Here is a 57,309-nt window from a genome sequence, read left to right as displayed (position 1 = left end):
AAGGCCGCTCATAGAGCATGGGTAGGGCGAGCTTAGCCTGACGCCGCGATGACCACGCGCAGCTAGCCACGTTGGAAAAATCCGGGGGCGAGAAGAAATTCATGCAACATTCAGGCTAGTGTCATAAATTGAAATCTCGTTACATATAAATGCTCCGAAGTCGCCGATAGACAAGGAACAAAAGCGGGACAAAGCCGAAGCTGTGCGAGCATTATCGCGAGATTTTCAGGATATTTACCTAATGGAGTTGCAGACACTAGCTCGTATTTTTCGAGGCTGGCATACGGCGCACGCAAGCGCAGCGCACTCGCTCTTATTTATCAAGGTCGACGTGCTGTACACGTCAGTGCGACGCGCTGGCCATATTTATCAAGGTCGGCATGCTGCGCAAGCCAGTGCAGCCGATACCAATTATTGAGGTCGGCATGCTGCGCGCCAGCGCAGCGCTCAAGCTCATATGTGTCGAGGTCCGCATGTGGCGCATGCCAGGCAGCGCCCCGCTCAGATTTTTCGAGGTCGTGCTGCTCACATTCGTCCAGGTCTGCATGTTGCGTACGCCAATGCAGCGCGCTAAGGTCGAAGTTGTCGAGGTCGCATGCTGCGTACGCCAGTGCGGCGCACTGACTCACCTTTGTTGAGGTCGGCATGCTGCGTACGCCAGTGCGGCGCACTGACTCACCTTTGTCGAGGTCGGCATGCTGCGCACGCCAGTGCAGCGCGCTTAGCTCGAAATTTTCGAGGTCACATGCTGCGCACGCCAGTGCAGCGGACTGACTCACCTTTGTCGAGGTCGGAATTCTGCGCACGCCAGTGCAGCGCAATGACTCACCTTTGTCGAGGTAGTCGTGCTTCGCACGCCAGTGCAGCGCACTGACTTACCTTTGTCGCGGCCGGCATGCTGCGCACGCTCGTGCAGCGCGCTAAGCTCGAAATTGTCGAGGTCGCATGTTGCGCACGCGACCCCCGGCTCACCTTTGTCGAGGTGGACATGCTGGGCACGCCTGTGCAGGGCGCTTTCGCTGATAATTGTCGGCATTGGCATGTTGCGCAAGCCAACGCAACGCGCCAGTTGTCGATTGTCGAGTCCGCGTATTGCCCAGGCCAACGCAGCGCTCGATTGATCATTGTGATCCTGCCTGCTGCGCACGCCAGAGCCAGGACTATCGTGAATGCTGGATCGGCCTGCGGACCAACGGCCTACAGGCCCACGAACGGGCAGCAGGGTCCTCTACCGCAGCGCAAAAGGCGCGCTCGCCCCGATTCGATAACGTCACGCATCGACTAGCCGGTTTCACTGTCCGGCTTGAACTACCAGCTTGCGCCAGGCACGAGCAGCGCAGCCCCGCGCCAGCAGGTAGCGGTGACGCCGGCCAACGCGACAATGACGTTACGCGAAGCGCCGCAATCGGGACAGGGCAGCGCCGGACCGTGCAACGGATGGCCCTGCAGAGCGCTCCGCCCCACATGCCGGTACCGGCTCAGTCTGAACTGACGATCTGGGCCGCGTCGGCTCGCAGCCGCAACACTGCCTCGGCCGCTTTTTTCCCCGCTAAGAATGCATGATCGGAATTGTAATACTCCCACTCGCTATAGCGTCCAGCCAACACGATATCGTAGCGCGCGAGCCAGTCCTTTACCGTGCCCACATTGGCTGCGCGCGCCTGGTCGTAAATGACGTAGGCATAAGGCATATCTACCAGGTTGGCCGTCAGCATGCGGTCGTCCGGTTGCAGCATCCCGACCTTGACGCAGTCAGCAATGCAGCGCTCAATCAGCGCCTGTCCGTCCAGCGGCAAGGGTTTCCACGGCGAATAGGAAATCTCGCAGGTCAGCCCAAAGCCGCCCGGAGGATTACAGTGCGGGCTGGCGTTCCCTTGCACGAAGATGCGGTGAAAAATGGTGTCTTCGGGATAGTAGATCCAATGCTTGTCCGTGAGATTTTCGCGCCCTACCCCCAGGTTCACGCAGCGAACGGATATGTGCCGCAGCCCGTTGGCCGCCGCACGCACCTCTTCCGGCGCCTCGGCCCCAATCAGCTTGATCAGTTCAGGCAAGGGCATCGTACTGACCAGGTGATCGTAGCGGTAGCGGCTTCCGTCTGCCATCACCAGCACGTGTTCGCGCGGCAGCAACTGGGCCGCCGACGCGTTCATTTCGATGCGACCCTTGATATGGGGTAAGAAGCCCGACATCAGCGCCTGGAAGCCACCGGTAAGCGGATAGCCGAAGCGCGCATTCGGCCCCAGGGGTTTACCCACTGATTCGAGCGCGCCTTCGATGATGTCTTCCAGGTCGGGGAGCGGCACACGCCCGCCCAGCCAAGATGTTTCCATTTCGGACAGGGGCACCGTCCACAATTTCTTGTTGTAAGGAATGGCGAAATGCTTCGCAATGCCGCTGCCCCACACCTTGTAGATGAATTCCTCGAAGTTCTGCATCTCGCGCTTGCGGGGAGCAAAGCTGGCCGTATTGGCAACCTCTGCCGTACCATCGGCACAGCAATCGTCCAGCGGTTTGACGGCACACTGCGCAGTGTTGTCGGCGCCGGCCATGCTGCCGAAGCGGGCCTCGATCGCACCCACGATACATTCAGTGATGACCTTCGGCGGTAGCCCGTACAGTGCGCCCTGGAACGGGTAACGCGTATAGACCTGCTTGCTGTAGACCCAGGCTTCGCGGTTTTGCCAGTGCAGGTTCGGCCCCAGCAGCAATTCGTACATCTGCAGCACGTAGGGGTCATTCGAGAACATGATGTGCCCGGCGTAGTCGAACGTGAAGCCATGGTCGTCGATCGAGCGGCACCAGCCCCCCACGCTGGCATTTTTCTCCAGCAGTAACGCGCCCTCGCCCAGGTGGTAGGCGGCCGACAGCCCCGTGGGGCCCGCGCCAATGATGACGCTGTGCACCTTTTGCGCCCCGCTTTGTGAACGCAGCGGGTTGACCTTGCCGCCGCTGTCGGCGCCGACACCTGCGCTTTTGGGCGGCGCGAATCGCGGTGCACCGCGGCGTACCGGCGCGGCGGCTATGAGCAAGCGCATCGCGTCGGCAGTAATGTCCCACGACGTCGCCGCCACGGTCGCGCGCATCTGCGCGAGCATCGCCACATGCGCGTCGGCGCCCATGTCCAGCGCTGCTTCACACGCAGCGATAAAGCCGGGCTCATCGCTGGCGATGGCAACGATGTGTCCGTACGGCTGTGCGACATCGGTGATCGCTGTGCTGACGATGGGCAATTCGGCAGCCATATATTCCAGCACCTTGGTCGGGCTGATAAAACGCGTCGCATCGTTCAAAGCGAACGGCAGCAGGCAGACGTCCCACCCGGCCAGGAAGGCAGGCAATTCCTCATAGGTGCGTTGGCCGAAGTAATGAATGTTGGGGCGCTGCGGCAAGCTTGCCGGATTGATCTTGAGCACCGGCCCGACCAGCACCACCTGCCAGTCGGGGTGGGCGTCGGCCAGCTCGGCGATCAAGGCGCAGTCGAAACGTTCGTCGATGACGCCGTAAAACCCCAACCGCGGCCGGGCCAGCGCGTGTTGCTCAGGATGACTGCCGCCCCGCTCAAACGCCCGTTCGAAGTGGCGCACATCAACGCTGCTGGGAAAGCAATGGACATTGGCATGCCGTTCGCGCTTGGCCTGGTACAGGCTCGGCCCGCCCGCAAAGACCAGGTCGGCCAGGTTCAGCAACGCTGACTCGCGCTGCAACAATTGCTTGGGCGAGTTCTTGAAGGCCGCCAGTTCGTCCATGCAGTCGTAAACCACCAGGCTCGGGTCGAGTTCCTGCAGCAGCGGCAGCGCCATGGGCGTGTAGAACCAGGCAATGGGGCGCTCGCCGGGCGGCAACAGTGTGCCGAGCAAGGGACGCAGCAGCGGAATCTGGTCGTCGTGAAAGCCGCTTGCGTGCAAAGGGGTGTGGGGACGGCAGACGGTCACGTTGGGAGCCGGATGGGACTGTTCTATGAAACTGTCGCCGCCATCGTGGACCGGCTCCTCGATGAAGAGGATGCGGTAGTGCTGTGCCAGCCGCGAGAGTAGCTGTTGCGGGCGCTGGTAGACGAAATCCCAGCGCAAGTGGCAGAAAACGATGATGGTTGGCATGTTGGCTCCTTGTCGCCCGTGCCGGGCGTGTCGTTGACAAAATAGTTGGTCGTGCTACAGCCTGCCGGCACATTGTCCCGGGCGCGCTGCCCCGGGACAGTTCGTCGCAGGCGTGGTGGTGGTGGCGGCTAGATCATCCCCGGGTGGCCTTCTTCTTCCTCCTTGGCGTCGTTGCGTGTTGCAGCGCAGATCATCTCGAGCGGCACCTTGGGCGTGCGGTCGGCGCGCAACAGGCCGTTCGCCTCCTGGAACGTGTCGCTGAACTGGGTGTAGCAAAAGCCGCTGAACATGGTCGTCGTGTTGACCACGGCCAGCAGGCGCCGGTACAGGTCGATAAAGCTGTCGGCATCGTGCGCGCGCGAATAGCCCCAGGTTTTCTTGCCCCCCACGGGCGCGCCCTGGTCGAAGGCGATACCGCCGAATTCGGTCAGCACGATCGGCTGTCCGCGGTGCGGAAAGCCGTCCAGGGTCAGAATGCGCCCCCCGGGACGGCGCTGGTCGAACAGCGTGCGGGTGGGCTCGGTCGTGGTGTAGCGCGCCGCGATTTTTTCAGGATTGCAATCGTAGTCGTGGATGCCGAGGATGTCAGTGGCCGACGCCTCCCAGCCATCATTGCCGATCACGGGCCGGGTGGCGTCGAGCATGCGCGTCAGGTGATACAGCGCTTCGACCGCGTTGCGGTGCGCCTGGGTCAGCGTCAGATTGGGCACGCCCCACGATTCGTTGAAGGCAACCCAGACGATGATGCATGGATGACTGTAGTCGCGTTCGATCGCCTCGGTCCACTCGCGCACCATGCGCGTGATGGCCTTGGGACTGAAGCGGTAGGCCGACGGCATTTCCTCCCACACCAGCAGGCCCAGCCGGTCGGCCCAGTACAGGTAACGCGGGTCTTCAATTTTCTGGTGCTTGCGCACCCCGTTAAAGCCCATCGCCTTGGCCAGTTCGACGTCGCGCTTGAGGGCGGCGTCGGACGGTGCGGTCATCAAGGTGTCGGGCCAGTAACCTTGGTCAAGCACCAGACGCAAGGCGTAGGCGCGTCCGTTAAGCATGAACCGGTCGCGGTTGATCGCCACCGAGCGCAGCGCGGTGTACGAATGGACCGTGTCGAGCACCACACCCTCGTGATGCAGCGTGATTTCGGCGTCAAGCAGCGTGGGCCGCTCGGGGCTCCACAGCAGTTCGTTGCGCGAGTCGTCGATGCCGGGGTCGGACAGGGCAATCTTGCGGTTCGCTTCGTGTCCCAGCAGTTTGTAATGGTCGTCGGCCAGCAGGTTGTCGCCATGCCAGATTTTTACTTCGACAAACAGGTCCTCGATAATGTCGCCGGTAGCGACAATCTCGCAGCCGATTTCGTACGTTTCAAAGATAGGGGTCCAGCGCAAGCTCTGGATGTAGGTCGATGCTACTTGTTCAAGCCACACGCTTTGCCAGATCCCCGTGGTGCGCGGATACCAGATCGAGTGCGGCTCGAGCAACCAGTCTTGCTTGCCGCGCGGCTTGGCAAGGTCGTGCGGGTCGTCCTCGGCGCAGACCGTCACCACTTGCTTGCCGTCTGCCTTGAGCGCACAGCTGATGTTGGCCGCAAACGGTGTATGTCCGCCCTCGTGCTCGGCCACCAGGCATTGGTTGACCCAGACCCGCGCGCGATAGTCGACGGCACCGAAATGCAGGATCGTGTGGCCGGCAGTGGGCAGGCACTCGAACTCCCGTTCGTACCAGCATACCGTATGAAAGCCCGTGTCGCCGATGCCGCTGGCGCTCGCTTCGGGCGGGAAAGGCACCTCGATCGTGTCGGTCCATTCGGTCGCGCCATTCGGAAATCTGAAGCGCCGCTCGTCGTCGAACACGAATTTCCAGGGACCGTTCAGGCTCACCCAATGGTCACGCACGAGCTGCGGGCGCGGATACTCAAAATCACTCATTGTTGTCCTCGCTGTGGGAAAGCACCGGAATCAGCAGGCTGCCCTGCATGCCGCCAGCATTGAAGCGCGCCAGCGCGGCGGCGCCAGCGCGCGCGGCTGCCCCTTTGCGGCACAGCGCCACGCAGGCGCCGCAAAAACCGGCGCCGGTCAGGCGCGCGCCGTAGACATCGGGCTGTACGCGCAAATAATCGGTCAGATAGTCGAGCGCGGGAATCGACACTTCATAGTCGTCGCGCAGGCTGGCGTGCGATTCGTTCATCAGCTCACCGAAACGGCGCGCGCCGACTCCGCCGACCGCTTCGAGCACCCGCGCGTTTTCGCGCACCACGTGACGGGCGCGCTGGCGCAGCGGCGCCGGCAGCGCCTCGACGCTGTCCGGGTCGGCCACGTCGCGCAGCGTCGGCACGCCCAGCCGGCGCGCCGCCTCGTCGCATTCCGCGCGCCGCTCGTTGTACTTGCTTGCCGCCAAGCTGCGCGGGACACCGGAGTCGACAACGATCATTTCGCTGTCGGTGGGAATCTCGCACAGCTGGTAGCTTAGCGTGCGCGCGTCGATGAACAGCATGTGGCCGGTGTCGGCCAGGCTGGCGGCCATTTGGTCCATGATGCCGCAATTGACCTTGGCATACGCAATCTCCGCCCGTTGCGCCATGCGCGCCAGCGCCACATCGTCGAATGGCAGCGCGAGCAGCGTGCGCAGCGCGCGCAGCATGGCCACTTCCAGCGCCGCGCTCGAGGACAGCCCGGCACCGACCGGCAGCGCGGTGCTGACATACACGCGCAGCGGCGGCACGCTGAAACCTTCGGCCTCGACCATGCGGATGCAACCTTCGATATAGCTGGCAAAGCCGGGCGGCGCCGCCTCGGCCGGGGCGAAGCGCACGCTTGCATCAAGCGTGGCCGAATACAGATTGAAATGGCCGTCGCGGCTGGCCGCCAGCGCCACTTCGGTGCGCTGGGGCGTGGCCACCGGCAGCATGTAGCCGTCGTTGTAGTCGGTATGCTCGCCGAGCAGGTTGACGCGCCCGGGCGCGGACTCATGGACCTGTGGCGCACCGCCGAAAAACCGTTCCATCGACAGCGCGCTCATGATGCTTGCACCTGCACAGCGCCTGTCACGTCGAACAGCACCTTTACCTGCTGCAATGCCAAGGCAGTCGTTTCGGGCAGCACATCCATGGCGAACATGCCCGCTCCCAGTTCGGTACCGGCCAGGAACTTAAGGCGCTCGCGCGTGCGAAAGGGCGGATAAAACTGCGCATGCAGCTGGGTTTCCGGGTGCGCGGCGCCGTCGGTGGGCGCCTGGTACCAGGCCATCAGGTAGGGAAAGGGGCGGTCCCACAGATGTTCGTATTTGAGCAGCACGGTCTTGAGGGCGCGCGCCAGGTCGCTACGCTGCGCCATTGTCAGGGCGGCGAAGTCGCGCGTGGGTGCGCGCGGCATCACCCACACCTCGAACGGGTAGCGCGCGCAAGCGGGCACGAAGGCGATCGCATGCTCGCCCACGTACAGCACGCGCTCGCCGCTGGCCGCCTCATCGCGCGCCATGTCGCACAGCAGGCTGCTGGCGTGTTTGTCGTAATAGTCGCGCTCTTGTGCCAGCATGCGCGCCGGCACCGGCGGCACCACGGGATAGGCGTAAATCTGGCCGTGCGGATGGTGCAAGGTAACGCCAACCTCGGCGCCGCGGTTTTCAAACGGCAGCACGTATGCGATGCCGGGCAAGGCGCCCAGCCGCACGCTGCGCTCACCCCACACCTGCAGCAGCAGGTCGATGCGCGAGAGCGGCAGCGCGCCCAGCGACGAGAGCGCATCCTGGGTGAAAACGACTACTTCGCAATGCCCGTGCCCCGGCGCGGTTGGCACCGTCAGCGCCGGCGCCGCGCTCGCGTTCAGCGCAAGCGAAGGGAAACGGTTGTCGAAGACGGCAATCTCGTAGTCGCCGGCCGGCATTTCCGTGGGATGGTCCGCGTCGCGCATGGGCGCGAGCGGGTTGTACTCCGGTGGCGGCTGGTACGTGCGGTTCTGGCGGTATGCCGCGTACGTGACCCATTCGCCGCGCAGCGGATGCCAGCGCAGGTGCGGATCGGCATGTTGCGGCTCCGGGAAGGGACTAGGCGCACTCAGGCCGGGCGAAATGGGCCGGTTGCTGTACAAGGTCATGTTGCGCCCGTCGGGCTTGATCAGGTCGAGGCTGTGCATAAATCATCTATCCAGCATTAACGTTGCCAGCGCGAACAACAGGTGCAGTCGCGTCAAAGGGAGGGATGCTATCACGCGGTTTTCAGCCCGATTTCGGGCCTTTTGGGCAGTCAATTTCTTGCCGAAAAGAGCTTGTGACCGCCGGTAAATGCGCGACGACATCGTCCTTTTTCTCCCATAGCGGGGAGGTAAGGGAGGCAGCGGTTTCACTGTAATCAAGGTTACATAATGTAGGCGCCCACCTACAGAAAAAAGAGGCGTTCTTACTGGAGGATCGCGGCAGACGGGTCGCCGCAGCGCGCGCCTGACGGCTGTGCGAGCCGGTTATTGATGGCAGGCCGTAGCATAGCTCGGCCGGGCACATCGCTTGACGCGTGATGGCCCGACACTGGCGGATGGAAATTTTTGATGGGCGCCGTTGACGACAACGCCCCGTGTCAAGCTGAGCCCCGATTTCCGGGAGCGCAGCAGGGCGCCGAGCCCCGCAGGGTGGTCCTACTTGGCCAGTTCGGCCATGGCCGCCGTGTACATCTGCAAATTTAGCAGCAACTGTTCGGTGCTGATGAATTCGTGCTCGGAGTGCCCTGAATACACCTTGCCCGGCATGCCGGGACCGAAGCTGACGGCATGCGGAAACAGGCGGGCATTGGTAGATCCCCCTACCGCCACGGCTTGCACATGCTTGACTCCGGTATAGTAGGAAAACACCGACAGCAGGGTGGGCACCTGCGGCGCATCGTCCTGGATCCACGGATCGCTCAGCTGTATTTTGATCTCGTCCAGCGCTACATGCCGCTTCTGCCACGCGTCGAGCGCCGCCCGCACTTCCGACTCGAGTTGCGCGCCGCTCTTGCCGCGCGGCCGCCTCAGGTTGATGCTCAACTGCAAACCGTCGCCTGCCTGCTTGATCACCGTGGGCGCAAACGTCATCGGCCCCATGAAGGCGTCGCGATAAGCGATCGTGCCAAAACGTTCGCCGTAGATCCCGGTGCCGATCATGTCGTTGAGGAAATTGACCAGCGCGCCCGCCTGGTTGTCGGGCCAATTCTGGACCTTGAGCGCGTCAGCGAGCATGCTGATTGCATTCACGCCATCTTCGGGCTTGGAGGAATGGGCCGAGACGCCGCGCGCCTTGATGCCCAGCTGCGTGCCGTGCCAGGCATAGCTGTAGCGCATCCCCTGCTGGCGCGCCGCGCGCGATCTGACCTGCGCTTCGAGCGCCGGCGTGGCATGCTCGATGGTCGCGCTCGCGTCCTCGGGAATCTGGCTGCCGAAAAAGCCGCCCGTAAACCCGCTGATAAAGGGAGCATCGGGAGCATTGGTCGGCCCCGGCCTGGCTGGCAGCGTCACGCTGACGGCGCCCCAGCCTTTCTCGGCGATGACGACCGGATACTCTGCATCGATGGTGATGTTCATTTGCGGCGGCACATGCGTCTTGAGAAACGCTTCAAGCGGCGCCCAGTCCGATTCCTCGGCCATGTAGACATACAGTTCGAGCCGTTTCGACAGGGCCAGTTTCTGGTCCTTGATCGCCTTCATCGCATACATGGCGGTGGCGATTGGTCCTTTGTCATCCTCGGTGCCGCGCCCGACCAGGCGTCCGGGTTCGCTGGTTCGGTCCAGCAGGAATGGCGACTGTTTCCATTTGGACGGATCGACCGGCTGCACGTCGCCGTGCGTGATAATGCCGACCCGCTCACTCGACTGGCCCAGCCCGATGACCACCACGTAGCCGTAATCAACATAGTCCAGGCCCAGACGCGCCGCATGCTCCTTCAGATAGTGCTTGAAGCCCAGGTGCTGCGCATTGCGCTCGAATGGCACGTCCTTGTCGGCCACGGTGTTGAAACTGACCATCGCCGCCAGGCTGTCAATGACGGCGCCGCCATAAGCGCGCACGGCATGCCGGGCCGCCCCGATCGCGGCCGGGCCCGGCTTGTGGGGGGCCGCATTCGCGCCCTGGGCAAAACCGAGCAGCAAGCTGGCAACGGTGGCGCAAACGGTGATGTATTCACGCATGAATGGTCGCTTTGTCGAGTGTGTAATTTCTGACGGACAAGTCTAGCACCATTTGGCCTGGCTGCCGCGCGGTGCCGCGCCACCCCAGGCGCCCCCGGATAGCTGAACCTGCGTCAAGTGCCCGCGTCGAACCAAGCTCGGCGTGATTGATCGAACCACTTGACGCTGGCGGGCGCGCCGCTTCCGCGCGTCCGGGGGATTTCATGGCAAACAGAAAATTACTTTGCGTTGGCGATGAGCACGGCTGCTGCGCGCTGCTGCCCGACTGGGAGTTGCACGCCGCCGCCACCTTGGCCGAAGCTGCCCGGTTACTGCGCACCAACGTCGTTCTCACCGGCTTGCTGTTCCTGCCGCGCCAGGGTGGTGCGCCTGGCCTGGCCGCCATCGACCGTTTCCTGCGCCACCACTGGCAAGTGCAGTGGGTGGGCGTGGCTGACGCCGCCACGGTACGCCAAAGTGGCTTTTGCGAACTGGCCGCCGAGCACTTGTACGACTATCACACGCTGCCGCTCGATCCGCCGCGCCTGCGCCACATCCTTGGCCATGCGCATGGGTTGGCGCTGCTGCATTCTGCCGCGCCCGCGCCGCACGCCGGGCCCATGGCCCTGACCGGGGCCAGCGCCGCCATCACCCGCTTGCGTGTCCAGATCCGCAAGATCGCCGGGGCCGACGCCCCGGTGCTGATTTGGGGCGAAAGCGGCAGCGGCAAGGAACTGGCGGCCCAGGCCATCCACAGCGCATCGGCGCGCGCCAGTGCGCCGTTCGTGCCGATCAACTGCGGCGCCATTCCCGCCGCCCTGATCCAGTCCGAACTGTTCGGCCATGCGCGCGGCGCCTTTACCGGCGCCGCGCGCGACAAGGTCGGCCTGATCGAGTCGGCCGGCGGCGGCACTGTCTTCCTTGACGAAATCGCCGACCTGCCCAAAGACTTGCAATCGAACTTGCTGCGCTTTCTCCAGGAAAAAACCATTTATCGTATCGGCTCGACCCGCTCGATCGCCATCGACGTGCGCGTGGTTGCCGCCTCGCACGTCAATCTGCAGCAGGCAGTGCTGGCCGGACAATTCCGCGAAGACCTGTATTACCGGCTCAACGTGCTGCCGCTGACGGTGCCCCCGCTGCGCGAGCGGCGCGACGACCTGGTCGCGCTGGCTGAACAGTTCTTCCATGCCTACGCGATCGACAAGCCGCCGCGCCTGAAGGGCTTCAGCGCGGCCGCCCGGCGCGCCCTGTGCGAGCACGATTGGCCCGGCAACGTGCGCGAACTGATCAATCGGGTACGGCGCGCGCTGGTGCTGGCCGAAGGACGCCTGATCGGTCCGCACGACCTCGGGCTGCCGGGGCCGCAGGCGGGCGTACCCGACGCGGTCCAGCTCGGCGACTCGCGCAGCCTGGCCGAACGCGCCGCCATTCTTGCCAGCCTCGAGCGTAGCGGCGGCAACGTGACACATGCTGCCCGCGAGCTGGCCATATCGCGCATGACGCTGTATCGCCAGATGGCCAAGCACGGCATCGCGCCCGACGCTCCATGACTGTCACAACCGTGCGACAAACGCCGGGACTGGCTGCCGCGTCCCCCGTCGCCCCGTACAGCAGGGTGCGCCACGCCGGCGGCCAAGTGCCCCTGTCGCACCAGCGTGACACTGTCAGACCGGTTTCAGGCGTAAGCGCGGGCACGGGCCCTGCACGCGCCGGAGAACAGCTTAAAAGTTCGTTTGCTTTCAACGACTTGGCGCCGGCGGCGCGGCCATGGCACCAACTTTGCACTAGGTACTGGGCCGGGCTGCGCAAGTCCGGTGCATTTCACCATACACATTTCACCAACAAAAAGGGGTTCTTCATGAAACAAACTATCCTGGCCGCAGCGATCGCCATGGCGTTCAGCATGAACGCGTTCGCCAATCCCGCCAATACCGCTACCAACCCGTCCGGCAGCAGCGGCGGCGAAATGAACCAGACCGCGACCACCAGCACCACGCAAGGAGGCGACGCGCCGCAGGCGAACGAACAATCGCTGGCGATGCAGGTGACCGACTCCGGCAACGACAAAAGCACGGGCAAGAACAACAGCGTTGGCGACGCCCTGGGCGCGGGCACGGGCGCGGCGGCAGCCAACAATGGCGCCACCGCAACGTCCAACTTTTCAAACGCTTTCAACACCACCACCGCCATCGCCAGCAGCTCGCTGGTGGGCACCGTGACGGGCAACGCGATCACCAATATCGGCAATACCGCCAACTTCGCCGGTAACAGCAATGGCGGGACCGGCACCGGCGGCGCCGGCGCCGCCGGCAGCGGCGGCAGCGCTTCAAGCGTGGGCGGCGCTGGCGCGGCGGCCAGCGGCGGCAATGGCGGCAACGGTGCGGCCGGCGCGGGCGGCTACGGCGGCGCCGGTGGCTTCGGCGGGGCCGGTGCGGGCGCATCTGGCGGCAGCGGCGGCAGCGGCGCGGCGGGCGGCACTGGCGCCAACGGCAGCGCGGCCAATGGCGCCGTGTTGGCTGGCAGCGCGCTCGGCGCTGACGGCGGCAACGGCGGCGTCGGCGGCAGCGGCGGGCTGGCGGCGGGCGGCAATGGCGGCGCCAGCGGCGCTGCGACCGGCGGCAACGGCGGCGGTGGCGGCGCGGCAGCGGGCGGTTATGGCGGTGCCGGCGGCGGCGGCGGCGCAGGCGGCCTGGCGCTGGGCTCGACCGCCGACTCGGCCAACAGCGGCACTGGCGGCGCGGGCGGCACGCCCGGCTCCGATCCGGCCGGCAGCAGCAGCGGCGGCGCGGCAACCACGGGTGACGCCAGCGCAACAGCTGGCGACACCACGGTCGGTGACGCCGGCGCAGGTGGCGCCGGGGCCATGGGCGGCACGGCCACGGCCGGCACCGGCGGCGCCGGCGCGGCGCCTGCCAGCACGGCAGGCAACGGCGCCAGCGCCACGGTGGGTGACGGCGGCGCAGGTGGCGCAGGTGCGGCTGGTGGCAGCGCCACCGGCGGCGCCGCTACCAACGGTTCGCCTACGGTCGGTGACGCCAGCGGCGGCACGGGCGGCATGGGCGGCGCAGGCGGCGGCGGCAACAGCGGCGGCGCTGGCGGCGCCGGCGGCCTGGGCGGCGGCGGCAATAGCGGCGGCGCCGGTGGCGCCGGCGGCCTGGGTGGCGGCGGCAATACCGGCGGCGCGGGCGGCGACGGCGGCACCAACACGGCTGGCGCGGGCACGGGCGGCAATGGCGCAGCCGGCACCGGCGGCAATGGCGGCAGTGCCACTGTCAATGCCGGCACCTTCGACATGTCGAACACCATGAGCAATGTTGGCCAGTCGGCCGCCGGCATCATGTCGGTGGTGCAGAACAATGGCTTCTCGTCGCTGATCCAGCAAAGCGTGAACGTGCAGTCCAACCTGACGCTGGGCCGCTAAGTCTTGGGCCGGTGTGCCTGCTGGCCCGGCGCACCGGCTTTTTCTACGCCAGCAAGGAGGAGCTTGATGCTATCGACCACCCATTTATGCGCAAGCAGCGCGCTGGCAACGCTGCTTGCGCTGACGCCACACGTGCAGGCAGCCCAAGCCAACGCGGCCGACGCGGCCGACGCGGCCAACGCGGCCGACGCGGCCAACGCGCAAGCGTCCCGTAGCGGCGCGCCGGCGGCTGCGGCGCCTCGTGCAGCGCCGGACTATGTACCCGGCTTCGGCCTTGCCGCCGCCCCCGCCCGGCTGGACAGTTCGCGCGGCGGCAGCGACGGCATGGCCACTAGCGCCAACCTGCGCGGCGCGGTCACGGGCAACCGCGCCAGCAACGTCGTCACCGGCGCCAACACAATCCAGGCCAGCTCGTTCGCGGGAGCGACCGGCATTCCCATCGTGATTCAAAACTCCGGTGCGAATGTGCTGATCCAGAACGCAACGATCATCAACCTGCAGTTCCGGCAATGAGGCAAAGCACGATGCGCAACATTGTGCGCGAATTGGTGGGCAAATCAATGAGATTCGTGATGCCAGCGATGCCGCCAGAGCTGCGGCGAAAACCCACGCGAACACCGCTGCGCCCCCTGATGCGACTGATCCTGCCGGGCGCGGCGTTATTGCTGAGCACGCCTGACAGCGCTTCGGCGCTGGAACTCGCCGTGTCCGGCGCGCGCTTCAACGTACCGGCCAGCAGCCTGAAGGAGATTCGTTTCCGCAGCACGCTGCGCCAGCAATACGATTTCAGTTGCGGGTCGGCCGCACTGGCCACGCTGCTGACCCACCATTACGGGCAAGCCGTCAGCGAAGCGCAAGTGTTCGAGGCCATGTATTTGCGGGGGGACCAGGACAAAATTCGCAAAGAAGGTTTTTCCATGCTCGACATGCAGCGCTTCCTTGCCTCGCACGGACTGCGCGCGGACGGTTTCCAGCTGCCGCTGCAAAAACTTGTGGACGCCGGATTGCCCGCCATCGTGCTCGTCTCTGACAAGGGCTACAGCCATTTCGTGGTCGTCAAGGGCGTGGCCGACGGGCGCGTATTGCTGGGCGACCCCGCAAGCGGCGCCCGTGCGCTGACGCGCACCGCGTTCGAAGCCATCTGGACCAGCAAGCTGCTGTTTGTCGTGCACGGCTACCGGGACGCGCCGAGCTTCAATATTCCGGCCGACTGGCGCGCCGCGCCGGCTGCCCCGCTGGCCGCCGTGGTCGGGCGCGAATCACCGGCGATACTGCCCTTGCCCAAGCTCGGGCCGGGCGACTTTTGACAGGAGCGGCCATGCATATTATGTTCACCTTCATCTCGCGCGCTTGCGCGGCCTGCCTGCTGGCGGTTACGGCCGCGGCCCAGGCCGCGCCCGCCGGCTGGATCGCGGTCGACAGCGCCACGCTTGAGCGCTCGCGCGGCGGTTTTATCACGGCCGGCGGACTGACCGTCTCGCTTGGTATCGAACGCCTAGTATCGATCAACGGCAGCGTGGTTTCGCGCACTAGTTTCCACATTGCCGACATCGGCAGGCTCGACGCCGAACAGGCGCGTCAAACCGGCGCTACCCTGTCCGCAATCAAACTGATCCAGAACGGCGGTGACAACATGATGCTGGCTGGGCTTTCCAACGACACGCTGTCCGGCATGGTCATCCAGAACACCCTGAACGACCAGCGGATCGACAGCAAGACCATCATCAACGCGTCCGTCAACAGCATCGGTTTATTAAAGACAATCAATTTCAACGGCAACGTCAGTGAGGCGATCGCGCAAGCAGTCGTTCCCCGCTGACCGGAGGAAGCATGCGATCCATTTTCGTTCACGGCGTGCGCGGCGCTGGCCTCGCCGCCATCCTGTGCAGCCCCATGGCACATGGCCAGGGGCCAGCCGTCGCAGCCGGCGTACAGGCTCAGCTTGCGGACCTGCAGCGCCAGCTGGCCGAGCAGCGACTGCTCATCGACGCCCTTGCGCGCGAACTCGCCGAGGCCCGTCGCGTGTCTGCGCCTGAAGCCCCTCCTCTTGCCGCACGCTCACAAGTTGCGCCTTCACCAGTTGCGCCTTCACCAGTTCTACCTTCACCAGTTCTACCTTCACCAGTTCTACCTTCACCAGTTGGGCCTTCACGAGTCCCACGCCCGCTTGCCGTCAGCCCGCTTGCCGCGAGCCCACTTTCCGCGAGTCCACTTTCCGCCAGCCCGCTTTCCGCCAGCCCGCTTGTCGCCAGCCCGATCCTCGCCAGCCCGCTTGCCCCCGCATCCCTCAACGCGCCAGTCCTGACAGCAGTGCAACTCGACGCCAAACGCGGCACCGGCAACGCCGCCCTTTCCGAGCCCTCTGGCAGCCTCGCCGACGTTCCCGCCACTGCGCCCGCAGGCGTCTCCACGACCACGCCTGCAACGGCCGCCGACGGGCGCGCGGTACGGCCAGCGGCTGCGACTGGCACGACGCCCAACGCCGGTGCCCAGGACAGCGCGCGCGCGTCCCCTGACGCCGCCACTGCGCCAAGGCGGCCTGCGCCCCGCACCGGCTATGCGGCGGTGGACGCGGCAGCCGCGCCCACCGCGCCCGCTCCCACCACGCCTGCACCCACCACGCCCGCATCCAGCCCGGTCGGCAAGCCGCCGGCCAGCCGCGGCCGCCCGCCGGAAGTCGCGCCGCTATTTGAGCAACCCGGCGTACTGACCCCCACCGGCAAGTTCATCTTCGAGCCGGCAGTGCAGTTTGGCTATTCCTCGAGCAACCGGGTGGCGCTGGTTGGCTACACCATCATTCCCGCCTTGCTGATCGGCCTGGTCGACGTGCGCGAAGTCAAGCGCAATACCACCACCGCCATTCTCAGTGGACGACTAGGCCTGACCAACCGCCTGGAAATCGATGCCAAGATTCCCTATGTCTACCGCTCCGACGCCACCGTGAGCCGCGAAATTTTTACCGGCACCGCCGTTGAAAACGTGTTCGGCACCAGTGGCAAAGGGATCGGCGACGCGGAAGTAGGCATGCGTTATCAACTCAACAGCGGCGGCCCGGACAGCGCCTATTATGTGGGTTCGCTGCGCTTCAAATCGCGTACCGGGCGCGACCCGTTCAGCGTCATCACCGATTGCGTCCAGCGCTGCATCGGCCCAAATGCCAGCGGCACCGGTCTGCCGCTCGACTTGCCGACAGGCTCGGGCTTTTTTTCCATCCAGCCTGGCCTGACATGGCTGTTCCCATCCGATCCGGCCGTGTTTTTCGGCAGCGTCAGCTACTTGCACAACTTCAAGCGCAGCGACGTCAGCCGCACCGTACTGGGAGGCGAACGCGAGTTCCTGGGCGAAATCAAACCGGGCGATATTGTCGGCTTCAATTTTGGCATGGGACTGGGCCTGAATGAAAAGGCGTCCTTCAGCCTCGGCTACGATCACAGTTCGATCGGGCGCACCCGGCAAAACGGCATCGTTTCTCCCGGCGCCGTGCGCACCCAGCTCGGCACCCTGCTGCTGGGCTTTTCCTACCGCATCAACGACACGCGCAGCCTGAACGTGGCGGTCGGCGCCGGCCTCACGCGCGACACGCCCGACGTCACGCTGACGGTGCGCATGCCCACCACGTTTTGACGCCTTCCACTAATCTCGCTAACATGGACGGCATTGACATGATCCGGGTTTGCCATGCATCCAGTCCCCCTCGTCCACACCACGCGCAGCTATCCCGCATCGGGCTTATCGGGCCTATCGGGCTTATCGGACTTGTCAGACATCTCAGGCTTATCCGGTTTATCGGACATATCGGCGTTATCGGGCGCGCCGGACGCGCGGGACACCTTTAGCGCACACGGTTACCTGGTCGAAAACATCCACATGGGTTCGGTTGCCGTGGTCGACACCGACGGCAAGTTGCTCTGGTACGCTGGCGATCCAAGCGCCCTGACCTTCACCCGCTCCGCGCTCAAGCCTTTTCAGGCGCTTCCCTTCGTGCTGGCCGACGGTCCCGCGCGCTTCGGCATGAACAGCGCCGAACTGGCGCTGCTGTGCGCCAGCCATTCCGGCGAGCCATCGCACCTGGCCGGCGTCCAGGCGATTCTCGCCAAAATCGGCCTCGATGAAAGCCACCTCGAGTGCGGTTGCGGCACGCCGCTCTACTACGACACGGTGGGCGAGGCCCCGCCCACGTATGCGTGGCGCCCCCTGCACCACAATTGTTCCGGCAAGCACAGCGGCTTTTTGGCTTGGTGCCGTCTGCATGACGTGCCTGGCCGCGACTATGTCGATCCAGCCCACGCACTGCAACAAGAAATCCGTCGGACGCTGGCGGTCACGGTCAACATGCCGGCCTCGAGCATGCCGACCGGCCTTGACGGCTGTTCGGCGCCGAATTACGCGTTGCCGCTGGACCGCCTGGCTCACCTGTTCGCGCGTCTTGGCAGCGGCGCCGCCGACCGGCAGCATGGCGCGGCGATGGGGGATTTGTTCGACGCCATGACCGCCCATCCGCACATGGTGTCGGGCGCGCAGCGCTGCGACTACGCTTATATGCAGGCGGGCGCCGGCGATTGGGTCAGCAAGGTTGGGGCCGATGGCGTGCAGACGATCGGCATCCGTTCCGCCGGCTTGGGCATCGCCGTCAAGATCGCCGACGGCGCCGCGCGCGCACTGCACACCGCGACCTTCAGTGTCCTGGACCAGCTCGGCTTACTGGACAATGCGCGGCGCGCCATGCTCGAACAGTATCGCCAGCCCCCGTTGAAAAATGCGCGGGGACTCACCGTAGGCGACATCCGCTCCGTGCTGACGCTGCGCCGTCCCGGCTGAAGCGCCGCCGGCAACCCGGCTCAAGCGCTAGGCTCAAGCGCTCGGCTCGGGCGCTCGTCTCAAGCGCTTGTCTCAATTTTTTACTCGGTCGACAACACCAGCGTTTCCTTGATTTCCTCCATCACCACATAGCTTTTCGACTGCGCCGCTCCCGGCAGTTCGAGCAGCATGTCGCCCAGCAACTTGCGATACTCGGCCATCTCGTGAATGCGCGCCTTGATCAGGTAATCGAAATCGCCCGACACCAGGTGGCATTCCTGCACCTCAGGTATGCGCAGCACTTCGCGCCGGAACTGTTCAAAAGCCGAGGCCGATTTTTGGTTCAGTGTAATTTCAACGAACACCAGCAGCTTGGCGCCCAGCGCCGCCGGATCGACCCGCGCGTAATACCCGCTGATGACCCCGTCGCGTTCCATCCGCTTGACGCGCTCGATGCAGGGCGTCACCGACAAACCGACCCGCTCGCCCAGATCCTTCATGGAGATCCGCCCCTCTTGTTGCAGGATGCGCAAAATATGCCGGTCCAGCTTGTCCAGCATCCGGCTTGATTCTTTTTGAATTCGCATGAAAATCCACTAAATATAAGCGGTTATACGTGAACAAACACTAAGTGAATGGCCATAATATAACGGAAATTCTGGAAACACCACTATAAATCAATGGGAGCAGGCATGCGGGTCGTGATTCTGGGCAGCGGCGTTATCGGTGTGACCACGGCGTACTACCTGGCCAAGGCTGGCCATGAGGTGACGGTGATCGACCGCCAGAGCGCCCCCGCCATGGAAACCAGCTTTGCCAATGCGGGCCAGATTTCCCCCGGCTACGCCTCGCCGTGGGCAGCGCCCGGCATCCCGCTCAAAGCCATGAAATGGATGCTGCAGCGCCACGCGCCGCTGTCCATCACCCCGGACGGCACCACCTTCCAGCTCAAGTGGATGTGGGAAATGTTACGTAATTGCACCGCCGAGCGCTACGGCGTCAACAAGGAACGCATGGTGCGCCTGGCCGAGTACAGCCGCGACTGCTTCAAGGAATTGCGCGACCAGTCCGGCATTACGTACGAAAGCCGCCAGCGCGGCACCATGCAGCTGTTTCGTACCGAAGCGCAGTTTGCCAGCGCCGCCAAGGATATCAAGGTACTGCAGGATTCCGGCGTGCCCTATGAACTGCTCACGCGCGCGCAACTGGGCAGCGCCGAACCGGCGCTGGCCCATGCCGGCGCCAAGCTGGTCGGCGCGCTGCGCCTGCCGAACGACGAAACCGGCGACTGCCAGCTGTTCACCACGCGCCTGGCGGCCTTGGCCGAAGCGCTGGGCGTCACGTTCCGTTACAACGTCGCCATCGACCGCTTGCACGTGGCGGGCAACAGCATCGCCGGCGTGCAGTGCGGCGACGAGCGGATGGTGGCCGACGCCTACGTGGTCGCGCTCGGCGCTTATTCGACCGTGCTGCTCAAGTCCATCGTCGACATCCCGGTCTATCCGATGAAAGGCTACTCGATCACCGTGCCAATTACCGACGCCTCCAAGGCACCGGTGTCGACCATTCTTGACGAAACCTACAAGATCGCCGTCACCCGCTTCGAAGACCGCATTCGCGTCGGCGGCATGGCCGAAATCGCCGGCTTCGACCTGCGCCTGAACCCGCGCCGCCGCGCCACGCTGGAAATGGTCGTGGGCGACCTGTTCCCCGGCGCCGGCGACGTCGCGCAAGCATCGTTCTGGACCGGCTTGCGTCCCATGACCCCGGACGGCACGCCAATTGTCGGGCGCACGGCGCTGGGCAACCTGTTCCTCAACACCGGCCACGGCACGCTCGGCTGGACCATGTCCTGCGGTTCGGCGCAAATGCTGGCCGACCTGATGTCGGCCAAGCGCCCCGCGATCCCGTTCGACGACTTGGCGGTGGGCCGCTACGCCGGCCGTGGCGTGCGCACCGCGCTCGACCTCGCCAACGCCTGAGCAGCCGGGACGTCCAACCCGGACGACCAACCCGAACCACCAACGACGGCGGCTTGCGAGAGGTGAAATATCCTCTCATCGCCGCCGTTTTTCTTATCATTTATTTCAATGACAGCGACAGCGCGCGCAACTGCCGCGTGACCATCCCTGCCCACAAACGCCCAGGCCAACGTGGAGTCGGACATTTTTATCCACCGCCTGCCGCCCACTCGCAGACCGCTATTCGACCGTGATCGGCAAGTCGCGCCCGGCCAGCGCCACATTGCCCGCAAAGTCCGCCGCGTATACGCGCACCAGGTAGTCGCCCGGCGCCAGCGAGGCCGGATTCCAGCTCCCGGTCCTGGCGGCGCCATCGCGCACCACGTTTGTCAGCACGTACAAAAACCGCGTGGTGGCGCTGCCGTAGACCGTGATGCCGCTCTCTTTCGCGTACGCCACCTGCACGCTTTCCCGGTCCGGCGGCAGCCGGTTGAATTCGATATTCACCAGCGGCTGCTCGTAGCCCGGCAGCGGCGTGCCGTCCGCGTGCAGGATCTGGTAGCCGGCCTTGTACAGACCGAGTTTGCGCCGCGCCGCGTTGCCGTCGCTCTGGTCATACGCTTCAGCGACGATCGCCAGCGGCCCGCCGGCGCGCGCCACCAGCACCGGCTTGCCCGCCTTGCGCGAAAGCGCCACGCCGTTCGCGTCGCGCAGCGTGATGGCATCGATGTGCGGCACGACGCGGTCCGACAAGCCCGCAAACGGCAGCGCGAGGGGATTGGCTTCGCCGCCCGCCATGTGGCGCACCAGGTGCACATGGAACATGCTGTTTACCGTGCCGAGCGTATCGCCCACGGCAAAGCGCGTGCCGCGCTTGACGCGCACGCGCTCCGGCTTGCCCTTGTCGTCATTGGTCACGGCAAAGCGCGCCGGGTCCACCGAAACGTTCTTGAGCGTGCGCCCCACCCGCAGGTGGATGTACGAAAAGCCGTCAAAGCCGATCCCTTCGCCGACGCTGCCAAAGCCGCCGTTGGGCAAAGGGTTGCTCACCTTTTCGTTCGACACCGACAGCACCGGCGCGCCCATCGCCCCCTGCACATCGAGCCCGTTATGGAAGTGATGCAGGTTCTCGCCGTCATAGCTGCCGCGTGCTTCACCGACGATGCCGACCACTTCATGCTTGCCGTTCTGCGGCGCCAAGGGCCACGGAAAAACCGCCGGCGTCGTCGCCGCGCCAGCAGCGGGGGTAGCAGAGGCAGTAACCACCGACGCCGGCACCGGCCGCGCCGCAGACTGCACGCCGCGCGGCGCCACCTTGCGCAGCACGCCGTTGAGCGCGTCGCTCACATACAGCGCGCCCTCGCGGTCGATCGCCATGCCCGCCGGGCGCGCAAAGCGCACCGACTTCGCGTCACCGATGGCGATGTCGATGCCGATCCCGGTCAACCCGACCAGTTGTCCGCCTGGCGCCACCTGCAAGATGCGCCCGCGGCTCATGTCGCCCACATACACAAAGCCGTCACCGGTGACCGCCAGCGCCAGCGGGCGCCGCAACAGCGGGTCGTCCACGTCCGGCACCGAACGCACCAGCGTTTCCACCATGCCGTCCGCACTGATTCGGCGGATGGCGCCGAAGCGGGTGTCGGCCACGTACAGCGCGCCCGCAGCGTCAATCGCGATCCCGGTCGGCGTGTCGAACATGGCGCTTGCCGCCGGGCCGTCGAGCGCGCCGGGCACGCCGCTGCCGGCGACCGTGCTCACCAAGCCGTCCACGCCGATGCGCCGGATCCGGTCGTTGTAGGTGTCGGTCACATACACATTGCCGGCCTTGTCGAGCGCCACGCCGATTGGGGCGTTGAACTGCGCCTGGCGCGCCGCGCCGTCGCGAAAGCCTGCCGTGCCGTCACCGGCGAGCGTCGTCACCACGCCCTGCATCGTAACTTTGCGGATGGCGTTGTTGCCGGTGTCGGCCACGATCAGGTTGCCAGCCGGGTCGAACGCGACGCCCGACGGCGTGTGAAAGGCCGCTGCGGCCCCGCTGCCGTCGCTGCGCCCTTCGCGCCCGCCGGCCAGGATGGTGACCTGGCCATCAAGGCCGACGCGCGCAATCCGGTTATGTTCGCCCGCATCGGCCACGTACACATTGCCCTGCCGGTCCAGCGCCACGCCGAACGGATCGGCAAAGCCACCGGCCACGTCGGACACCGTCGCCGGCCACCCCATGGTCGTGGCCGCCGGCTTGCCCGCCAGGCGCGCACCGGGCGCCTGGCCTGCGGTGCCGATCAGCCATCTCGGCGCGCCGAACACCGCCACGACCGCTGCTGCCACCAGGATCGCCGCCGTTATCGCCAGCACCACGCCCGCTGCGGCCAACCGGGTTTTCTTCATTTTCAAACCATTCACCTGCCTCTGCCGTTTGCGAGACGCAAGCTTAACCGAAGCCCTGCTACACTGCTAGCGAGCAGCTCCCCCACACCTTGAAGGCGGCAATGCAAACACACCCAATCAACGCCCTGGTCAGCGCGGCCCACGATGCGATCAACCGCGAAGACTTCGATTCGCTGATGGAGTTTTACACCGACGACGCGACCGTCGTCGTGGTCCCGGGCCGGGCCGCCAACGGCAAGGAGGAAATCCGCAGCGCCTTCGTCGCGCTCGCAGAACACTTCCAGCACACGCTGTACGTCACGCAAGGGGACATGATTGTTATCGAAGGGGGCGACAGTGCGCTCGTCATCGCGCAGGTCAATGTGCGCGCCAACATGAAGTCGAGTGCGCCTACCATGGAAACGCGCAACGCCAACTACGTCTTCAAGCGCGGCGAAGACGACCAGTGGCGCTGCATCGTCGACAATTCGTACGGAGCGGCGCTGCTCAACCAGCTGCCGGTGTAGTTGTTAACTGCCCGTCTCGGGCAAAAACACAACCAGCTCGGCGTCGCGCACCGCCGCCTGCGCGGCCGCTTCCTGGGCCAGGTGCAAAAAATGCAGGCGCACTTCCTTGGCGCCGGTTTCGGCCGCCGGCGTGGTGCAGCGGCGCGCCCGGTGGTGCAGCACCGCGCCCGACGGCGAAATGAGGGCCGCCGTCATCATCGGCCCCTGCGCATAGATTTCAACCGCCTCGGCCTGCGCCGTGGTCGAGAGCAAATGGGTGTGCCCGCACTCGTCGGACGTGCCGAATTCAAGCTTGCCGCTGGCGCGCACCACCGCGTATTCGCGGTTGACCAGCGCCCGGCCGTCATGGTCGTCGACCAGCTTGAAGCGCTCCGTAAACACCTGGCCGCGCGGCCCGCGCACCGACGCGTCCGACGCCGGCGTCGACAAGGCGCGACCGGTATCCTTGATGACCTGGCTGCGCAGCATCTGGTTGGGCATCAGCTTGGGCGCCACCGCGCAGCGGCAAACACACAAGTCGTTTTCCAGCGCCACGTTCTTGCCGTTCCAAGATTCGGGAATGCGCGGGCCCACGCACTGGATCTTGCCCGCCGTCTGGCAGGCCGGGCAGCTCACCAGGTCCCCCTCGAGCGCGATCGGCACGCCGTCGATCCGGCCCTCGCTGCTGGCCGAAATGACCTTGCCCCCGCTGCTGGTGGGGGCGCCGAGGGTAATCGTATACCGCCGCATCAGAGCGGACCTGCGGACTTGCGCATCGCGATTGTGATGATTGAACGCATATTTTCCCTTTACGACAACAAATGTCAGTGCCGTCAAACTTTGTGGCCGAGTTGTAAGGTTACGGTCTGTCACGAATCAGGCTTTGATCTCGGTCAAGAGTTTTCTGGGGAAACCTTGCGTCAACTTTGTATACCCCTTTGTCAACACTGTACTATCGCATCAAAAACCGTCAACCTTTGGGAAATTAGTTGCATTTCATGCAGCTAACAGGATGCGGGCAAGCAACTGTGTTACCCTGAAGCAGGGGACGTTCAGCCGGGCTTTCTCACACGCATATACCGTTGCGGCTACACCGATCGTTCCATTGCGCCTGGCCCGGCGCCGGCGCTCAGCCCCACCTGCTCATTTGCTCATTGCTAACCTGCCCATCTGCCCACGTCCCCACATGTTCATTCTAAAAAAAGGCCGGTCAGATCAGCTAATGCTGGTCGGCTACGGCGCCACACTTGCCGTCCTGTTCCTCTTTGGGGGTATTGCTGCCGCATCCGGCGTCGGCGCCCTGTATGCGGTACCCATGCTGGTGGCCGGTGCGGTGCTGCTGGCCGGCTTCGTTGTGCTCGCAGGCGCGCGCAAGGAAAGCGCGGACGGCGAATCGGTGCATCCGGTGTCGCAATCGCTGATCAAGGCCGGCGCCTTGCAAAACGCCATTTTCAACAGTGCCAACTTTTCCAGCATTGCCACCGACGCCCAGGGCGTGATCCAGATTTTCAATGTGGGCGCCGAACGCATGCTCGGCTACCTGGCACAAGACGTCGTCGACCGCATCACACCGGCCGACATTTCCGACGCCCAGGAAGTCATCGCGCGCGCCAAGAGCCTGTCCGACGAGCTCGAAGAACCGATCGCGCCCGGTTTCGAGGCGCTGGTGTTCAAGGCTTCGCGCGGGATTGAAGACATTTACGAACTCACGTATATCCGCAAGGATGGCAGCCGCTTCCCGGCGGTGGTATCGGTCACGGCGCTGCGCGACGCGCAAGACGCCATCATCGGCTACCTGCTGATCGGCACCGACAACACGGCCCGCAAGGAAGCCGAAGAAGCGCTGCTGCGCGCCGGCGCCTTGCAAAGCGCCATTTTTAACAGCGCCAACTTTTCCAGCATCGCCACCGACGCCCAGGGCGTGATCCAGATTTTCAATGTCGGCGCCGAGCGCATGCTGGGCTACACGGCCGCCGACGTGGTCGACAAGATCACCCCCGCGAATATCTCGGACCCGCAAGAAGTGATCGAGCGCGCCGAGTCGCTCAGCCTGGAACTGGACGCGGCCATCGCCCCCGGCTTCGAAGCGCTGGTGTTCAAGGCCTCGCGCGGCATCGAAGACATTTACGAATTGACCTACATCCGCAAGGATGGCAGCCGTTTTCCCGCCATTGTTTCGGTCACCGCCCTGCGCGACGCCCAGGACGCGATCATCGGCTACCTGCTGATCGGCACCGACAACACTGCCCGCAAGCAAGTCGAAGCCGAACAGGAATTGCTCGACCAGAGCCTGCGCGACCAGCAGTTCTACACCCGTTCGCTGATCGAATCGAATATCGACGCGCTGATGACGACCGACCCGCGCGGCATCATTTCCGACGTCAACCAGCAAATGGTCGCGCTCACCGGCTGCACCCGGGACGAGATGATCGGCGCCCCGTTCAAGAATTATTTCACCGACCAGAAGCGCGCCGAAACCGGCATCAAGCGCGTGCTGCGCGAAGGCAAGGTCACCAACTACGAACTGACCGCGATAGCGCGCGACGGCACCCAGACCGACGTGTCCTACAACGCCACGCTGTTCTACGACCGCGACCGCAACCTGAAAGGCGTGTTCGCCGCCGCCCGCGACGTTACCGAACGCAAGCAGATCGAACGCACTCTGAACGAAAACAATGTCGAACTGGAAAGCGCGAAAGCGGCTGCCGAAAAGGCCAACCTGGCCAAGTCGGATTTCCTGTCGAGCATGAGCCACGAACTGCGCACCCCGCTCAACGGCGTGCTCGGCTTTGCCCAACTGATGGAGTCGGCCACGCCGCCCCCAAGTCCTGCCCAGCAGCGCTCGATCAGCCAGATTCTCAAGGGCGGCTGGTATTTGCTGCGCCTGATTAACGAAATCCTCGACCTGGCCATGATCGAATCGGGCAAGGTGACCATTTCCTCCGAACCGATGTCGCTCGCCGAAGTCCTGCTCGACTGCAACGTACTGATCGGCCCGCAAGCGCAAAACCGCGGCATCGGCCTGGTCTTCCCTTCGTTTGACGAGGCGCTGTACATCCATGCCGACCTCACGCGCGTCAAGCAGGTCATGATCAACCTGCTCTCGAACGCCATCAAGTACAACCGTCCGGGCGGCGTCGTCACCGTGCGCTACGAGCGCAGCGGCGCCGACAGCGTGCGCATCCTCGTGGCCGACAGCGGCAACGGCCTGACCGCGTCCCAGATCGGGCAACTGTTCCAGCCTTTTAACCGCCTGGGCCAGGAAGACAGTACCGAAGAAGGCACCGGCATCGGTCTGGTGGTCACCAAGCAGCTCGTGGAACTGATGAACGGCGTCATCGGCGTGACCAGCGAGCCGGGCATCGGCACCGAATTCTGGGTTGAATTCCCCATCGCCAGCGCGCCATCCTTGATTGAAGCGATGCCGTCGGCCAACGCCAGCGAAATCATCGCGGCGCCCGACACCGCCACCGGCAAACTGCGCACGCTACTGTATGTGGAAGACAATCCGGCCAATATGGAACTGGTCGAGATGCTGATCGCCCGGCGCAGCGACCTCAAGCTGCTGACCGCCATCAACGGCCACCTGGGCATCGTCATGGCGCGCTCCTACCAGCCCGACGTGATCCTGATGGACATCAATCTGCCCGGCCTGTCCGGCTTTGGCGCACTGAAAATCTTGCTGAACGATCCCGCCACCGCGCACATACCGGTCATCGCCCTGTCGGCCAACGCCGTGCCGCGCGACATAGAACGCGGCATGGATGCGGGCTTTTTCCGCTACCTGACCAAGCCGATCAAGGTCGTCGAATTCATGGACGCGCTCGATGTTGCACTGCATTTTGCGCAGCAGAACGGCTTGGCGCCCGAAGTGGACGCTATCGGCGAAAAGTAAGTGCGGGAAACAGATGCACCCGTGCAAATAACATTTTTTATTTGGGCCGTGGAAGGCGTCACGGCACCAAAAAGTGCTATCGTAAGCGTGCCAGATTTTTAATCAGCAACAAGACCCAAGCGCCCCGCCCCCGCGCCGCAGTCCCTGCCACACTCCATTGTTCAGCCAACACCACCGCTGACCTACTGAAAGAGGGATGCCGCGTGCACCAGCAAGCCAGAAACAATACCGCGATGATGATCATTGTCGAGCAGGGCATCGTCCATGACAGCCTGCACGGAGCGGTCAAGGCGTGGCGCTTTCTCGCCGCCAACGACGTGCCCGAAGACGTCATCTTGCGGGTGCTGTCGGAGCCGGCCAGGCGCCGCACTGTTGACGTTTGCCAGCAAGCGAGCGGCTAACGCTGGCACCCCGGCCTACATCGCCGGTAATCGTTTTCTTACACGGACGCAGCTTAGCTGCCGACATCGGGCACAAGTTGTTGCGCGCATAATGAATTTTTAGATTATGCAAGCGCGTCCATCCATGCTGATCCACTGCCTCCCCGACCTCACAACGCTCGCCCCGGCTGCACGCACCAGCGCCGCCGTGGCATCCTCGCGCGCACTGTATGCGCAACTCGAAAACGGCCCGCGCGACGACGCGGCAGCCGCCAGTGCCGCTTACCTCAACGGTCAGCTCGCGCTGGCCGAAGCCCTGCCCTGCGACTTGCCCGCCGACCCGGCCGCGCTGGCCGGCTGGGCCGCGCCGCGCAGCGCCGCCGTCGCCCGCCAGTACCGCCACTACCTGGCCGAACGCAAGCAAGGGGCGCCGCGCAGCTACTTCAGCAACCGCGCGCACGTGCTGTACTTTCTACGCTGCGCCGCGCCCACAAAACTGGTGGACGGCGCCTGGCTGTTCGGCGCCCTGCGCCGCTGGCACGAAAATGAATTTCGCCCCTTAATCAAAACCTACATCGAAGAACTGGGCGACGGCCTGCCCGCCAAAAACCACGTGGTACTCTATCAGCGCCTGCTCGACAACCATGCCTGTAATGACTGGCGCGGTCTGGACGACACGTACTTTAACCAGGGCGCCATCCAGCTCGCCCTCGCCTATGCGGGCGCCGAGTACTTGCCCGACTATCTACCGGAAATGGTGGGCTACAACCTGGGCTACGAACAACTGCCGCTGCATCTGCTCATTACCTCCTACGAGTTGAATGAACTGGGCATCGATCCTTACTACTTCACGCTGCACGTCACGGTCGACAATGCCGCCACCGGGCATGCCCACGACGCCGTGGACGCGCTCACGCGCCTGCTCGCCAACGCGCGCGACCCGGCGGCCTTTTACCAGCGCGTGCGCGCCGGCTACCGGCTCAATGAGCTGGGCGCCGGCACCAACGCCATCATCGCCGCCTTTGACCTTGAAGCTGAATTGGTGCGCATATTGGGCGACAAGGCCACTGTCGGCCAGGACATGCATGGCGACTACTGCCGCGTGGCCGGCAAGACCATCAACACTTGGCTGGCCGACTCCGCGCAAATCCCCACTCTGCTGCGCGCCTTTGAAAGCACCGGCTGGATCAAGCGCGGCGCGCCGGCCGCCGAGAGCCGTTTCTGGCGTCTGATTCAGGGCGAACGCGCTGAAATGTTCGGCGTTTTCTCGCCCTACGAGCAGCAAGTTCTTTCGGACTGGATCGAAACTGCGGAACAAGCTTCTGCTACGGCGCGCGTCGCCTCGTTTCGCGCGCGCCAGCGCGCGCTCGAGCCGCTGGCCGCGCCAGGCGCCAGATCGCATGCGTCGCACCCGCCGCGCACGCTAATCCGCTATCCGTACGCAGGCCTGTCCGGCGAACACGCCGCCGAAAGCGACCAGCTGCGCAGCCTCGAACGGGCCGTGGCCATGGCGAGCACCAAGGCCGACGCCATGGCCCTGCTGATCGAACAGATGTCGCCGGCGCGACACCACAGCGCGGCCGGGCTGATGGCAACCCGCATGTTCGCCAGGCTGCTGGCGTGAGGAAACGAGCTGCATGAGGATGCAGACGATCGAACGGCGCGTCCTGCGCGGCCCTAACCTTTTTTCGCGCAGGCAGTGCGTGCAACCTGGACGGCATTGACACGCAGGGCGAGCTGGCAAGAGCCTTTGCCGTACTCGCGCGCGCCGCCTCCGACGCCGTCGTGCTCAACGCCGACGACCACCGCTGCGTGGCAATAGACCATCGTATATCGGGGCCGATGTCGAGCGCATTTACTTTTCGATGAACCCTGAAAACCCGATTTTGCTGCGCCACCTCGAACAACGCGGCCGCGCCGCCTATTTCCAGGACAAGGCGCTGGTGCTGGCCGACGGCGCGCGCCGGATCGCCCTTACGCTTTTACAGTACGCGGGCCAAAGGGTCGCAACGCATCGGTGAGCGCGGCCACGTCGCCCACCGGAACAAGCGTCAGATTCGCTTGCGGCGGCAAGCCACAGGCGCTCGTCGCAATCACGGCAATCCCGCTGGCCAACGCCTGCAGCAGCAATCCCGGACGGCTTGCAATCCAGGCCGGCAAGACCATCACCGCAACGTCGTCAAGGCCGCGCGCGTCGTCCGACCGCTCGACTGCCACGCCATCCCAGAAGCCGGGCGCTTCGAGCACGGGCCCCATGAGCGTAAGCGTGAGCCCCAGTTCGCGCGCGGCGGCGCGCAGTTCATAGGCGCCCTTGCGCCCCAATGTCGCTGCGGGATACGCGATTTTTGTTCCCTTGCGCGGCGCGCACGCTGCCGCCGGCGCCCACTCGAGCAAACGCGCATTGGCAAACAGCGCTGCCACCTGCGCATGCGGCGTAACGACGGTCCTGGCGCGCGCCAACGCCAGCCGCTCTAGCTCCGCCAGTCCTGCCGGCGCCCGGAAGTCCGCCAGCGTTTTGCTGTGCGGATGGCGCCCGTACGCCTCGTCGAGCACCGCTTGCAACTGCACCATGGGCAGGCCGGTCATCAGCACGTCGAAGCTGCGGCCCTGCAGCGCGCCAAGCTGCCACACGTAGGGCAGCAGTTCCTGGGTCACCACGACATGCTCGTCCATGTAACCGAGCGTCTTGACGTAAGCCTTCGCCAGCCGGCGCCTGAAGCGGTGCGCGCTGGCCTGGCGTGCCGCACCCTGGGTGGCGAGCCGGCGCGAAGCAAACGCGCGCCACAAGACCAGCAGCGGGAACGTTGCTACCCTGGCGAAGCCCTCGGTAGACCAGCCATACTGCGCCTTGCCGCGCGCGCGTCCATCGACCGGCAGCATCAGGCAGTCGCCAGGCAGACGCGTGGCCGCGATCCAGGCGTCGAACTCGGGCCACAGTGCATCGACCATAAAGACCGAGCGCAAAGCTAGAGTGGCTGGTGCATTCACCCGCCGAAAGCACGCGCTCTCGCCGCAACTGTGGCAGCTGCGCGCGGATGCGGCCGCGCCCTTGGCGAAAACAATGGTTGACGTTGCCGCTGCCCGCACTGGCGCGCGTGCATGCGCCTTGAAAATGCGCACCTTGAGCCGCCCCGCATCGAGTTCGGCTTCCATCCTGAACGGCTCATCGGCGCTGAAACGCAAGTCGATGTAGTTCCAGAAGACGGTGGCGTCGCGGTTTGCCTGCGCGGCCGAACCGGGGATGACCTGCGAATGCGCATGTCGCTCGACAATCGTCAAGCCCGCATCGAGCGCGGCCTGGTACAGGGCATTGGAGAGCTGGCACAAGCCGCCGCCAATGGCCGCAATGATGCAGCCTTCACGCAGCTCGCGGCCCGGCACGTAGCCGCGCCACCGCCGCGCCCTGCCCACCTGCGCCCAGAAACTGAACAGGCCGCCCGCCGGCACCTGCACGCCATCGATCGAACGCAGGGCCACGCGCAGATTTTCGATCTTGCCCAATACGAGAGCGCGCCGCTCGCTGCCGCCACTGGCGTCCAGCGTTGAAACCGACTCGCTCCACAGGTGTACCAGCGCGCCATGGCTCTCGCGGCCCCGGCCCGCGCGCCAGCGCTTTACATCGCGGTACAGCGCATCGGTCAATGTGCGTTTCAAGCGCAGCAAGCTGGCCTTGACGCCAAATACCGCTGCCTCCACGCGCGTGGGCAGCTGCTCCCGGGTGCTGCTTTGATTGTCCATCCGGCGCACGCAATGTTAGTAAATAAGCTACGCATGCTGACACGCCTGCCCGTCAAACACAATCAAAAGCGACAGAAAATACGCTATTGATAGGTTCGCATGATTGCCATTACAATCACCCGACTGCCGCGCCCTGCCGGCAACGCTCAACTGGATGCCAATGAACGATGAACTGGTTCGTGAAACGACAAGCCTGTGCTCGCGCTGCAAACGCAGCCTAGACGCATCGATCTGGCGCAGCGAAGGCCGCATCGTCATGCGCAAGCGCTGCCCGCAGCACGGCGCCGAAGAAGTCATCGTCTCGCCCCACGCCCAGTGGTACGACGCGATGATGCTCGAGCAGCCCGTCCTCACCCCGCCCGAGAATGCGCGCCCGGTCAGCCAGGGCTGCCCGTTCGACTGCGGCCCGTGCACGGCCCACGAGCAGCAGGTCCTGCTGCCGATCGTGCCGATCACGTCGGCCTGCAACCTGGACTGCCCGATCTGCTACACCCACAACAAGAACGACGGCGCCTTCCACATGTCGCAAGCGGAGCTGCGCGCCATCCTTGGCCACATCCGCCGCGCCGATCCCGACAACCGCATGATCAACCTGACCGGCGGCGAGCCCACCCAGCACCCGGACTTTGAACGGCTGGTCGAACTGTGCCGCGAAGAGGGCGTCAACCGCATCACCGTTTCCACCCATGGCCTGCGCTTCCTGAAGGATGAATGGCTGCTCGAAAAGCTCGCCGCCCTTGAGGCGCGCATCGTGCTCTCCTTCGACTCCTTCACGCCCGGCACCAACGTCGAAATGTTGGGTGGTAATTTTTACCAGGCCAAGATGCGCGTCCTGGCGCTGCTTGAAAAACACGCAGTCGACACCACGCTGCTGCCGGTCCTCTCGCGCGGCAGCAACGACCACGAAGTGGGCGCCTTCGTCAAACTCGGGCTCGAAAAAGACTTCATCCGCAGCGTCGAACTGCACACCATGACCTTCACCGGCCAGGGCGGATCGCAGTTCAACCGGCGCGGCCGCTACACCACCTACGACGTGCTGGCCGACCTGGAACAGCAGACCGACGGCGCCCTCAGAATCACCGACTTCGTGCCCTCGCCTGCCGCGCACCCGATGTGCTACCTCGTCACCTACATGCTGCGCCTGGATGACGGGCGCTGGCTGCCCTTCACCCGCTTCATGGAGCGCTCCGACCTGCGCGAGCTGCTGACCGGCAGCCTGTACCTGGCGCCGACGCCGGCCGTTGAGCTGCGCCTGCAAGACGTGATCACGCGCCTGTGGACGGGCGAAATCGCCTGCGACGACAGCCAGATCGTGCTGGCCACGCTCAAGGGCCTGCTGGCGCGCATGTTCGCGCCCGGCTTGAGTACGGAGCAGCGCACGCGCATCGGCGAACAAAGCTCAAAGGCGATCTACGTTCACTCGCACATGGATGAAGAGACCTTCGACACCGACCGGATCCGCCAGTGCTGCGTGGGCATCCGCGAGCCGGACGGCAGCAACATCCCTTCCTGCGCCTACAATATTCTGTACCGCGACCGCGACACGCGCTTCAACGTCGCTCCCGGCGCCGCGCTCGACACGCTGGGCGGCGGCCGTCTGGTCGCCACGCTCGGCAGCGGGCGCCTGGTCCGCACTTAAGGTTGTCGCCAACGCGCGCTGGACAAAGGCCGATGGAGAAAAAAACCGTTGTTGAAGCGCGTGACGGCGGCAACTTGACCGGCCCCGGGCAGTAGGTCGGAAAAGCGCGCAGCGCGCATTCCGACAAGCGCCGTCGACGGCTCCTGCAGGGCAGCCATTTCCGGCGCACCCGTCGCGCTGCCCGCAGCGCCTTTCAGGCCGCCTTGCGCGACAGGCGGTTCCAGACCAGGAAGGCGGCGCCAGTTTGCAGCAGCATCTGCACCGCATTCGCCGCGAGCAGCGGCAAGGTGCCCGGCACATTGAGCGAAGCCCAGTGCTTGAATGCAGAATTCACATTCATGGCGGCCGGCGTAAAGGCGAGCGTGGAGCCGATCACCACCGCATAAATGGCATACGTCAGCATCAGGGCACGTCTGGGTAGCGGCGCCGCCCGGCACGCCATGGCCCCAAACAGCGGCGAGAGCGCATGCAGCAAAAACGACATCAGCGACGTCTCGCCGCCCGTCCCCAGGTAAAACAGATACGCCGGCAAGGCCACGGCAAGATGAAACAGAAATCCCGCCGCGATCATCAGGGGCACGTCGACAAGCAGCCCGATGGCCAGCACCGCGCTGGTCACATGACTAAGCCATAGCAGTTCGGCTGCCAGCCCGGCTTGCGTCTTCTGAAACACCAGCAGCAGGTAAAGCGCCAGCAAAATAACGCCGCTTATCCGCTTCATCCCAGCCCCCCGGTCAGCGGAAACTGGGCCCCATTCAAATACGTGTTCTCAAGCGCCAGCCAGCGCAACGCGCGCGCCGCTTCCACGCAGGTGCCGGTGCGGCCCAGCGCCGAATAGCGCCGGTACGAGTCGCGCAGCGCCGGGTCCAGCGCCACCGAAATGCCGCCATCGAGCACGCCCACCACGGCCAGGTTGACCAGGATGCCTTTCGGCCCCAGCTCCTTGGCCAGCGCCAGCGTCAGCCCCCACATGGCCGCCTGGCTGGCCGCATAGTGGGCGGGCGCGGGGACCGGATGCAGGCCGTCGATGGCCGCCACCAGCACCAGCGCGCCGCGCAGGCCGCGGCGCTCCATCTGCTGCGCGCATAACAAGGCGGCGCGGCCGTGCACGGCGTTGACCGCATCCCAGCTGGCGGCGGTAATGGCCCCCAGCAGCGCCACCGGGGCCACGCCGGCGCAGTGGACAACCACGTCGGGCAAGCGGCCGTCGCGCGCCAGGGCGTCGAACAGCAGGGCGACCGCGTCGGCGTTTTCGAAATCGGCCGCATACGCCGGGTAGTCCAGTTCGCAGCCCAGCGCCGCTGCGGCCTCCTGCTGGCGGTGATAGGTGAACGCCGCCTGCGCGCCGACTGCGCGCAATTCGCGCAGCAGCGCCGCGCCAAGTGCGCCGCTGCCGCCCAAAACAAGTACGCGTGTCATTGAAGGTCCCATAGATAGTCGAGCGCCTCGCCAATGGCGCGCGCGCACGCGGCCAGTTCGGCGTCCGGCGTGGTATACGGTGGCTGCAGACGCAGCACCTGCCACGCGTGGCCGCAAATCTGTGCAATGAAGCCGGCCTTGTAGAGCCGGTGCACAAGCATCATCCCGATGGCCGGTTGCGCGGCCAGTTCCGGCGCGCCCAGGTAATCGAACTGGTAGCACGGATGGTCGGGCGCCTGCAGCGCGATCCCGAGCAGCAAGCCCTTGCCGCGGATCGCGCCGACCAGCGGCGAAGGCGCGACATGCTCGTCGAGCGCGGCGCGCAGCAGATGGCCCTTGCGCGCCACTTCATCGATCATGGCGTCGTCGAGCAGCTCCAGCGCCGCCAACCCCGCCACGCACGCGAGCGAGTTGCCGCCGAAAGTGGAAGCATGCACCTCGGCCAGCGCCAACTGCCCGTACACGCGGTCGAAAATCGGGCGCCGCGTGAGCATCGCCGACAAGGGCATCGCGCCGCCGCCCAGCGCCTTGCCCAGCGTGACCGCGTCCGGCTGGCGCGGCCACGCGCCGCTGTCGAGAAAATGGCCGGTGCGTCCCATGCCGGTCTGGATTTCATCGGCAATGAGCAGGATGCCATCCGGCCCGGTGCCGCCGCACAGTCGTTCCAGGTAAGCCGGATCGGGCACGCGCACGCCCGCCTCGACCTGGATCGGTTCGATGACGATGGCCGCCAGTTGCGGGTCGGCCAGCGCGCGTTCGAGCGCATCCATGTCGCCGGCGGGCAGCGCATCGACTTGCGGCAGGTGCGGCCCAAAAATGTCGCGGTACGGGCCGGCCTGCATCATGGCTACGCTGCCGAAGGTGCAGCCGTGGTAGGCGCCCTTGATGCAGGCAATACGTGGCTTGCCGGTGGCCCCGCGCGCCAGCTTGAGCGCGGCCTCCACCGCCTCGCTGCCGCCGCTGGCGAAAAACGCCGCGTCGTAGCCGCAACGCTGCTCCAGCCTGGCCGCCAGCAGGCCGGCGAACGGGCTGATGCCGGACGGGTAGATCGAGGGCGAGGCGCCCTGCAGGTAAGCAATCAGCGCCGCCTCCACCGCTGGCGAACGGTGCCCGAAAGCCTGCGTCCCCCAGCCGGAGAGCAGGTCGGTATAGGCCATGCCCTCGGCGTCTACCAAACGACCGTCTACAACCTGGTCGAGCAGATAAGGCTCGCCCACCAGTTGCGCGCGCAGCGCCACCAGCGGATTGACGAACGCGCGAAATTCCAGGAAACCCTGGCGCAGCTGCGCGTCCATTACAGGCCTCCGTCAAAGGTCAGGCGCGCGCCGCTCATGAAGCTGTTTTCGTCCGACACCAGCCAGGTCGCAAAGGCGGCGGTTTCCTCCATCGACCCGGGGCGCCCAAGCGGGCAATGCTTGTTGTAGTCTTCACGCCGGTGCAAGGGCGCCTGCTGGCCCAGGCCTGCGGACAGCAAGCCGGCCGACAGGTCGTTGACGGCGATCCCGTAACGCCCCACTTCCTTGGCCAGCGCCCGCGTGAGTCCTTGCAGCCCCGCCTTGGCGGCGGCGTAGTGCACCGGCGCCTCCACGATGCGCTCGCCCGCCACCGAGCCGATGTTCAATATGTGGCCTTTTTTAGCACGCAGCATGGGCCGCAGCGCGGCGCGCGAAAAAATGTACGGGCCCTTCAGGCAAGTGTCGAGTACCGCGTCCCAGTCGTCTTCCTCCAGCAGCGCAATGGGCAGCACCTGCATGATGCCTGCGTTGTTGACCAGCACATCCAGCCCGCCCCAGGCCGCGACGATGGCGTCGACCGCCGCTTTGGCGTGCGCGCTGTCGGTCACCGAGCCCTTGAACACCAGCACCTGCGCGCCCAGTTCAACCAGCATCGCGCGCGTGATGTCGGCCTGCTCGTCGTCAGTTACGTAGGTAAACGCCACGCGCGCGCCGGCGGCGGCAAACGCCAGGCACATTGCGCGCCCCAGGTTGCGCGAGCCGCCCGTCACCAGGCAGCGCTTTCCCGCCAGCCGCAGCGCGGGGGAAGTCGGTTCAGTTGATGTTGATGTTGATGTTGATGTCAATCTCGGTCCTTGATTATTCAGAGCGCATGCGCGTGCTCAGGTCGATCAGCGAGCGCGTCGTGGCGCCGTTACCCAGCGCCTGCGAAAAGCCGCGGCACAAGGTCCAGCAGTCCTGGCAGGTGGCCACTGACGCCAGTCCGCTCATTTTGGCGATGATCGCTGTCAAAGGCTCGTCGCGCACATTGCCGACCACGGAATCGATGCGTTCAATGCACGGCGAGACGTTGCCCAAGTGGTCGATATTGAATGACTGCTCGCCCGCATGGCAGGTTGGCATCGGCCCGCGCTCCACAAACGCGTCCATGCGTTCGAGGTAGTCGCGAAACGTGCGCATATGCGCGTAGCGCTGCCACAAATCCAGCATTTTGGCGCTCAGCGATTCGTCGGGCAATTGGTCGCCATCACTCTTCCCGCGCCGAAAACCGTCGGTCGAGAGCAGCGTCACGCAGTGGCCCACGCCGCGCGCCGCGCTCAACTTCAACAGCGGCTCGACGTCCTCCTGGTTTTCCTTCATCAGGATCGTCATCACGTGCACCTGCGCCCCGCCGTGCGGCGCCTGTGCCTTGAGAATATCGACCGCGCGCCAGGCCTGCTCGAACGCACCTTCCAGGCGGCGCTTGGCGTCGTGCCGGGCCGCGTCGGCAAAGTCGATCGACACGCCGACCTGGGTCACGCCGGCCGCATACAGGGCGCGCGCTTTTTCTTCGGTGACGTAGGTGCCGTTGGTGTACAGCACCGGCGCGTGGTGCTGGCCGAAAGCGCGCACGATCTCGACGATGTCGGGCCGCAGCAATGGTTCGCCGCCCTCAACCGACACCAGGAAGGTGCCGATTTCCGCCAGCTGCGCGGCCACCTTTTGGTAGTCGGCGACCGTCAGTTCAAGCCTGGGCGCCACGCCGTTGGGCCAGAAGCCGCAGAACGAACAGCGCATATTGCAGCGGTTGGTGACCTGGACCAGCACCTGGAACGGCTGCTTGCGCAAAATACCGCCCACAAAGCGCAGGTCGCGACCGGCGCGCGCCATGAAACCCGGTCCCTGGGCACCCTTCAAAATCGCCATTTGTCTCTCCATTGGCTGCCGGCCCTGCGCGTGACGTCGGCCACGATGGGCGCAATGCCGCGGTACTCGTCCAGGATGGCGCCGAGCGTCTCGATCACCATGTCGATTTCTTTAGCGCCGATCGTCAGCGCAGGCTCCAGGCGCAGCACGTTCCAGCGCGACGACGACGGCTGGCACAAGATGCCCGCCTCCAGCATCTTGACCGCGACCCATTGGCCGAACATCCCTTCCGACACCTTGTCGACCAGCGACGGCGCCAGCTTGTCCAGCCACGAGCTGCCGGTCGGCCCGAACTCGATGCCCACCAGCAGACCTCGCCCGCGCACGTCCTTGACCAGCGGATGGCCATGCAGGCGTGCCTTCAACCCGGCCAGCAGTTGCGCGCCGCGTTCGGCGCTGCACGCGACCAGGTTCTCTTCGTCGATCACCTCCAGCGTCTTGAGGGCTGCGGCGCACGCAAAGGCATTGCCCTGGTAGGTAGAGCCATGCAGGTCGAAGCGGTCCGACTTGCCGTACGCCTTGTCGAACCAGGCGCGCGACGTGACCGCCACCGATACCGCCGCAATGCCGCCGGAGAGCGCCTTGGCCAGGCACAGCACATCGGGCACCATGTCTTCGGCCTGGTGCGCGAACAGCGTGCCGGTGCGGCCGAGGCCAGTCTGGATTTCGTCAAGGATCAGCAGTGTGCCGCGCGCCGTACACAGCTCTTGCGCAGCGCGCAGGTAGCCGGGCGGCGCCAGCACCACGCCGCCTTCCGCCTGCAGCGGCTCGAGCACGAATGCCGCCGGTTTGTGCGCCTTGAGCGCCCGGTCGAGCGCAGCCAGGTCGCCAAAAGGCACCCGGTGGCAGCTTGACAGCAGTGGCTCGAACGGCTCGCGCAAGCGCGCCGCGCCCATCACCGACAAGGTGCCCAGGGTGGTGCCGTGAAAGCCGCCGTCGCAATAGACAAAATCCGTGCGGCCGGTGGCGGCGCGCGCCAGCTTCAAGCCCGCTTCGACCGCTTCGGCCCCACTGCTGGCAAACAAGCTTATTTCCAAAGGGGGCGCCAGGCGCCTGGCCAGCGCTTCGGCCAGCGCCGCGGCGCCGGCGGCCGGGCCAGTCAGGCAAAAATGCATGACTTGTTCGTCCAGCAGCTGGTGCAATCGCGCGACCAGCTTGGGATGGTTGTGACCCAGGTTGACGGCGCCAAAGGCTGCCAGGCAGTCAAGATAGCGCCGTCCTTCGCTGTCCCACACCCACACGTCGCTGGCGCGCGTCATCACGCGCCCGTATCCAAGCACGCCGAGCAGCTGGATGAACGAAGGATTGACGTGTTTGGCGTACGCCATGGACACCGGGTGTTCGCTTTGCCTCATGCCGCTCCCAGGCCAAGTTCGGTGCGCAGGCGCGCATCGGTCGACGGCCGCCATATTTTTTGATCGAGCCAGAAGTGATGGCAAAATAGGCCCCAGTAAATGGCCAGGAATACCTGCGCCGACATGCTGCCTGGCGCCGCGCCCAGCGGGGCGCCCCCGCGCGCGACGCTGATGGCCACATACAGCAGCGAGACGCCGAGCATGACTGCATAAACTGTCAGCGGCGTCCTGCCCAAGCCACCCGTACGCCGGCGCTCGGTCGCGATCACGATGCCGATGTACTGCAAGCCGTGCACCGTGCCGCTGACCAGCGTGGCGGCCATGAAGACATGCTCGGGCGTGAGCGGATTGGCCAGCAGCGGCTCGCGCAAGCCGACCACGAACAATGCAAACAGCGTGCTGCCGGCGGCAACCAGCAGGCCGAACATGCCGGGCGCGAGCGCACCGTGGCGGCGCCAGCGCGCAATCAGCCGCGCCGCCCACGCCACCATGGCCAGCGCCAGCAGCGCGCCGGGAATCAGCAGCATTGCCGACGGCAGCGCGTCGATGCCCAGCAATTGGCGGTTGGTCGGGTGCGCAACCAGGAACAGCCCAAAAGCACCCCACAGGACGCCATGCAGCAGCAGCGTGTCGAACCTGCGCTCGGCAGCGTTCACTTGCCCAAGGCGCTGGTAGACAGACATGATGCCATGATGCTGACGCACAGCGTGATGGAACGACCACAGCGCCACGGCGCCCAAAAAAAGCTGAAACGGCTCCGGCCTGCCCGACAGCCACGACACCAGCAGCAAGGTCGGCCCCGGCACGAACCACAGCAGGCTGGTGACCAGCAGGCGCGCGCGCTCACGCCGGAATGGAGCGTCGATATAGGTGCGCCGCCATGTCGCGCACAGGTGCGGGCCTTCTACCAGCCAGATCCAGGCAAACCACAGCGGCAGCACCGTCGCGGGAGCGGCCAGCATCAGCAGGCCGGCGGCCAGCGCCACGACGGCGCTGCCGAAAAAGAAGCAGGCATCGAACAGCGGAGCGCCGATCCAGCGCGCTTCAGGACGGGACACGGTTCCGTTGTTCCTGTTTGCCGACGACCAGGTGAACAAACGTCTGCACCGTGAACAGGCTCAGTATCTGCGCCGGATGCAGGCCGGGCTTGATCCGCGCCGCCGCTTCCGGCATCAGTTCGCGCAGGCGCGCCAGGCCCGCTTCCGAAATCACGCCGCCCGGCGCAAATTCGTCGTCCGACATGTCGCCGCGCGCGGCCCGTTCCAGCTCGCCGCGCGTAATCTGGATATCGTAGGCGCGTTCAAGTTTGAAGACGATGTCGAGAAAGTCGAGCGACTCCGCGCCCAGCCCTTCAATCAGGCTGACCGTCGGCGAGACCGTGGCCACGTCAATCGCCAGCGATTCGGCCACGATGGCGCAAATGGCGTTTTCAATATCCTGCTGCTGTACATCCTTTGTCATTGCGTCGCTTCCTCGGTAAGTTCGTCCTCGTACCAGCGCACTACGCGCCCCAGTGGTTTGCGCGGCTTTTGTGCAGGCGGCTCTCCCGCCGGGTAGCCCAGCGCGATGGCGCCGACCATCTGCCACGGTTCGGCAATGCCGAGCAGCGCGCAGATGCGGTCGCGCGCGATCATCGGCCCGGCCATCCAGCAGCCTCCCAGGCCGCTGGCGTGCGCCTGCAGCAGCAGGTTCATGACGGCGGCGCTGGTCGAGCAAAGTTCGGCCTGCATCGCCCCTGCCGTGTGAAAGGCAGCGGGATCGGCTCCGCCCGAAGCCAGCAGGTTGGCGATCAGGTCCGGGTATTGGCGGTACTGGGGAATGATGATGACGGCGGCGCTCAGTAGCGGTTCGTGGAAAAAGTCGCCGTAGTTGCCAAAGTCTTCTGCATGGTGGCCGCGCTGGATCACCGCCTTCATTTCCTCGGCGCGCACGCGGACCGCTTCCACGATGGCCGCGCGCAGCCGGCTGGAACGCACCACCGCGAACTGCCACGGCTGGCGGTTGGTCGCCGACGGTGCGCTGGTTGCCGCCAGCAGCAATTTTTCCAGCGTTTCGCGCGTGACCGGACGGTCCGAAAACTCGCGCGTGCTGCGCCTGGAGAGCAGCCAGTCCAATGTCGTCTGTTCGTTCATTCTGCCTTGAAGCCTCCGTCGACATTCCACACCTGGGCAGTGACGTAGCTCGCTTCGTCGCTGCATAAAAAGCCCACTACCGCCGCCACCTCGCGCGCGCTTCCGACCCGCTTGAGCAGAATGCGCCTGTTTAGTTCATCAGGCGCAAGCATGCGAATATCGCGCGTCATGTCGGTCTCGATGACGCCTGGCGCCACGGCATTCACGCGCACGCCGCGCGGCGCCAGCTCCACCGCCAGCGCCCGCGTAAATGCTTCGACCGCACCCTTGGAGGCGGCGTAATTGCTCTGGCCGCGGCCGGGCCGCGTGGCAGCGACCGACGACAGGTTGACGATCACGCCGCGCCGGCGCGACACCATGCGCCGGGACGCCTCGCGGCAGCAGTTGACGACGCCGCCAATGTTGACCGCGAAAACAGCGTCGAAGTCGGCCGCTTCGCTCGCGCCCAGCAGCGTGTCGCGCAGCACGCCGGCATTGCAGACCAGGACGTCGAGCTGGCCGAACCTGGCGTCGATCGCGGCGAACATGGCGCCAACCTCGCCGGCGTTGGCCACGTCGGCGCGCAGCAGCAGGCATTCGGCGCCAAGCTCGCGCACCTGGCGCGCAACGTCTTGCGCCGCCGCTTCGTCGCTACGGTAATTGATGACGATGGCAAAGCCCTTGGCCGCCAGGTTGAGCGCAATCGCCGCGCCAATGCCGCGCGAGGCGCCGGTCACGAGCGCGGTTTTTTGCGGGACGCTCATGCCAGCTCCACGCGGATGATGCCGGCCAGGCCGGGCGCGCCGGCGCACAGGCCGATGGCGGAGCGGGCAGTGGTGGCTTCGGCCTGCATCAATGGCCGCAAAGGGCCGCCAGCTGCGCGCTGCAAGCCTGCAATTGGCGGCAGCATCCGGCGCCGCAACAGCTCGGCCAGCGCGATGGTTTGAACAACTGAGGAAGCCGCGCCGATTTGTCCCATGGCGCTCATGATACAACACAGCGCAGCGTCGTCGCCGGTCACTTGGGCCGCCGCCAGGCGCTCTTGCGCATCGTACTCGGGGCGCGCCAGTCCGGCGCCATCGACCACGTCGCCGGGCTGCGCAACGGCACGCACCAGGCGCGCCAGCGTGCCGGCCAGTGCTTCGCCCTTCTCGCCGTCGGCGGCATCTTGCGCCTGCACGCAGGCGATGCATTCGCCTTCGCCGGGGCGTTGCAGCACCAGCGCGGCTGCCGCTTCGCCAGGTACAAAGCCGGCCGCGTTAATATCATACGGCGTAGCAGGGCTGGCCGCGCCGGCCACGCACGCGCCGCGCGCGGCCAGTTCCACCAGCGTTTCCGGTTCGATCAGCGAATCGTAGCCAACCACCAGCGCGACATCGACCGCGCCGGCGGCAAGCGCGCGGATGGCCGCGCCCAGCGCTTGTGCGCCGGCGTTCGCGCCGCCATAGGTTGCCCCTTCACCGCGCGCGCCCAGCTCCTGCGCGGCAATCGCATGAGCGTTGTTGGACAGGTGCTGGAGCATCCAGAACGGATGCAGCAGGTCCAGGCCGCAGTTCCAGGCGTTGGCGCCGCCTACCTCCTGCCGTTCAAAGGCCGGCATCAGGTCGTCCCAGTGGGCGCGCAGCCCGCCGTAGCCGAAAAACAGGCCGACCCGGTCGCTGCCCTTGATGCCCGCGCCGGCCAGCGCCTCGGCCGCCACTGCCACCGCGTGCAGGCCCATGCGGCGCAAGAAGCGCGCGTTGCGCGACGGGGCCACCGACTGAGGCATCGCCGCCGCCAGTTGGCAAATGTAGGCGCTGGCGTCGAAGCGCGCGTTCACGGCTGCCGCGCGCTCGCCCGCCAACAGACGGTCGACGACCTTGCCAACGCTGGAGCCGAGCGGCGTGCGCCACGCCGAGCCAATGATCGCCGCTTTCAGCATGGCCGGCCCAGTATCAAAGACACGTTCTGCCCGCCAAAGCCGAAGGAGTTGCTCAGCACCGCGTCGACGCGTGCCTCGCGCGGCGCTTCACCGATCACCAGCACGTCGCAGGCGGCGTCTTTCTGAAGATGGTTGGCGGTGCCCGGCAACAAACCGCGCTCGAACGCCAGCAGGCAGGACGCCGCTTCGATTGCCCCCGACGCCGCCATCAGATGTCCTATCGCACCCTTGATGGAACTGACGGGGAGGATGTCGGCGTGCGCACCGAACACGGCGCGAATGGCGCGCGCCTCTGCCGCGTCGTTGAGCGGCGTGCCGGTGCCATGGGCGTTGATGTAGCCAAGCGCCGACGGGTCAAGCTGGGCGCGCGCCAGCGCCAGCTGCATGGCGCGCTGCGCGGCGGCGCCGTCGAGCCGCGGCGCCGTGACCCGGTACGCATCCTGCGTGCTGCCGTAGCCGAGCACGCGCGCCAGCACGCGGGCGCCGCGGCGCGCGGCACGTTCCTCGGACTCCATGACGAACATCGCCGCGCCTTCGCCGATGACCAGACCGTCGCGGCGGCGATCGAAGGGCCGGCATGCATCGGCCGCGGCGCGCGGCGACGGCGCGCCAAGGCGCGACATGCCGCCCATCCCGAACGGGTTGACCATCGAATCGGCACCACCGCACAGAACGACGCTGGCGGCGCCGCGTTCGATCAGCGAAGCCGCGTGCGCCAGCGCCAGCGTGCCTGCAGCGCAGGCCGAGGCGTTGACGATGACGGGGCCGTCAAGCACCAGAAAGTCGGCGACGATGCGCGAACCGAGGTCAACGTCGGAACGAAAGCGAAGCGCCGCGCGACGGTCCCCCGCTTCTTCCCGCCAGTCGATACACCCGTCGTGAAAATAGGGCGCAAAGTCGTCCATGAAGCCTTGCTCCAATCCCAGCGCCATCACCAGCGATGCTTCGCGCTCACCCGCGCCGCAACCGGCCATGCGCCACGCTTCGACTGCAGCCAGCAGGCCAAAGGCGCACTTGCGGTCGCGCCAGGCGCCGGCCAGGTGATACTGGTCCAGCAGCGATCTTTGCGCACCGGTGTGCGCATGCAGCCAGTCCGGGCCGATGGCGTTCACGTCCACCTCGCACGCGACTTTGGTTTCAAACGCGCTCGCATCGAATGAGCGGATCGGTGCGATGCGGCTGCCCCCTTGCGCCAGGCCGCTGAACAACTTGTCCAGTCCCACGCCAAATGCGCAGACCGCACCGGCGCCGGTGATGACCGCACGCGTCATGCCATGCGCCCCATCACGGCCAGGCCGATGCCCCCGTCGATGCCCGCATTGAGCACGAACGCGCGCCGCCAGTGCCCTTGCCGCAGCAGGTCGAGCGCCGCGCACCATGCGAGCGAAGGCGCGGCGGCCAGCGCGTCGCCCAGAAAAATGCTGGCGTCAACAACCGTGGCGCGCGTGCCGTGCAGCGCGCCATACAGTCGATCGCGCGCGCCGTTCCCCCACGGCGCCAGCACGATTAAATCGTCGCTGCCGGCATCGGCCAGCTCTTCGCCGGTCAGCTTGAGCGGCGCCTTGGCGTAGGCGCGGACGCTATGGAAAGCGGTCTTTTCCAGGCGCGCCAGCGCACCGTCGGCGCTGGCGGACAAAGCCAGCACGCCGGCCCCTTCGCCGGGAATAAAGCCCTTGGCCGGATAGCCGTCGCGCACCAGTTGCGCCCACGTGACGGGGTGCATGGCCGAGTCGGCGCCACCGGCCAGCGCGCGAGCGCATTCGCCGGCGGCGATATGCCAGCGCGCTTCGGCCAGCGCCGCCACGGTGCCGGTTCCGCGCGAATAAAAGGCGCCGTTGGCGCCGCCCGTGCCGTTCAGGATCGCGCCATGGCACAGCGTGAAGTTGTTCATCAGCTGAAAGGCGAACAAGGGGTTACAGGCAGCCAAGCCGGCGCTGCCGAAGCGCGCTTGCGAAAATTTGCGCTCGGCGATGCTTTCGGCCAGCATGCGGTTCAGTTCATCCATCGCGCAGCCCGACGCGCCGACGCCCAGGTACAGCGCCGTCTCTTCGCATCCGTGCTGCGGCCATGCGGCGTCCAGCAGTGCCAGGCGCAGCGCCACGGCCGCCAGCCGCGCAGGGTGCGACATCAGCTTGCGCGAGCGCGCATCGACATCGATCTGCGCGGGAATGGCCGGCACTTCCGCGCCGATGACGGTGCCATGGGACTCGCCCAGTTGCCGTGACGGGGCAAAGACGGTGGCATCGGCAGGCGCGCAGTCCATGACCGCCTGGCCCAGTTGGCGCCAGTCGAAACCGAGCACGCTGACCGCCGCGGCCCCGCTGATATAGACATCCCTCATGCCATCGTTCATGCGCAGCGCCTCGCCACAATACTGCAGTTGGCGCCGCCAAAGGCAAACGCATTGACCAGCGCTGCGTCCACCGTCTTGCGCAGCGCGCGCCCGAACACGTGGGGCAGCGCGCAGGCCGGATCGGGCTCGCGCAGGTGCGCCGTTGGCAGCACCAGACCGTGGGCAACGGCTGCATGGGCGCACAGGAAGCCGAGCGCACCGGCGCCGGCGATCCAGTGGCCGAGCGCGCCCTTGACCGAACTGACATGGGCGCGCTCGAGGTGCGGCCCCAGCACGCGCTGCAGCGCGAGCGCTTCGACCGCGTCGTTGAGCGGCGTCGAGGTACCGTGCGCCTGTACGTAATCGACCGCATCGATTCCCGCCGATTTGAGTGCGGCGCGCATCGAACGGGCCGCGCCCTCGCCTTCCGGATCAGGCGCGGTCAGGTGATGGGCATCCAGGCTGCGGCCCTCGCCGGCCACTTCGACGCTGGCCGCGCCCTGCTCGCGCGACAGGATCACAATGGCCGCGCCTTCGCCCACGGCAAAGCCGTCGCGCCGCACGTCGAACGGGCAGGACAAGCCGCGCGCGGTGAGCGCGCCGATGCGGCCGAACCCGGCCAGCATCATCGGATCGACGTCGGCGCCGACGCCGCCGCAAATAGCCACGTCGCACACGCCCAGCCGGATCGCGCGCGCCGCCTCGGCAATGGCGCTCGCGCCCGACGCGCAGGCCAGCGAGATCGTCACCGCCGGGCCTTGCGCATCGAATTCGCGCGCCAGCGCCGAAGTGACGGCGGCCGGTGAAATGATGGAGGCGTCGAACTGCGCCGCCAGGGGTGCGGCGTTGGCGCCAAATTGCCGATGGTCGAAGCGCGCGCCGCCGCCTGCGGCGCGGGTCAGGCCGAGCAAGGTGGCAAATGGCGCGCGCCCGGATTCGGCGCCCAGGAAAATGCCCGTGCGCTGCGGCGGCGGCGCGTTTTCATGGAACCCGGCGTCAGTCCAGGCTTCGCGCGCGGCAACCCGCGCCAGCGCCAGGCGCCGGTCGCCCGTATGGACAAAGCCGTCGATGGCCGCCGCCACGGTCGAGGGGAAATTGGTGACGTCGAACGCGCGCACTGGCCCCACCGCAGCGCGGCCGTCGGCCAGGGCGCCGAGCGAGGCCGGCCAGCTTGCGCCAAGCGCCGTGATGGCGCCCACGCCGCGCACAAACACGCGCGCTGCGCTCATGGCTCTTCGGCCGAGCCGGTGAGCCACACATTGAGTACTTCGCGCCGCCGCGCCAGCAGCGTGGGGTTGGTGACCTTGGCAAAGGCAAACGCCAGCTCGGCCTCGGCCACCAGCTTGCCGTCTACCCGCGCCAGCGCGCGCACCTGGCCGCCGTCTTCATGCACCACGATGCCCAGGCATTCGAGCTCCATCTTGTCGCCGGCGCGCACCTGGTGGCGGAACTTGGCCCGGTCCACGGTCACCAAGAGGGCATGCAAGTCGTGCCGCCCGCGCTCGCGCATGCTGGCCTCGACCAGCACGCCGCCAAGCTGCGCCATCGATTCGATGATCATCGCGCCGGGCATGACCGGGTGGCCGGGAAAGTGGTCGGCGAATATATCATCTGACAGCGACACGCACTTGACTCCCGATGCCATGTGGGGCGGCTTGAGCGCCGTGATTTTGTCGAGAAGTATGTACCGCATCGGCGCCGCCCTTGTGCCCAGGTTGAATTGCTAATCTCACTAATATGATGCAATTCAGGTTAGGATATCCTAAAGTCAACACTTTATACCAGCAGATCATTGTCGAAAGGTTCAGATGGAATGCACAAGCTGTGACACGAGTCCCGTCCGCAAGGACCGTACCCACACTTTTTTCATGCACGAGATGGCCATCTGCGCCGGCTGCAGCACGCCAATCGAAGCGCGCGTGGTGCTGCGCGACGAACAGGTGGTCAAGCTGATTCACTGCGCCCAGTGCGGCCGGTCCGAGCAGCTTGTGTCCACCGATGCCAAGGCCTACGTGGCGAGTTTTCTGGCGCGTGGCGAGGTCCCGCCCGGCCACGAGGGCGACCACGTCTTCAAGCACACCACCTCGACCTGCCCCGGATGCCTGGCGCTGCTGCCGGCCGACGTGGTGATCCGCGACGGCAAGGTCTACTTCCTGAAGAACTGCGCCACCTGCGGGCCGTCCGAAGCGCTGGTGTCCGAAGACGCAAAATACTACGTGGACGCCTATTCGTTCGCGCGCGCCGGCGCCGAGCCGCTGGTGTTTTCAACCGAAGCTGACCAGGGCTGCCCGACCGACTGCGGCACCTGCGGCGACCATGAACAGCACACCTGCCTGCCGATCATCGAAATTACCGACTACTGCAACCTGGAGTGCCCGGTCTGCATCGTCAACAATACCAACGCCAACCACCTGTCGAACGAATCGTTCGCGCGCATGATCGACACGCTCGTAAAAAATGAAGGCCAGGTCGAGTCGATCGCCTTGTCCGGCGGCGAGCCAACCAGCCACCCGCGCCTGATGGAGCTGGTCGCGATTGCCACGCGCGAGGAAATCGGGCGCATCGTCATCATCACCAACGGCTTGCGGCTGGGGCGCGACCGCGCCTTTGCCGAAAAAATCAAGGCCAGCGGCGCCTACGTCGCGCTGCAGTTCGACGGCTTTACCGCCGACACGCACGAAAAGATCCGCGGGCGCGACCTGTGCGACGAAAAGAGCGCCGCGCTCAAGATGCTCAAGGAACTCGACATTCCGACCCAGATCATTTTCGTGGCCGCGCGCGGCGTCAACGAACACCAGATCGGCCAGGTGGTGGAAATGTTCCTGAAAGAAGACCACATGCTGTCGCTGAACTTCCAGCCGGTGGCCTTTACGGGCGCCGGCGGTGGCCAGTTCGCGCACGACCCGATGGACCGCCTGACCATTCCCGGCGTGATCAAGCGCATCGAAGAGCAGACCGGCGGCGCCCTGCTGGCGAGCGACTTTGCGCCCCTGCCCTGCTCGCACCCGCAGTGCGTCTCGCTCACCTACCTGCTGCGCATGAACGACGGCAGCCATATTCCCTTCGGCCGCTTTGTGGACTTTCGCACCCACGGCACCTTGCTGCGCTCGTCGGCCACGCTGGGCGCCTCGCCCGAAATCCACGACGCCATGAGCGACGTGGTGCATGACGTCTTTGCCCGCCAGGATGAGATAGAACGCTCGGGCGAGATCCTTGGTGCGCTGCGGCGCGCAATCGACGTCATGTTCCCCAACCGGCCGGTGAGCGCCAAGGAAGCGATCCATTTGGGCGAAAAACAGGCCAAGTCGATCTTTTTGCATCATTACATGGACCGCCACGATTTCGACCTCGAACGCCTGCGCAAGTGCTGCCACCATTATCCGCAGGTCGACGGCAGGATCATGCCGGCCTGCGGCTTCAATATGTTCCACCGGGGCGCGGCCAAGGGGCCGGAGACGGAACTGGCGGCCTGGGGCAAAAAGCCATGGACTACGGACGCGCCGGCGCAGATCATCCAGTTTCACCGTACTGACACGCGCCAGGCCTTGACCGGCATCGGCGTGAACGAGACGCCCGCGCGCGCGCCGCATTCGATCGGCCTTGGCGGCGCCAAGCCGGTGGTGCTCACGGACAAGCTGAAATAATGGGCATCCTCGACAACCGTACCGCACTGGTCACCGGCGGCTCGCGCGGGCTTGGGCGCGCGCTCTGCTTTGCCCTGGCGCGCGAAGGCGCCAACGTGGCGTTCAACTATTCGCGCTCAAGCGCCGAAGCGGCCCTGGTGCTGGAACAGCTCAAGGAAATCGGCGTCAAGGCATGGGCGTTCCAGGTCTCGGTGCTGGACAAGGCGGGCCTGCACGCGATGGTGCGCACGATTGAAAAGGAAGCGGGCGCGATCGATATCCTGATCAACAACGCCGGCATCGGCCAGGTGGTGCCGCTGGCACTGATGGAGGAGGAAGACTGGGACCGCATGATGAACACCAACGTCAAGGGCGCCTTTCTGACGACCCAGGCAGTGCTGCGCGGGATGATCCACCAGAAGCGCGGACGCATCCTCAATATCAGTTCGCTCGCCGGGGTTAAAATGATGCAGGCGCCGGTGCATTACAGCGCGGCTAAGGCGGCGCTGAAAGGCATGACGGAAGCGCTGGCCAAGGAAGTGGGCCGTTACGGCATCACCGTCAATTGCCTGGCGCCGGGCGTGCTGGACGAAGGCGTGAGCAGCAATGTGCCGGTCGTCAAGCAGCAGGAATACCTGCGCCATTGCGCGCTGGGCCGGCTGGGTACGGTCGAGGAAGTGGCCGAAGCGGCTGCATTTTTTGTATCGGATAAAAACAGTTACATGAGCGGCGCCACCGTGGTGATCGACGGCGCCGTCTGACAAGGAGCATTCCATGACCAAGATTTTCTTATGCATGCGCGCGGCACTGGTGGCCGCGGCCCTGCTGGCCGGCGCGCAGGCAGGCGCCCAGGCGCCCAAGGCGGGCGACGCCTGCTATAAGCGGGTCTTCGACAAGACCGCCAGCACCGGCCGCTGGCGCGTGATGGAGTGCGTCAAGAATACCAACTTGTATTTTCAGGTTGAATTTCGCGACAGCGAGCTGCACGAATTTTCATCCATGGTCAAGTTTGCCGGCGACGGCATGGGCGACGACAACAATAACTACACCGTGGTCGGGGGCGACAGCCTGGCGATCGACATCATGTCCGAGCGCGGCGGCCACGTGATTTTCCTGCATCCGGTAAGCGCGGCCAAGGAGCTCTCCAGCGTGGACGTGGCATACATGAATCCGGATGAAGGCGGCAAATTCAACCTCAAAAAGAGCGGCAATACGCTCCGCTTGACCACCAATGAGAACGACATCGCGATCGCCATCGGCCCCGATGGACGCCTTAAAAACGTGACCAGGCCCGCTCCGCAGAAATAGCGCCAGGGACAGGAAATCGACAAAAGTGCTACCCTGTTCGTGATCCATTTTCCACCTACCCGAGGAATGACATGAACGTATTGATGGTACTGACTTCCCACGACCAGCTGGGCGACACCGGGCACAAGACCGGCTTCTGGCTGGAAGAATTCGCCGCGCCGTATTACGTGTTCAAGGACGCGGGCGCCAGCGTCACGCTGGCCTCGCCCGCCGGCGGGCAGCCCCCGCTGGACCCGAAAAGCGATGCGCCCGAGTCGCAGACCGCCGCCACCGCGCGCTTCAAGTCCGACCCTGCCGCGCAGGGCGCGCTGGCGTCCACCGAGCGGCTCGACAAGATGGCCGTTGGCGCCTTCGACGCCGTGTTTTATCCGGGCGGCCACGGGCCGCTGTGGGACCTGGCCAACGACGCCGCGTCCATTGGCCTGATCGAAGCGACTTTCGCGTCCGGCAAACCGCTGGCCCTGGTGTGCCACGCGCCGGGCGTGCTGCGCTATGCCAAGGGCGTCGCGGGCAAGTACCTGGTGAGCGATAAAAAAGTGACCGGTTTCACCAACACCGAAGAAGAAGCGGTCGGGCTCACCAAGGTCGTACCGTTCCTGGTCGAGGATATGCTCAAGGAAAACGGCGGCTTGTATTCCAAGGGACCGGACTGGCAATCGTACGTGCTCACCGACGGCAACCTGGTCACCGGCCAGAATCCCGCATCGTCCGAAGAAGCGGCCAAGGCGGTGCTGACGCTGCTGGCCAAGGCCACGCTGTAAAAGTCGCCATGGGGCCGGTGCGCGTACAATGCGCGCACCGGTCGCTACCTGGAGACACCAATGAGTTTGAAAATATCCCGGATCCTGCACGCCGGTTACGTCTTCGAATGCGACGGCGCGCAGATCGCCTTCGACACCATCTTTGAAAACCCCTTCAGCCGCAATTGCCACGCCTTTCCCGACGTGCGCTTCGACCAGGCGCTGATCGAACAGCTCAAGTTCGACGCCGTCTTCATCTCGCATTTTCATGACGACCACTGCTCGCTCGAAAGCCTCGCCTTGCTGGACCGGGCAACGCCCCTGTACATCTACTGCCTGTACGAGGAACTGTTCGCCATGGTGCGCCAGCTGGGCTTTTCCAGCGTCCATGCGCTGGCGATCGATACGCCCGTCACCGTCGGCCCGTTCGAGGTCATCGCGCGCGTGGCGCTCGACGCCGAAGTCGACTCCATGTTTCAGGTCAAGGCTGGCGGCCTGAATGTGCTCAACGTCGTCGATTCCTGGATCGACCCCGAGGCACTGCCCGAACTGGCGCGCCAGGGGCCGTGGGACATGGTGCTGTGGCCATTCCAGACCATGCGCGAGCTGGAAGTGCTCTCGCCCTCCAGGGCGGCGCCCGCCGCGCCGCAACTGCCGCCCGACTGGATCGACCAGTTGAAGGTACTGGCGCCGCGCTACGTGGTGCCAAGTTCCTGCCAGTTCCTGCAGGAGCCGTGGTCCTGGTACAACCATGCCTTTTTCCCGATTACCTACCTGCAGTTCCAGCACGAGATTGAAGCCGCGCTGCCGAGAACAAAGGTGGTGCGCCTCAATCCGTCGGTGTCGGTACTGCTCGACGCGACGTCGCTGCGCCCAAGCAAACCGCTGCCCTGGGTGCTGCCGGTCGGCGAGCAGGACGTCGACTATCGCTACCAGGCCGGCACCGCGCCCCCGCCCACGGCCCTCATCGCCACCCGCTTTGCGCCCCTCACGCCCGAACAAAACGCGCGCGTGATCGACTTTTGCCAGGCAGGCCTGCTAGACACATACCGCGCCATGGAACTGCCCGAAGAGAGCTACTTTGAAGCGCCGCGGGTGTGGCGCCTGTCCATCTACGACCATGCGGGCCAGGGTACCGAGTTTCATTACCGGGTCGAAGGCGACACCATCAGCGCACTAAGCGCTATCGCAGAACCGCTGGCGTGGACCACCGAGATCCCGGCTGCAAAACTGTACGCGGCGCTGGAACTGGGCGAATCGCTGACCTCGATGTACATGCGCATCAACGACGTGGTGTTCGAGGCCGCCGTGGAAGCGGACATCGCCAGCGCCGAAATCATCGACGACCCGCTGATCCGCTGCCTGTTCAACGATGTCTTTGGCGCCTACCAGGCCGCCCAGCTGCGCCGCCTACAGCCGTAAGTGCGACGCTGTGCCGGCCCCTGGCGCCGGCCCGGCCACGTACGGCAGGCGCACCGTGAAGGTACTGCCCTCGCCCTGGCCCTGGCTATGGGCCGCAACGCTCCCCTCATGCAGTTGCACCAGGCTGCGCACCAGCGCCAGCCCGATGCCAAGGCCGCCCTGGGCGCGGTCGGCGGTGCGCTCGGCTTGCGCAAACAGCTCGAAGGCATTGGCCGAGAGCGCCGGCGACATGCCGATTCCGTTGTCGGTGACGATGATCTGGACCATCGCCGCGTCCACCTCCATGCGCAGCGTAATGCGCCCGCCGTCCGGCGTGTACTTGGCGGCGTTGTTAAGCAGATTGGTCAGCACCTGCACCAGGCGCTTGTGGTCGCCGAGCACGCACGCCGCCTCAAACGGCAACTGCACGGCCAGCTGATGGCGCCGCGCGTCGATCACCGGTTGCACCTGCTCGAGTGCATCCTCGACGATGCGGCGCGCATCGAGCACCTGCCTGTCGATCAAGACCAGGCCGCGCGTGACGCGCGAGACGTCGAGCAGGTCGTCGACCAGGCTGGTGAGATGCCTGACCTGGCGCGCAATGACGTCGCTGCTCTGCCTGACCCGCTTCGGATCGTTCGCCGTCAGGCGCAGCAGGTCGGCCGCCGCACTGATGGGCGCGAGGGGATTGTGCAATTCGTGCGCCAGCATCGCCAGGAATTCATCCTTGCGGCGGTCCGCTTCGCGCCGCTCCGAGATGTCGCGGTAATGCACCGCCAGGCCGCCGTCGAGCACCGGCAGCAGCCGGATTTCAAGCCACAAGGTGACGCCGTTTGAAAACGCCATCAACTGCTCGGAGGAGTCGGGAACGCGCGTGGCCATCGCTTTGCGGTAGCGCAGCTCGACTTCGGTGCCGATGATCTCCGGCCAGATTTCCCACACCGTGCGGCCCATTACGTCGCTTTCCGTACGCTGGCCCACGCGCAGGCCGACGGCATTCATCTGCCGGAATTTCCAGTCGCTGTCCATGATGGCGAAGCCTTCCGTCATGCTCTGGAAAATATGCTGGCTCTGGTCGCGCTCGGCCTTGAGGCGGGCTTGGGCGCGCGCGTAGCGCATGCCGGTCCAGGTGCGCTCGGCCATCGACCGCGCAAGCGCAATGTCGTCGTCCGTCCATGCGCGCTGCCCTGCCTGGTACAACTCGACCACGGCGAGCACCTGCCCGGCCTGCACAAAGGGCACGCTAAAAGCCTCGGGCGCGGCAATGGCCCCGACTCCGGCCGCGGCGCCAATCTGGCCCGCTTCGCGGAACATGACGCGGTCGGCGTGCAAGGCCTCGCACAGCATCGCGCTGGCCGCTTGCGCTATCTCGTCAGGATCGCCAATCGCCCACACCAGCTCGCCCAGTGCGATCTGGAACGCCTGCCTGCGCTCGACTTCTTCAAGCCTGGCCACTTTTTCGTCCAGCGCCTGCCGGGTGGCAATCTGCTCGCTGACGTTGCGAAAATAGACGGAGAGCCCGATGTCTGCCGGATAGACATGCACTTCATACCAGCGGCGGTGATCGGGATAGAAGGCAGTGAAGGTGCTCGCCTTTTTCTCGCGCGCGGCCGTGTGGTATTGGGTTTCAAATTCGCTGCCGGCCAAGCCCGGGTAGACACTCCAGATTGCACGCCCAAGCAATTGCTCGCGTGAAAACCCCAACACATGCTCGGCTTGAACATTGATGTACGTAAACAGCCATTCCGTATCAAACGCAAAAAACGCGTCCGTGATGCTTTCCAACACGGCGTACGCGGCGCCATCGCGCTCTTGCAAGTTGGAAAAATTGGGATGCACTGTCCAGGTCCTTCAAAACGTCTACCAAGATTCCTAGTGTAAACAGGATTTCCAAAGGGCTACGCACGACAGATAAGGGCGCGCTACAATGCCGCTTTGGCATTCAAGGGTGCACGTGCCTCCACTACCGCAGGGCTTTCTTCTGACCCGCCACTGGCGCGACACGAGCGCCGGCACCGAAGTCGATTTCTGGCTCGCGACCGATGACGGCGCGCGCCTGGTGCGCTTGCCCGTGCAAGCGTCGGTCGCCTTTATCCCCGCCGAACAGCGCGAGCAGGCCGACGCCGTGCTGGGCGACGAACGCGGGTATGAATTGCGCGCGCTGGCGCTGTGCGACTTTCAGCACCGGCCCGTGCTCGGGCTGTACTGCAGCCAGTACCGGGTGCTGCTCAAGCTGGCAAAGCGCCTGCGCGAGCACGGCGTGGATGTGTATGAAGCCGACATCCGCCCGCCCGAGCGCTACCTGATGGAGCGCTTCATCACCGCGCCCGTCTCGTTTGGCGAGGGCGCGCTAAAACCGGCGCCGCTGTACCGCCCGCAGCTCAAACTGGCCTCGCTCGACATCGAAACCACCGCCCACGGCGAGCTATATTCGATCGCGCTGGAAGGCTGCGGCCAGCGCCAGGTCTACATGCTTGGCCCGCCCAACGGCGGCGACGAGGTGCTCGACTTCGACCTTGAATACTGCGCCAGCCGCGCCCTGATGCTCGAACGCCTGAACCAGTGGATGGCGCGGCATGACCCGGACGCCATCATCGGCTGGAACGTGGTCCAGTTCGACCTGCGCGTGCTCAACAAGCACGCCGAACAATATGGCGTGCCGCTGCGCCTAGGCCGCGACGGCAGTGCGATGGAGTGGCGCGAGCACGGCGGCAAGCAGCATTTTTTCGCCGCCGCTGCCGGGCGCCTGATCATCGACGGGATTGAAGCGCTCAAGTCGGCCACGTGGAGCTTTGCCTCCTTTAGCCTGGAGCATGTATCGCAAACGCTGCTGGGCGAAGGCAAGGCGATCGACAACCCCTACCAGCGCATGGCCGAAATCGAGCGCCGCTTTGCCGAAGACAAACCGGCGCTGGCGCGCTACAACCTGAAAGACTGCGAGCTGGTCACGCGCATTTTCGCCAAGACCGAGCTGCTGACCTTTTTGCTGGAACGCGCCAGCGTGACCGGCCTGGCGGCGGACCGCAGCGGCGGCTCGGTGGCCGCCTTCGAGCACCTGTACATGCCCATGATGCACCGCCAGGGCTACGTGGCGCCGAATCTGGGCGACGTGACCGGCGAAGACAGCCCGGGCGGCTTTGTCATGGATTCGCGCGCCGGCCTGTACGACTCGGTGCTGGTGCTCGACTACAAAAGCCTGTACCCGTCGATCATCCGCACCTTCCTGATCGACCCGGTGGGGCTGGTGGCAGGCACGCGCGACGAGGACGAGGACGAGGACGAGGACAATGACGAGGACAACGCGGCCACGGTGCCAGGGTTTCGGGGAGGGCGTTTTTCGCGCCACAAGCACTGCCTGCCGGCGATCGTCACCCAGATCTGGCAAGGGCGCGACGCGGCCAAGCGCGAACAGAACAAGCCGCTGTCGCAGGCGCTCAAGATCATCATGAATGCGTTTTACGGCGTACTCGGTTCCAGCGGCTGCCGCTTTTTCGATCCGCGCCTGGCCTCGTCGATCACGCTGCGCGGCCAGGAGATCATGCACTTGACGCGCAAGCTGATCGAGGACCTGGGCTACCCAGTCATTTACGGCGACACCGATTCCACTTTTGTCTGGCTGCGCCATGCGCACAGCGATGCGCAGGCGGGCGAAATCGGGCGCGCGCTGGTGGGCCACGTGAACCGCTGGTTCGACCAGTACCTGCGCGAGCAATTCAAGCTCGACAACGCGCTCGAACTGCAGTTCGAGACACACTACCGGCGCTTTTTAATGCCGACCATCCGCGGCTCCGAACAAGGCAGCAAGAAGCGCTACGCGGGCCTGGTCACCCGCGCCGACGGCAGCGAGGAAATGGTCTACAAGGGCCTGGAAACGGTGCGCAGCGACTGGACGCCGCTGGCGCAGCAATTCCAGCAGGCGCTGTACCTGCGCATCTTCAAGGGCGAGGCATACCAGGACTACGTGCGCGAGTACGTCCGGCGCACCGCCGCCGGCGAATTCGACGCGCTGCTGGTGTACCGCAAGCGCCTGCGCCGCCCGCTCGGCGACTACGTGCGCAACGTGCCGCCGCATGTGCGCGCCGCGCGCGCGGCCGACGAATTCAACCGCCTGCACGGGCGCGCGCTGCAATACCAGAACGGCGGATGGATCCAGTATGTGATGACGACCGCCGGGCCCGAACCGCTGGAAGCGCGGCGCGCCCCGATCGACTACGAGCACTACCTGACGCGCCAGCTGCAGCCGGTGGCGGACGCGATTTTGCCGTTTGTGCAGGATAACTTCAACGCGCTCACGAGCGCTCAGCAAACCTTGTTCTGAGCGGCTTGGTCGGCGCCGTCAAGCCTTGCGCTCGCCGCGCACGAGCAGCAGGGCCCACGCCGCCAGCATCACCGCGCAGGCGGTAATGGCAAGGTACACCGGATCGGTGGCCAGCGATGGATTTTCAAACACCATGCGCGCGACGTGCGCCCCCGCGAGCAAGGCGAACAGGATACCTGTGGCGATGACGTAGGTGCGCATGGAAAAGCTCCCGTGAGTGCGTTGCCCGTCAGGGAACGGACTAGCGCGTTTCCTTGACGTTGATCGCCACCAGCATCTTGCCGTCGGCACTGACGGTGCAGTTGGCAAGCATGGCCGAGGCCATGCCGATCTCATTTTTCGCCGAAAAATCGATCGCCACGTTCAACTGCCCTTTATCAGCGGGCGTCACGTTGATGGTGCGGTAATCGAGCGTCTTGCGATTGACGGCGCGCGCCTCGATCGTGGCCTTGCAGGTGTCCGTTGCCGCCGCGCGCAGCGGATCGGCCGGCGTCTGCCCCTTGCCGCAAGCCGACAAAACCAAAACAGATAACATCAGCATCATTATTTTCATCGTTTGTCCAATATTTTTTTGCCTAGCGAGAAGTTACCTAGCCTGGATTTTGCATAAAAAAGGGCAAGAATGCCGTAAGTGCTTGATATGATGTGAGTATCTCGAAACACACTAACCAAAACGAACGCCACCTTGCCCGACATGAATTCTACCCCA

49 protein-coding genes are annotated in these 57,309 nt (G+C 65.3%); 21 read left to right on the top strand and 28 right to left on the bottom strand.

Features of this window, described 5'->3' with window-relative positions:
- Positions 1 to 380: 380 nt before the first annotated feature.
- Positions 381 to 638 carry a hypothetical protein gene (locus ACP7D4_RS24435; RefSeq protein WP_426211832.1) on the top strand — a complete coding sequence of 86 codons (258 nt, stop codon included), beginning with the start codon at positions 381 to 383 and terminating at the stop codon, positions 636 to 638.
- 840 nt (positions 639 to 1,478) lie between these two features.
- On the opposite strand, the gene ACP7D4_RS24430 is transcribed toward ACP7D4_RS24435, so the two are convergent.
- The 5 genes from ACP7D4_RS24430 to ACP7D4_RS24410 form a co-directional block, all read right to left on the bottom strand.
- Positions 1,479 to 4,100: an NAD(P)-binding protein gene (locus tag ACP7D4_RS24430; RefSeq protein WP_426211830.1), complete on the bottom strand. Its 2,622-nt coding sequence runs from the start codon at positions 4,098 to 4,100 to the stop codon at positions 1,479 to 1,481.
- Between the two features lie 128 nt (positions 4,101 to 4,228).
- Complete coding sequence (locus ACP7D4_RS24425; protein ID WP_426100292.1) at positions 4,229 to 6,025, bottom strand: glycoside hydrolase family 2 protein; 1,797 nt, start codon at positions 6,023 to 6,025, stop codon at positions 4,229 to 4,231.
- A complete protein-coding gene (gene galK / locus ACP7D4_RS24420) occupies positions 6,018 to 7,115 on the bottom strand; it encodes a galactokinase (RefSeq protein WP_426211828.1) in 1,098 nt (365 codons plus the stop codon). Before galK ends, ACP7D4_RS24425 begins: the two co-directional genes overlap by 8 nt.
- Positions 7,112 to 8,227, bottom strand: coding sequence for a galactose-1-phosphate uridylyltransferase (gene galT, locus ACP7D4_RS24415; RefSeq protein ID WP_426100288.1), 1,116 nt, complete (start codon positions 8,225 to 8,227; stop codon positions 7,112 to 7,114). Before galT ends, galK begins: the two co-directional genes overlap by 4 nt.
- A gap of 495 nt (positions 8,228 to 8,722) precedes the next feature.
- Entirely contained in the window at positions 8,723 to 10,246 is a 1,524-nt protein-coding gene (locus ACP7D4_RS24410; RefSeq protein ID WP_426211827.1) for a dipeptidase, read from the bottom strand.
- Positions 10,247 to 10,449: 203 nt separating this feature from the next.
- Here ACP7D4_RS24410 and ACP7D4_RS24405 point away from each other — a divergent pair, with 203 nt between their 5' ends.
- From ACP7D4_RS24405 to ACP7D4_RS24385, 5 genes are all read left to right on the top strand, one after another.
- Entirely contained in the window at positions 10,450 to 11,778 is a 1,329-nt protein-coding gene (locus ACP7D4_RS24405) for a sigma-54 interaction domain-containing protein (RefSeq protein ID WP_426211825.1), read from the top strand.
- A 308-nt stretch (positions 11,779 to 12,086) separates the two neighbouring features.
- Positions 12,087 to 13,649 (top strand): hypothetical protein, encoded by a 1,563-nt coding sequence (locus ACP7D4_RS24400; protein WP_426100283.1) that lies wholly within the window; start codon positions 12,087 to 12,089, stop codon positions 13,647 to 13,649.
- Positions 13,650 to 13,715: 66 nt separating this feature from the next.
- Positions 13,716 to 14,162: a hypothetical protein gene (locus tag ACP7D4_RS24395; RefSeq protein WP_426211824.1), complete on the top strand. Its 447-nt coding sequence runs from the start codon at positions 13,716 to 13,718 to the stop codon at positions 14,160 to 14,162.
- A 119-nt stretch (positions 14,163 to 14,281) separates the two neighbouring features.
- Positions 14,282 to 14,956, top strand: a complete 675-nt coding sequence (locus tag ACP7D4_RS24390; RefSeq protein WP_426211823.1) for a C39 family peptidase — start codon at positions 14,282 to 14,284, stop codon at positions 14,954 to 14,956.
- 11 nt (positions 14,957 to 14,967) lie between these two features.
- Positions 14,968 to 15,468 (top strand): hypothetical protein, encoded by a 501-nt coding sequence (locus ACP7D4_RS24385; protein WP_426100277.1) that lies wholly within the window; start codon positions 14,968 to 14,970, stop codon positions 15,466 to 15,468.
- Between the two features lie 162 nt (positions 15,469 to 15,630).
- Here ACP7D4_RS24385 and ACP7D4_RS24380 read toward each other — a convergent pair whose 3' ends face one another.
- Positions 15,631 to 15,801, bottom strand: coding sequence for a hypothetical protein (locus ACP7D4_RS24380; RefSeq protein ID WP_426211821.1), 171 nt, complete (start codon positions 15,799 to 15,801; stop codon positions 15,631 to 15,633).
- Between the two features lie 158 nt (positions 15,802 to 15,959).
- On the opposite strand from ACP7D4_RS24380, the gene ACP7D4_RS24375 reads away from it, so the two are divergent.
- Both ACP7D4_RS24375 and ACP7D4_RS24370 read left to right on the top strand, forming a co-directional pair.
- On the top strand, positions 15,960 to 17,273 hold the full coding sequence (locus tag ACP7D4_RS24375) for an acetate kinase (protein WP_426211819.1): 1,314 nt from the start codon (positions 15,960 to 15,962) through the stop codon (positions 17,271 to 17,273).
- 54 nt (positions 17,274 to 17,327) lie between these two features.
- On the top strand, positions 17,328 to 18,467 hold the full coding sequence (locus ACP7D4_RS24370) for an asparaginase (RefSeq protein WP_426211817.1): 1,140 nt from the start codon (positions 17,328 to 17,330) through the stop codon (positions 18,465 to 18,467).
- An 80-nt stretch (positions 18,468 to 18,547) separates the two neighbouring features.
- Here the strand turns inward: ACP7D4_RS24370 and ACP7D4_RS24365 are convergent, their stop codons facing one another.
- On the bottom strand, positions 18,548 to 19,033 hold the full coding sequence (locus ACP7D4_RS24365; protein WP_426100271.1) for an Lrp/AsnC ligand binding domain-containing protein: 486 nt from the start codon (positions 19,031 to 19,033) through the stop codon (positions 18,548 to 18,550).
- 105 nt (positions 19,034 to 19,138) lie between these two features.
- Here ACP7D4_RS24365 and ACP7D4_RS24360 point away from each other — a divergent pair, with 105 nt between their 5' ends.
- Positions 19,139 to 20,428 (top strand): D-amino acid dehydrogenase, encoded by a 1,290-nt coding sequence (locus ACP7D4_RS24360; RefSeq protein ID WP_426100269.1) that lies wholly within the window; start codon positions 19,139 to 19,141, stop codon positions 20,426 to 20,428.
- 219 nt (positions 20,429 to 20,647) lie between these two features.
- Here ACP7D4_RS24360 and ACP7D4_RS24355 read toward each other — a convergent pair whose 3' ends face one another.
- On the bottom strand, positions 20,648 to 22,795 hold the full coding sequence (locus ACP7D4_RS24355) for an NHL repeat-containing protein (RefSeq protein WP_426211833.1): 2,148 nt from the start codon (positions 22,793 to 22,795) through the stop codon (positions 20,648 to 20,650).
- Positions 22,796 to 22,896: 101 nt separating this feature from the next.
- Here ACP7D4_RS24355 and ACP7D4_RS24350 point away from each other — a divergent pair, with 101 nt between their 5' ends.
- Positions 22,897 to 23,301 carry a YybH family protein gene (locus ACP7D4_RS24350; protein WP_426100267.1) on the top strand — a complete coding sequence of 135 codons (405 nt, stop codon included), beginning with the start codon at positions 22,897 to 22,899 and terminating at the stop codon, positions 23,299 to 23,301.
- Positions 23,302 to 23,304: 3 nt separating this feature from the next.
- On the opposite strand, the gene ACP7D4_RS24345 is transcribed toward ACP7D4_RS24350, so the two are convergent.
- A complete protein-coding gene (locus ACP7D4_RS24345) occupies positions 23,305 to 24,030 on the bottom strand; it encodes a PAAR domain-containing protein (protein WP_426100265.1) in 726 nt (241 codons plus the stop codon).
- A gap of 436 nt (positions 24,031 to 24,466) precedes the next feature.
- Here ACP7D4_RS24345 and ACP7D4_RS24340 point away from each other — a divergent pair, with 436 nt between their 5' ends.
- From ACP7D4_RS24340 to ACP7D4_RS24325, 4 genes are all read left to right on the top strand, one after another.
- Positions 24,467 to 27,175: a PAS domain S-box protein gene (locus ACP7D4_RS24340; protein WP_426100263.1), complete on the top strand. Its 2,709-nt coding sequence runs from the start codon at positions 24,467 to 24,469 to the stop codon at positions 27,173 to 27,175.
- Between the two features lie 203 nt (positions 27,176 to 27,378).
- The gene (locus ACP7D4_RS24335) at positions 27,379 to 27,576 is read left to right on the top strand and encodes a hypothetical protein (RefSeq protein WP_426100261.1); all 198 of its coding nucleotides are present in this window, start codon (positions 27,379 to 27,381) and stop codon (positions 27,574 to 27,576) included.
- 106 nt (positions 27,577 to 27,682) lie between these two features.
- Complete coding sequence (locus ACP7D4_RS24330; protein ID WP_426211815.1) at positions 27,683 to 29,179, top strand: iron-containing redox enzyme family protein; 1,497 nt, start codon at positions 27,683 to 27,685, stop codon at positions 29,177 to 29,179.
- A 241-nt stretch (positions 29,180 to 29,420) separates the two neighbouring features.
- Positions 29,421 to 29,576 carry a hypothetical protein gene (locus ACP7D4_RS24325; protein ID WP_426211813.1) on the top strand — a complete coding sequence of 52 codons (156 nt, stop codon included), beginning with the start codon at positions 29,421 to 29,423 and terminating at the stop codon, positions 29,574 to 29,576.
- Here the strand turns inward: ACP7D4_RS24325 and ACP7D4_RS24320 are convergent.
- Positions 29,530 to 31,293, bottom strand: a complete 1,764-nt coding sequence (locus tag ACP7D4_RS24320; protein ID WP_426211811.1) for a VanW family protein — start codon at positions 31,291 to 31,293, stop codon at positions 29,530 to 29,532. The genes ACP7D4_RS24325 and ACP7D4_RS24320 overlap by 47 nt on opposite strands.
- A 160-nt stretch (positions 31,294 to 31,453) precedes the next feature.
- Between ACP7D4_RS24320 and ACP7D4_RS24315 the strand changes: the two genes are divergently transcribed.
- Positions 31,454 to 32,932, top strand: a complete 1,479-nt coding sequence (locus tag ACP7D4_RS24315) for a radical SAM protein (protein ID WP_426100255.1) — start codon at positions 31,454 to 31,456, stop codon at positions 32,930 to 32,932.
- 193 nt (positions 32,933 to 33,125) lie between these two features.
- Here the strand turns inward: ACP7D4_RS24315 and ACP7D4_RS24310 are convergent, their stop codons facing one another.
- The 15 genes from ACP7D4_RS24310 to ACP7D4_RS24240 are packed head-to-tail and all read right to left on the bottom strand — an operon-like array spanning position 33,126 to position 46,903.
- Positions 33,126 to 33,653, bottom strand: a complete 528-nt coding sequence (locus tag ACP7D4_RS24310) for a hypothetical protein (RefSeq protein WP_426100253.1) — start codon at positions 33,651 to 33,653, stop codon at positions 33,126 to 33,128.
- Entirely contained in the window at positions 33,650 to 34,351 is a 702-nt protein-coding gene (locus ACP7D4_RS24305) for an SDR family NAD(P)-dependent oxidoreductase (protein WP_426100251.1), read from the bottom strand. Before ACP7D4_RS24305 ends, ACP7D4_RS24310 begins: the two co-directional genes overlap by 4 nt.
- A complete protein-coding gene (locus tag ACP7D4_RS24300) occupies positions 34,348 to 35,646 on the bottom strand; it encodes an aspartate aminotransferase family protein (RefSeq protein WP_426211809.1) in 1,299 nt (432 codons plus the stop codon). The genes ACP7D4_RS24305 and ACP7D4_RS24300 overlap by 4 nt, the downstream gene beginning before the upstream one ends.
- The gene (locus ACP7D4_RS24295; protein ID WP_426100247.1) at positions 35,646 to 36,431 is read right to left on the bottom strand and encodes an SDR family oxidoreductase; all 786 of its coding nucleotides are present in this window, start codon (positions 36,429 to 36,431) and stop codon (positions 35,646 to 35,648) included. Before ACP7D4_RS24295 ends, ACP7D4_RS24300 begins: the two co-directional genes overlap by 1 nt.
- Before the next feature lie 13 nt (positions 36,432 to 36,444).
- Complete coding sequence (locus ACP7D4_RS24290; protein ID WP_426100245.1) at positions 36,445 to 37,491, bottom strand: radical SAM protein; 1,047 nt, start codon at positions 37,489 to 37,491, stop codon at positions 36,445 to 36,447.
- Entirely contained in the window at positions 37,479 to 38,846 is a 1,368-nt protein-coding gene (locus ACP7D4_RS24285; RefSeq protein WP_426211807.1) for an aspartate aminotransferase family protein, read from the bottom strand. The genes ACP7D4_RS24290 and ACP7D4_RS24285 overlap by 13 nt, the downstream gene beginning before the upstream one ends.
- Complete coding sequence (locus ACP7D4_RS24280) at positions 38,843 to 39,904, bottom strand: hypothetical protein (RefSeq protein ID WP_426211805.1); 1,062 nt, start codon at positions 39,902 to 39,904, stop codon at positions 38,843 to 38,845. The genes ACP7D4_RS24285 and ACP7D4_RS24280 overlap by 4 nt, the downstream gene beginning before the upstream one ends.
- Complete coding sequence (locus ACP7D4_RS24275; RefSeq protein ID WP_426100239.1) at positions 39,891 to 40,307, bottom strand: acyl carrier protein; 417 nt, start codon at positions 40,305 to 40,307, stop codon at positions 39,891 to 39,893. Before ACP7D4_RS24275 ends, ACP7D4_RS24280 begins: the two co-directional genes overlap by 14 nt.
- Complete coding sequence (locus ACP7D4_RS24270) at positions 40,304 to 40,978, bottom strand: nitroreductase family protein (protein ID WP_426100237.1); 675 nt, start codon at positions 40,976 to 40,978, stop codon at positions 40,304 to 40,306. The genes ACP7D4_RS24275 and ACP7D4_RS24270 overlap by 4 nt, the downstream gene beginning before the upstream one ends.
- Positions 40,975 to 41,721 carry an SDR family NAD(P)-dependent oxidoreductase gene (locus ACP7D4_RS24265; protein WP_426211804.1) on the bottom strand — a complete coding sequence of 249 codons (747 nt, stop codon included), beginning with the start codon at positions 41,719 to 41,721 and terminating at the stop codon, positions 40,975 to 40,977. Before ACP7D4_RS24265 ends, ACP7D4_RS24270 begins: the two co-directional genes overlap by 4 nt.
- Positions 41,718 to 42,878: a beta-ketoacyl synthase N-terminal-like domain-containing protein gene (locus ACP7D4_RS24260; protein ID WP_426211802.1), complete on the bottom strand. Its 1,161-nt coding sequence runs from the start codon at positions 42,876 to 42,878 to the stop codon at positions 41,718 to 41,720. The genes ACP7D4_RS24265 and ACP7D4_RS24260 overlap by 4 nt, the downstream gene beginning before the upstream one ends.
- Complete coding sequence (locus tag ACP7D4_RS24255; protein ID WP_426211800.1) at positions 42,872 to 44,149, bottom strand: beta-ketoacyl-[acyl-carrier-protein] synthase family protein; 1,278 nt, start codon at positions 44,147 to 44,149, stop codon at positions 42,872 to 42,874. The genes ACP7D4_RS24260 and ACP7D4_RS24255 overlap by 7 nt, the downstream gene beginning before the upstream one ends.
- The gene (locus ACP7D4_RS24250; protein WP_426211798.1) at positions 44,146 to 45,231 is read right to left on the bottom strand and encodes a beta-ketoacyl synthase N-terminal-like domain-containing protein; all 1,086 of its coding nucleotides are present in this window, start codon (positions 45,229 to 45,231) and stop codon (positions 44,146 to 44,148) included. The genes ACP7D4_RS24255 and ACP7D4_RS24250 overlap by 4 nt, the downstream gene beginning before the upstream one ends.
- A complete protein-coding gene (locus ACP7D4_RS24245; protein ID WP_426100227.1) occupies positions 45,228 to 46,439 on the bottom strand; it encodes a beta-ketoacyl-[acyl-carrier-protein] synthase family protein in 1,212 nt (403 codons plus the stop codon). Before ACP7D4_RS24245 ends, ACP7D4_RS24250 begins: the two co-directional genes overlap by 4 nt.
- Complete coding sequence (locus ACP7D4_RS24240) at positions 46,436 to 46,903, bottom strand: 3-hydroxyacyl-ACP dehydratase FabZ family protein (protein ID WP_426211796.1); 468 nt, start codon at positions 46,901 to 46,903, stop codon at positions 46,436 to 46,438. The genes ACP7D4_RS24245 and ACP7D4_RS24240 overlap by 4 nt, the downstream gene beginning before the upstream one ends.
- A 175-nt stretch (positions 46,904 to 47,078) precedes the next feature.
- Between ACP7D4_RS24240 and ACP7D4_RS24235 the strand changes: the two genes are divergently transcribed.
- From ACP7D4_RS24235 to ACP7D4_RS24215, 5 genes are all read left to right on the top strand, one after another.
- On the top strand, positions 47,079 to 48,854 hold the full coding sequence (locus ACP7D4_RS24235; RefSeq protein WP_426211794.1) for a radical SAM protein: 1,776 nt from the start codon (positions 47,079 to 47,081) through the stop codon (positions 48,852 to 48,854).
- Positions 48,854 to 49,594, top strand: coding sequence for an SDR family NAD(P)-dependent oxidoreductase (locus ACP7D4_RS24230; protein WP_426100221.1), 741 nt, complete (start codon positions 48,854 to 48,856; stop codon positions 49,592 to 49,594). Before ACP7D4_RS24235 ends, ACP7D4_RS24230 begins: the two co-directional genes overlap by 1 nt.
- A gap of 13 nt (positions 49,595 to 49,607) precedes the next feature.
- Positions 49,608 to 50,141, top strand: coding sequence for a hypothetical protein (locus ACP7D4_RS24225; RefSeq protein WP_426211792.1), 534 nt, complete (start codon positions 49,608 to 49,610; stop codon positions 50,139 to 50,141).
- A 71-nt stretch (positions 50,142 to 50,212) separates the two neighbouring features.
- Entirely contained in the window at positions 50,213 to 50,902 is a 690-nt protein-coding gene (locus ACP7D4_RS24220; protein ID WP_426100217.1) for a type 1 glutamine amidotransferase domain-containing protein, read from the top strand.
- Between the two features lie 60 nt (positions 50,903 to 50,962).
- On the top strand, positions 50,963 to 52,303 hold the full coding sequence (locus ACP7D4_RS24215) for an MBL fold metallo-hydrolase (RefSeq protein ID WP_426100215.1): 1,341 nt from the start codon (positions 50,963 to 50,965) through the stop codon (positions 52,301 to 52,303).
- On the opposite strand, the gene ACP7D4_RS24210 is transcribed toward ACP7D4_RS24215, so the two are convergent.
- Positions 52,292 to 54,121 (bottom strand): PAS domain-containing protein, encoded by a 1,830-nt coding sequence (locus ACP7D4_RS24210; protein WP_426211791.1) that lies wholly within the window; start codon positions 54,119 to 54,121, stop codon positions 52,292 to 52,294. The two genes, ACP7D4_RS24215 and ACP7D4_RS24210, sit on opposite strands and share 12 nt — an antisense overlap.
- 115 nt (positions 54,122 to 54,236) lie before the next feature.
- Here ACP7D4_RS24210 and ACP7D4_RS24205 point away from each other — a divergent pair, with 115 nt between their 5' ends.
- Positions 54,237 to 56,600, top strand: a complete 2,364-nt coding sequence (locus ACP7D4_RS24205) for a DNA polymerase II (RefSeq protein ID WP_426211789.1) — start codon at positions 54,237 to 54,239, stop codon at positions 56,598 to 56,600.
- 18 nt (positions 56,601 to 56,618) lie between these two features.
- On the opposite strand, the gene ACP7D4_RS24200 is transcribed toward ACP7D4_RS24205, so the two are convergent.
- Positions 56,619 to 56,801 (bottom strand): hypothetical protein, encoded by a 183-nt coding sequence (locus ACP7D4_RS24200; protein ID WP_426211787.1) that lies wholly within the window; start codon positions 56,799 to 56,801, stop codon positions 56,619 to 56,621.
- Between the two features lie 40 nt (positions 56,802 to 56,841).
- Entirely contained in the window at positions 56,842 to 57,135 is a 294-nt protein-coding gene (locus ACP7D4_RS24195) for a hypothetical protein (protein ID WP_426211785.1), read from the bottom strand.
- Positions 57,136 to 57,309 lie beyond the last annotated feature (174 nt).

It is taken from the genome of Massilia sp. TWP1-3-3 (assembly GCF_049897805.1).
In the GTDB taxonomy this organism is placed as follows: Bacteria; Pseudomonadota; Gammaproteobacteria; order Burkholderiales; family Burkholderiaceae_D; genus Telluria_A.
The sequence above is the reverse complement of the archived record's forward strand: the minus strand, read 5'-3'. Positions and strand labels throughout refer to the sequence as shown.

Coding starts and splice junctions, on each gene's coding strand:
- ACP7D4_RS24260 (WP_426211802.1), bottom strand. CDS start 42,878: ATGCTGAAAGCGGCGATCATTGGCTCGGCGTGGCGCACGCCGCTCGGC.
- ACP7D4_RS24250 (WP_426211798.1), bottom strand. CDS start 45,231: ATGAACGATGGCATGAGGGATGTCTATATCAGCGGGGCCGCGGCGGTC.
- ACP7D4_RS24355 (WP_426211833.1), bottom strand. CDS start 22,795: ATGAAGAAAACCCGGTTGGCCGCAGCGGGCGTGGTGCTGGCGATAACG.
- ACP7D4_RS24310 (WP_426100253.1), bottom strand. CDS start 33,653: ATGAAGCGGATAAGCGGCGTTATTTTGCTGGCGCTTTACCTGCTGCTG.
- ACP7D4_RS24245 (WP_426100227.1), bottom strand. CDS start 46,439: ATGAGCGCAGCGCGCGTGTTTGTGCGCGGCGTGGGCGCCATCACGGCG.
- ACP7D4_RS24330 (WP_426211815.1), top strand. CDS start 27,683: ATGCAAGCGCGTCCATCCATGCTGATCCACTGCCTCCCCGACCTCACA.
- ACP7D4_RS24390 (WP_426211823.1), top strand. CDS start 14,282: ATGCGACTGATCCTGCCGGGCGCGGCGTTATTGCTGAGCACGCCTGAC.
- galK (WP_426211828.1), bottom strand. CDS start 7,115: ATGAGCGCGCTGTCGATGGAACGGTTTTTCGGCGGTGCGCCACAGGTC.
- ACP7D4_RS24430 (WP_426211830.1), bottom strand. CDS start 4,100: ATGCCAACCATCATCGTTTTCTGCCACTTGCGCTGGGATTTCGTCTAC.
- ACP7D4_RS24325 (WP_426211813.1), top strand. CDS start 29,421: ATGAACCCTGAAAACCCGATTTTGCTGCGCCACCTCGAACAACGCGGC.
- ACP7D4_RS24300 (WP_426211809.1), bottom strand. CDS start 35,646: ATGGACGCGCAGCTGCGCCAGGGTTTCCTGGAATTTCGCGCGTTCGTC.
- ACP7D4_RS24225 (WP_426211792.1), top strand. CDS start 49,608: ATGACCAAGATTTTCTTATGCATGCGCGCGGCACTGGTGGCCGCGGCC.
- ACP7D4_RS24200 (WP_426211787.1), bottom strand. CDS start 56,801: ATGCGCACCTACGTCATCGCCACAGGTATCCTGTTCGCCTTGCTCGCG.
- ACP7D4_RS24305 (WP_426100251.1), bottom strand. CDS start 34,351: ATGACACGCGTACTTGTTTTGGGCGGCAGCGGCGCACTTGGCGCGGCG.
- ACP7D4_RS24215 (WP_426100215.1), top strand. CDS start 50,963: ATGAGTTTGAAAATATCCCGGATCCTGCACGCCGGTTACGTCTTCGAA.
- ACP7D4_RS24220 (WP_426100217.1), top strand. CDS start 50,213: ATGAACGTATTGATGGTACTGACTTCCCACGACCAGCTGGGCGACACC.
- ACP7D4_RS24285 (WP_426211807.1), bottom strand. CDS start 38,846: ATGAGGCAAAGCGAACACCCGGTGTCCATGGCGTACGCCAAACACGTC.
- ACP7D4_RS24255 (WP_426211800.1), bottom strand. CDS start 44,149: ATGACGCGTGCGGTCATCACCGGCGCCGGTGCGGTCTGCGCATTTGGC.
- ACP7D4_RS24345 (WP_426100265.1), bottom strand. CDS start 24,030: ATGCGGCGGTATACGATTACCCTCGGCGCCCCCACCAGCAGCGGGGGC.
- ACP7D4_RS24400 (WP_426100283.1), top strand. CDS start 12,087: ATGAAACAAACTATCCTGGCCGCAGCGATCGCCATGGCGTTCAGCATG.
- ACP7D4_RS24395 (WP_426211824.1), top strand. CDS start 13,716: ATGCTATCGACCACCCATTTATGCGCAAGCAGCGCGCTGGCAACGCTG.
- ACP7D4_RS24385 (WP_426100277.1), top strand. CDS start 14,968: ATGCATATTATGTTCACCTTCATCTCGCGCGCTTGCGCGGCCTGCCTG.
- ACP7D4_RS24195 (WP_426211785.1), bottom strand. CDS start 57,135: ATGTTATCTGTTTTGGTTTTGTCGGCTTGCGGCAAGGGGCAGACGCCG.
- ACP7D4_RS24435 (WP_426211832.1), top strand. CDS start 381: ATGCTGCGCAAGCCAGTGCAGCCGATACCAATTATTGAGGTCGGCATG.
- ACP7D4_RS24240 (WP_426211796.1), bottom strand. CDS start 46,903: ATGCGGTACATACTTCTCGACAAAATCACGGCGCTCAAGCCGCCCCAC.
- ACP7D4_RS24270 (WP_426100237.1), bottom strand. CDS start 40,978: ATGAACGAACAGACGACATTGGACTGGCTGCTCTCCAGGCGCAGCACG.
- ACP7D4_RS24350 (WP_426100267.1), top strand. CDS start 22,897: ATGCAAACACACCCAATCAACGCCCTGGTCAGCGCGGCCCACGATGCG.
- ACP7D4_RS24275 (WP_426100239.1), bottom strand. CDS start 40,307: ATGACAAAGGATGTACAGCAGCAGGATATTGAAAACGCCATTTGCGCC.
- ACP7D4_RS24425 (WP_426100292.1), bottom strand. CDS start 6,025: ATGAGTGATTTTGAGTATCCGCGCCCGCAGCTCGTGCGTGACCATTGG.
- ACP7D4_RS24360 (WP_426100269.1), top strand. CDS start 19,139: ATGCGGGTCGTGATTCTGGGCAGCGGCGTTATCGGTGTGACCACGGCG.
- ACP7D4_RS24265 (WP_426211804.1), bottom strand. CDS start 41,721: ATGAGCGTCCCGCAAAAAACCGCGCTCGTGACCGGCGCCTCGCGCGGC.
- ACP7D4_RS24340 (WP_426100263.1), top strand. CDS start 24,467: ATGTTCATTCTAAAAAAAGGCCGGTCAGATCAGCTAATGCTGGTCGGC.
- ACP7D4_RS24235 (WP_426211794.1), top strand. CDS start 47,079: ATGCACGAGATGGCCATCTGCGCCGGCTGCAGCACGCCAATCGAAGCG.
- ACP7D4_RS24315 (WP_426100255.1), top strand. CDS start 31,454: ATGAACGATGAACTGGTTCGTGAAACGACAAGCCTGTGCTCGCGCTGC.
- ACP7D4_RS24410 (WP_426211827.1), bottom strand. CDS start 10,246: ATGCGTGAATACATCACCGTTTGCGCCACCGTTGCCAGCTTGCTGCTC.
- ACP7D4_RS24365 (WP_426100271.1), bottom strand. CDS start 19,033: ATGCGAATTCAAAAAGAATCAAGCCGGATGCTGGACAAGCTGGACCGG.
- ACP7D4_RS24230 (WP_426100221.1), top strand. CDS start 48,854: ATGGGCATCCTCGACAACCGTACCGCACTGGTCACCGGCGGCTCGCGC.
- ACP7D4_RS24320 (WP_426211811.1), bottom strand. CDS start 31,293: ATGGACAATCAAAGCAGCACCCGGGAGCAGCTGCCCACGCGCGTGGAG.
- ACP7D4_RS24370 (WP_426211817.1), top strand. CDS start 17,328: ATGCATCCAGTCCCCCTCGTCCACACCACGCGCAGCTATCCCGCATCG.
- galT (WP_426100288.1), bottom strand. CDS start 8,227: ATGCACAGCCTCGACCTGATCAAGCCCGACGGGCGCAACATGACCTTG.
- ACP7D4_RS24290 (WP_426100245.1), bottom strand. CDS start 37,491: ATGGCGATTTTGAAGGGTGCCCAGGGACCGGGTTTCATGGCGCGCGCC.
- ACP7D4_RS24405 (WP_426211825.1), top strand. CDS start 10,450: ATGGCAAACAGAAAATTACTTTGCGTTGGCGATGAGCACGGCTGCTGC.